Source organism: Streptomyces sp. NPDC038707, assembly GCF_040636485.1.
Classification (GTDB): Bacteria; Actinomycetota; Actinomycetes; order Streptomycetales; family Streptomycetaceae; genus Streptomyces.
Window position 1 is genome coordinate 55,769 of record NZ_JBEZUP010000013.1, and the last position, 57,671, is coordinate 113,439.

46 protein-coding genes and 1 tRNA gene (1 of these 47 cut by a window edge) are annotated in these 57,671 nt (G+C 72.9%); 33 read left to right on the forward strand and 14 right to left on the reverse strand.

Translation table 11 applies throughout. The features are described 5' to 3' along the window. On the reverse strand, positions 1 to 56 hold the beginning of the coding sequence (locus tag AB0E62_RS19430) for a DEAD/DEAH box helicase (RefSeq protein ID WP_362194756.1). 2,764 nt of this gene lie to the left of the window's left edge; only the first 56 of its 2,820 coding nucleotides appear in the window; the start codon lies at positions 54 to 56; its stop codon lies off the left edge, out of view. 535 nt (positions 57 to 591) lie between these two features. Here AB0E62_RS19430 and AB0E62_RS19435 point away from each other — a divergent pair. Next, positions 592 to 1,338, forward strand: coding sequence for a ferritin-like fold-containing protein (locus AB0E62_RS19435; RefSeq protein ID WP_362194759.1), 747 nt, complete (start codon positions 592 to 594; stop codon positions 1,336 to 1,338). Positions 1,339 to 1,410: 72 nt separating this feature from the next. Here the strand turns inward: AB0E62_RS19435 and AB0E62_RS19440 are convergent, their stop codons facing one another. The 4 genes from AB0E62_RS19440 to AB0E62_RS19455 all read right to left on the reverse strand — a co-directional run bounded on the left by AB0E62_RS19440 (position 1,411) and on the right by AB0E62_RS19455 (position 3,311). After that, on the reverse strand, positions 1,411 to 1,680 hold the full coding sequence (locus AB0E62_RS19440) for a hypothetical protein (RefSeq protein WP_362194762.1): 270 nt from the start codon (positions 1,678 to 1,680) through the stop codon (positions 1,411 to 1,413). Between the two features lie 236 nt (positions 1,681 to 1,916). Beyond that, on the reverse strand, positions 1,917 to 2,144 hold the full coding sequence (locus AB0E62_RS19445) for a DUF3107 domain-containing protein (protein WP_030649699.1): 228 nt from the start codon (positions 2,142 to 2,144) through the stop codon (positions 1,917 to 1,919). Positions 2,145 to 2,279: 135 nt separating this feature from the next. Continuing rightward, positions 2,280 to 2,921 (reverse strand): TetR/AcrR family transcriptional regulator, encoded by a 642-nt coding sequence (locus AB0E62_RS19450; RefSeq protein ID WP_030787897.1) that lies wholly within the window; start codon positions 2,919 to 2,921, stop codon positions 2,280 to 2,282. A 156-nt stretch (positions 2,922 to 3,077) separates the two neighbouring features. Beyond that, positions 3,078 to 3,311 carry a hypothetical protein gene (locus AB0E62_RS19455; RefSeq protein ID WP_362194766.1) on the reverse strand — a complete coding sequence of 78 codons (234 nt, stop codon included), beginning with the start codon at positions 3,309 to 3,311 and terminating at the stop codon, positions 3,078 to 3,080. A 197-nt stretch (positions 3,312 to 3,508) separates the two neighbouring features. On the opposite strand from AB0E62_RS19455, the gene AB0E62_RS19460 reads away from it, so the two are divergent. The 12 genes from AB0E62_RS19460 to AB0E62_RS19515 all read left to right on the forward strand — a co-directional run bounded on the left by AB0E62_RS19460 (position 3,509) and on the right by AB0E62_RS19515 (position 18,329). Continuing rightward, entirely contained in the window at positions 3,509 to 4,495 is a 987-nt protein-coding gene (locus AB0E62_RS19460) for an alpha/beta hydrolase (RefSeq protein WP_362194769.1), read from the forward strand. An 8-nt stretch (positions 4,496 to 4,503) separates the two neighbouring features. Beyond that, the gene (locus tag AB0E62_RS19465; protein ID WP_362194772.1) at positions 4,504 to 5,892 is read left to right on the forward strand and encodes a DUF3152 domain-containing protein; all 1,389 of its coding nucleotides are present in this window, start codon (positions 4,504 to 4,506) and stop codon (positions 5,890 to 5,892) included. Positions 5,893 to 5,949: 57 nt separating this feature from the next. Continuing rightward, positions 5,950 to 6,045, forward strand: coding sequence for an Ms4533A family Cys-rich leader peptide (locus AB0E62_RS19470; protein ID WP_362194775.1), 96 nt, complete (start codon positions 5,950 to 5,952; stop codon positions 6,043 to 6,045). 208 nt (positions 6,046 to 6,253) lie between these two features. Further along, positions 6,254 to 7,972, forward strand: a complete 1,719-nt coding sequence (locus tag AB0E62_RS19475) for an ABC transporter substrate-binding protein (protein ID WP_362194778.1) — start codon at positions 6,254 to 6,256, stop codon at positions 7,970 to 7,972. A 4-nt stretch (positions 7,973 to 7,976) separates the two neighbouring features. Beyond that, positions 7,977 to 9,014, forward strand: coding sequence for an ABC transporter permease (locus tag AB0E62_RS19480; protein ID WP_362194781.1), 1,038 nt, complete (start codon positions 7,977 to 7,979; stop codon positions 9,012 to 9,014). After that, entirely contained in the window at positions 9,011 to 10,009 is a 999-nt protein-coding gene (locus AB0E62_RS19485) for an ABC transporter permease (RefSeq protein WP_362194784.1), read from the forward strand. Before AB0E62_RS19480 ends, AB0E62_RS19485 begins: the two co-directional genes overlap by 4 nt. Further along, the gene (locus AB0E62_RS19490; RefSeq protein WP_362194787.1) at positions 10,006 to 11,598 is read left to right on the forward strand and encodes an ABC transporter ATP-binding protein; all 1,593 of its coding nucleotides are present in this window, start codon (positions 10,006 to 10,008) and stop codon (positions 11,596 to 11,598) included. Before AB0E62_RS19485 ends, AB0E62_RS19490 begins: the two co-directional genes overlap by 4 nt. A 201-nt stretch (positions 11,599 to 11,799) precedes the next feature. Further along, the gene (locus AB0E62_RS19495) at positions 11,800 to 13,461 is read left to right on the forward strand and encodes a glycosyltransferase (RefSeq protein ID WP_362194790.1); all 1,662 of its coding nucleotides are present in this window, start codon (positions 11,800 to 11,802) and stop codon (positions 13,459 to 13,461) included. Positions 13,462 to 13,625: 164 nt separating this feature from the next. Then, entirely contained in the window at positions 13,626 to 15,062 is a 1,437-nt protein-coding gene (locus tag AB0E62_RS19500; protein ID WP_362195158.1) for a hypothetical protein, read from the forward strand. A gap of 188 nt (positions 15,063 to 15,250) precedes the next feature. Then, positions 15,251 to 16,210 (forward strand): NAD-dependent epimerase/dehydratase family protein, encoded by a 960-nt coding sequence (locus AB0E62_RS19505; protein ID WP_362194793.1) that lies wholly within the window; start codon positions 15,251 to 15,253, stop codon positions 16,208 to 16,210. A 159-nt stretch (positions 16,211 to 16,369) separates the two neighbouring features. Then, a complete protein-coding gene (gene moeZ, locus AB0E62_RS19510; protein ID WP_362194796.1) occupies positions 16,370 to 17,548 on the forward strand; it encodes an adenylyltransferase/sulfurtransferase MoeZ in 1,179 nt (392 codons plus the stop codon). A 130-nt stretch (positions 17,549 to 17,678) separates the two neighbouring features. Then, positions 17,679 to 18,329: a hypothetical protein gene (locus AB0E62_RS19515; RefSeq protein ID WP_362194799.1), complete on the forward strand. Its 651-nt coding sequence runs from the start codon at positions 17,679 to 17,681 to the stop codon at positions 18,327 to 18,329. Positions 18,330 to 18,375: 46 nt separating this feature from the next. On the opposite strand, the gene AB0E62_RS19520 is transcribed toward AB0E62_RS19515, so the two are convergent. The 3 genes from AB0E62_RS19520 to AB0E62_RS19530 all read right to left on the reverse strand — a co-directional run bounded on the left by AB0E62_RS19520 (position 18,376) and on the right by AB0E62_RS19530 (position 24,573). Next, a complete protein-coding gene (locus tag AB0E62_RS19520; RefSeq protein WP_362194802.1) occupies positions 18,376 to 19,935 on the reverse strand; it encodes an alpha/beta hydrolase in 1,560 nt (519 codons plus the stop codon). A 133-nt stretch (positions 19,936 to 20,068) separates the two neighbouring features. After that, a complete protein-coding gene (locus AB0E62_RS19525; protein ID WP_362194805.1) occupies positions 20,069 to 21,613 on the reverse strand; it encodes an alpha/beta hydrolase in 1,545 nt (514 codons plus the stop codon). 71 nt (positions 21,614 to 21,684) lie between these two features. Further along, entirely contained in the window at positions 21,685 to 24,573 is a 2,889-nt protein-coding gene (locus AB0E62_RS19530; RefSeq protein ID WP_362194808.1) for a lysylphosphatidylglycerol synthase domain-containing protein, read from the reverse strand. Between the two features lie 186 nt (positions 24,574 to 24,759). On the opposite strand from AB0E62_RS19530, the gene AB0E62_RS19535 reads away from it, so the two are divergent. The 5 genes from AB0E62_RS19535 to nudC all read left to right on the forward strand — a co-directional run bounded on the left by AB0E62_RS19535 (position 24,760) and on the right by nudC (position 35,185). Next, positions 24,760 to 25,149 carry an MGMT family protein gene (locus AB0E62_RS19535; RefSeq protein WP_362194811.1) on the forward strand — a complete coding sequence of 130 codons (390 nt, stop codon included), beginning with the start codon at positions 24,760 to 24,762 and terminating at the stop codon, positions 25,147 to 25,149. A gap of 257 nt (positions 25,150 to 25,406) precedes the next feature. After that, a complete protein-coding gene (locus AB0E62_RS19540) occupies positions 25,407 to 28,838 on the forward strand; it encodes an ATP-dependent DNA helicase (protein WP_362194814.1) in 3,432 nt (1,143 codons plus the stop codon). Positions 28,839 to 28,950: 112 nt separating this feature from the next. Beyond that, positions 28,951 to 32,631 (forward strand): UvrD-helicase domain-containing protein, encoded by a 3,681-nt coding sequence (locus AB0E62_RS19545; protein ID WP_362194817.1) that lies wholly within the window; start codon positions 28,951 to 28,953, stop codon positions 32,629 to 32,631. 53 nt (positions 32,632 to 32,684) lie between these two features. Further along, a complete protein-coding gene (locus AB0E62_RS19550; protein WP_362194820.1) occupies positions 32,685 to 34,088 on the forward strand; it encodes a dipeptidase in 1,404 nt (467 codons plus the stop codon). A gap of 152 nt (positions 34,089 to 34,240) precedes the next feature. Next, entirely contained in the window at positions 34,241 to 35,185 is a 945-nt protein-coding gene (gene nudC / locus AB0E62_RS19555) for an NAD(+) diphosphatase (RefSeq protein ID WP_362194823.1), read from the forward strand. A gap of 61 nt (positions 35,186 to 35,246) precedes the next feature. On the opposite strand, the gene AB0E62_RS19560 is transcribed toward nudC, so the two are convergent. Next, entirely contained in the window at positions 35,247 to 35,489 is a 243-nt protein-coding gene (locus AB0E62_RS19560) for a mycoredoxin (protein WP_362194826.1), read from the reverse strand. A 252-nt stretch (positions 35,490 to 35,741) separates the two neighbouring features. Between AB0E62_RS19560 and AB0E62_RS19565 the strand changes: the two genes are divergently transcribed. The 4 genes from AB0E62_RS19565 to AB0E62_RS19580 all read left to right on the forward strand — a co-directional run bounded on the left by AB0E62_RS19565 (position 35,742) and on the right by AB0E62_RS19580 (position 39,284). Next, on the forward strand, positions 35,742 to 37,937 hold the full coding sequence (locus AB0E62_RS19565; protein ID WP_362194829.1) for an ATP-dependent DNA helicase UvrD2: 2,196 nt from the start codon (positions 35,742 to 35,744) through the stop codon (positions 37,935 to 37,937). Positions 37,938 to 38,101: 164 nt separating this feature from the next. After that, entirely contained in the window at positions 38,102 to 38,422 is a 321-nt protein-coding gene (locus AB0E62_RS19570) for a hypothetical protein (RefSeq protein WP_362194832.1), read from the forward strand. A 173-nt stretch (positions 38,423 to 38,595) separates the two neighbouring features. Beyond that, positions 38,596 to 38,964: a WhiB family transcriptional regulator gene (locus AB0E62_RS19575; RefSeq protein ID WP_362194835.1), complete on the forward strand. Its 369-nt coding sequence runs from the start codon at positions 38,596 to 38,598 to the stop codon at positions 38,962 to 38,964. Then, positions 38,961 to 39,284 (forward strand): hypothetical protein, encoded by a 324-nt coding sequence (locus AB0E62_RS19580; protein ID WP_362194838.1) that lies wholly within the window; start codon positions 38,961 to 38,963, stop codon positions 39,282 to 39,284. The genes AB0E62_RS19575 and AB0E62_RS19580 overlap by 4 nt, the downstream gene beginning before the upstream one ends. A 139-nt stretch (positions 39,285 to 39,423) precedes the next feature. Here the strand turns inward: AB0E62_RS19580 and AB0E62_RS19585 are convergent, their stop codons facing one another. Together AB0E62_RS19585 and AB0E62_RS19590 are read right to left on the reverse strand one after the other, a co-directional pair. Further along, positions 39,424 to 40,818, reverse strand: coding sequence for an AarF/ABC1/UbiB kinase family protein (locus tag AB0E62_RS19585; RefSeq protein ID WP_362194841.1), 1,395 nt, complete (start codon positions 40,816 to 40,818; stop codon positions 39,424 to 39,426). Beyond that, the gene (locus AB0E62_RS19590; protein WP_362194844.1) at positions 40,811 to 42,025 is read right to left on the reverse strand and encodes a TOMM precursor leader peptide-binding protein; all 1,215 of its coding nucleotides are present in this window, start codon (positions 42,023 to 42,025) and stop codon (positions 40,811 to 40,813) included. The genes AB0E62_RS19585 and AB0E62_RS19590 overlap by 8 nt, the downstream gene beginning before the upstream one ends. A 276-nt stretch (positions 42,026 to 42,301) precedes the next feature. On the opposite strand from AB0E62_RS19590, the gene AB0E62_RS19595 reads away from it, so the two are divergent. The 4 genes from AB0E62_RS19595 (at position 42,302) to AB0E62_RS19610 (ending at position 46,222) form a co-directional block, all read left to right on the forward strand. Next, positions 42,302 to 42,907, forward strand: coding sequence for a M48 family metallopeptidase (locus AB0E62_RS19595; RefSeq protein WP_362194847.1), 606 nt, complete (start codon positions 42,302 to 42,304; stop codon positions 42,905 to 42,907). Between the two features lie 152 nt (positions 42,908 to 43,059). After that, the gene (locus AB0E62_RS19600) at positions 43,060 to 44,757 is read left to right on the forward strand and encodes a TerD family protein (RefSeq protein ID WP_362194850.1); all 1,698 of its coding nucleotides are present in this window, start codon (positions 43,060 to 43,062) and stop codon (positions 44,755 to 44,757) included. 11 nt (positions 44,758 to 44,768) lie between these two features. Continuing rightward, on the forward strand, positions 44,769 to 45,449 hold the full coding sequence (locus tag AB0E62_RS19605; RefSeq protein ID WP_362194853.1) for an AIM24 family protein: 681 nt from the start codon (positions 44,769 to 44,771) through the stop codon (positions 45,447 to 45,449). A 17-nt stretch (positions 45,450 to 45,466) separates the two neighbouring features. Further along, positions 45,467 to 46,222, forward strand: coding sequence for an AIM24 family protein (locus AB0E62_RS19610; protein WP_362194856.1), 756 nt, complete (start codon positions 45,467 to 45,469; stop codon positions 46,220 to 46,222). Positions 46,223 to 46,281: 59 nt separating this feature from the next. Here the strand turns inward: AB0E62_RS19610 and AB0E62_RS19615 are convergent, their stop codons facing one another. Both AB0E62_RS19615 and AB0E62_RS19620 read right to left on the reverse strand, forming a co-directional pair. Then, positions 46,282 to 46,803, reverse strand: a complete 522-nt coding sequence (locus AB0E62_RS19615; RefSeq protein ID WP_362194859.1) for an NUDIX hydrolase — start codon at positions 46,801 to 46,803, stop codon at positions 46,282 to 46,284. Further along, a complete protein-coding gene (locus tag AB0E62_RS19620) occupies positions 46,800 to 48,242 on the reverse strand; it encodes a zinc-dependent metalloprotease (protein ID WP_362194862.1) in 1,443 nt (480 codons plus the stop codon). Before AB0E62_RS19620 ends, AB0E62_RS19615 begins: the two co-directional genes overlap by 4 nt. A gap of 190 nt (positions 48,243 to 48,432) precedes the next feature. On the opposite strand from AB0E62_RS19620, the gene AB0E62_RS19625 reads away from it, so the two are divergent. From AB0E62_RS19625 to AB0E62_RS19640, 4 genes are all read left to right on the forward strand, one after another. Then, the gene (locus AB0E62_RS19625; RefSeq protein ID WP_362194865.1) at positions 48,433 to 49,545 is read left to right on the forward strand and encodes an SDR family oxidoreductase; all 1,113 of its coding nucleotides are present in this window, start codon (positions 48,433 to 48,435) and stop codon (positions 49,543 to 49,545) included. A gap of 273 nt (positions 49,546 to 49,818) precedes the next feature. Next, entirely contained in the window at positions 49,819 to 50,280 is a 462-nt protein-coding gene (locus tag AB0E62_RS19630) for a molybdenum cofactor biosynthesis protein MoaE (protein WP_362194868.1), read from the forward strand. Between the two features lie 176 nt (positions 50,281 to 50,456). Then, positions 50,457 to 50,630 carry a hypothetical protein gene (locus AB0E62_RS19635; RefSeq protein ID WP_189999411.1) on the forward strand — a complete coding sequence of 58 codons (174 nt, stop codon included), beginning with the start codon at positions 50,457 to 50,459 and terminating at the stop codon, positions 50,628 to 50,630. A 50-nt stretch (positions 50,631 to 50,680) separates the two neighbouring features. After that, positions 50,681 to 51,778 carry a PDZ domain-containing protein gene (locus AB0E62_RS19640; protein WP_362194871.1) on the forward strand — a complete coding sequence of 366 codons (1,098 nt, stop codon included), beginning with the start codon at positions 50,681 to 50,683 and terminating at the stop codon, positions 51,776 to 51,778. 73 nt (positions 51,779 to 51,851) lie between these two features. On the opposite strand, the gene AB0E62_RS19645 is transcribed toward AB0E62_RS19640, so the two are convergent. Then, entirely contained in the window at positions 51,852 to 52,394 is a 543-nt protein-coding gene (locus AB0E62_RS19645; RefSeq protein WP_362194874.1) for a PPA1309 family protein, read from the reverse strand. Between the two features lie 164 nt (positions 52,395 to 52,558). Between AB0E62_RS19645 and AB0E62_RS19650 the strand changes: the two genes are divergently transcribed. From AB0E62_RS19650 to AB0E62_RS19660, 3 genes are all read left to right on the forward strand, one after another. Then, the gene (locus AB0E62_RS19650) at positions 52,559 to 55,492 is read left to right on the forward strand and encodes a UPF0182 family protein (RefSeq protein ID WP_362195161.1); all 2,934 of its coding nucleotides are present in this window, start codon (positions 52,559 to 52,561) and stop codon (positions 55,490 to 55,492) included. A gap of 41 nt (positions 55,493 to 55,533) precedes the next feature. Next, positions 55,534 to 55,607: transfer RNA gene (locus AB0E62_RS19655), tRNA-Met, on the forward strand. A 211-nt stretch (positions 55,608 to 55,818) separates the two neighbouring features. Further along, positions 55,819 to 57,645, forward strand: a complete 1,827-nt coding sequence (locus AB0E62_RS19660; protein WP_362194877.1) for a tetratricopeptide repeat protein — start codon at positions 55,819 to 55,821, stop codon at positions 57,643 to 57,645. Positions 57,646 to 57,671: the final 26 nt, after the last annotated feature.

Genomic DNA, 57,671 nt, shown 5'->3' on the forward strand with positions numbered 1-57,671 from the left:
CCGGTCTTGGCCTGCCCGATGACGTCCGTGCCCGACAGGGCTACGGGGAGCGTCATCTCCTGGATGGGGAAGGGGGTGATGATGCCGACGGCTTCCAGGGCTTCGGCGGTCTCGGGAAGGATCCCGAGGTCTCGGAACGTCGTAGTCAGGGTGCTGCCTCTTCTGTGTGTGCGGTGCGAGGCGAGCGCGGGGGGTCATGTCTGACCGTGCCGGGGACGTCGGCTGCCGTACGGACGAACCACTCGGGCAAGCCGTAAGACACGGGACCTCTGCCGACGCTCTAGCGCTCGTACCGCTGAGGGTCTCTCCCGTTGTCGTACGGTCTGAGCCGCACGGTCGTGGAGAGCTGTCGGGTCGGAGCCGATCGGGCCACCGACCGGGCATCCTCATGCGTGCGGCCTGTCGGGACACGTCGAACACCGTCGACGCACTCAGCAGGCGCATTACCACCATACCCCGGATTGGCGCACATGCGATGGCCGATTCGGTCACGTAGTGGTCGTCACAGTGATCGGCCGGGGTTCCGGGATGATCGTCCGGGGGATCGGCCAAGGGCTTGAGCGAGCCGCCGAGCGGGCTATTGTGCGCCTCATGACTAGCTCTGACAAGCCTGAGAACGCGTCCGCCGAATCCCCCGGCCCCACCGGTGTCGCCGCCCAGGACTGGGCGCAGGCGTCCGCCGACCCGCAGTACCGCGCCGCCGTCGTGGACCTGCTCGGCGCGCTCGCCTACGGAGAGCTGGCGGCGTTCGAGCGGCTCGCGGAGGACGCCAAGCTGGCGCCGACCCTCGCGGACAAGGCGGAGCTGGCGAAGATGGCCTCGGCGGAGTTCCACCACTTCGAGCGGCTGCGGGACCGGCTGACCGGGATCGGCGAGGAGCCGACGGCCGCCATGGACCCGTTCGTGGCCGCGCTCGACGGCTTCCACCGGCAGACCGCGCCGTCGGACTGGCTGGAGGGCCTGGTCAAGGCGTACGTCGGTGACTCGATCGCCAGCGACTTCTACCGGGAGGTGGCGGCGCGCCTCGACTCCGACACGCGTGAGCTGGTGCTCGCCGTGCTGGACGACACCGGGCACGCCGGGTTCGCGGTGGAGAAGGTACGGGCCGCCATCGACGCCGACCCGCGCGTGGGCGGCCGGCTGGCGCTCTGGGCGCGGCGGCTGATGGGCGAGGCGCTGTCCCAGTCGCAGCGGGTGGTGGCCGAGCGGGACGCGCTGTCCACGATGCTCGTGGGGGGCGTGGCCGACGGCTTCGACCTAGCCGAGGTCGGCAGGATGTTCTCGCGGATCACCGAGGCGCACACGAAGCGGATGGCCGCGCTGGGCCTCGCGGCCTGAGTGCCGCACGGTCCCGGGCTTCCCGCCCGGACCGAACCCGGGCGCCGGTGCCGTCCCGGTCCCTGCTCCGGTTCACGCCGGCGCCGATCGCCTGCGCAGGCGGCCCGCCGGGCGCAGCAGCAGGGACAGCGACGCCACCGAGATGACCGCGGCGCCCAGCAGGCTGAGCGGCACGGTGCCGGGACCCAGGGCGGTACGGGTGACGAAGTCGCCGAAGAGGGCTGCGGCCACGCCCGTCGAGTACACCAGCGGGCGGGCCGGCAGCCGATGGGCGAGCCGGTGCGCCGCCGCCCAGGCGAGAATCAGACCGAGCACGGCGGAGCCGAGTGCTTCGAAGATCATGTCGGGGTCCCTCCCACGGCCTGTCCGGCTCGACGGTCGTAGCCCGTCTTACCCGTGACCTGCGAATTGCAATCCTTGGCTGTGGAGAAGTTGTGCTCCGTACGTGTGTGCGGAGCACCCTCGCACGGGTGGGCGCGAGCACCCGCACACGGTGCCCCGGACCGTACGCGAGGGCCCGGCGGCACATGACCGCCGGGCCCTCGTGACGACTCCGCTGCGACGCGCGGGGTTTCCGCTCAGAGCGCGCCGAAACCCACCTTGCGCACGGTCGGCTCGCCGATCTCCACGTACGCCAGCCGGTCCGTCGGCACCAGGACCTTGCGGCCCTTCTCGTCCTGGAGGCTGAGCAGCCCCGTCTTGCCGGCCAGCGCCTCGGCCACCACGCGCTCGACCTCCTCGACGCTCTGACCGCTCTCCAGAACGATCTCGCGGGGCGCGTGCTGCACGCCGATCTTGACCTCCACGGCTATGTCCCTCCGACGGTCAGTGATGTGCGCGATCAACCGCGCCGTACTCCGCACACATTAGTCCGGTGAGGGGACGTACACGCCCCGCGCCGGAACGCCAGGAGCGAACACCGTGCGGGAACAAACGGTCCCTCAGTGGTGCTCGGTGCCGTGCAGCGGGAAGCCGGCGATGCCCCGCCAGGCCAGCGAGGCCAGCAGCTGCACCGCCTGGTCGCGCGGGACGCTGCGGTCGCTGTGCAGCCAGGAGCGGGCGACCACCTGGGCGAGTCCGCCGAGGCCGGAGGCGAGCAGCATCGACTCCGCGCGCGACAGGCCGGTGTCCTCGGCGATGACGTCGCAGATCGCCTCGGCACACTCGTTGGTGACCTTGTCCACGCGCTCGCGCACCGCGGGCTCGTTGGTCAGGTCGGACTCGAAGACCAGCCGGAAGGCGCCGCCGTCGTCCTCCACGTAGGCGAAGTAGGCATCCATCGTCGCCCGGACGCGCTGCTTGTTGTCGGTGGTCGACGCCAGCGCGCCGCGCACGGCCTGGATCAGCGACTCGCAGTGCTGGTCCAGCAGCGCGAGGTAGAGGTCGAGCTTGCCGGGGAAGTGCTGGTAGAGCACCGGCTTGCTCACCCCGGCCCGCTCGGCGATGTCGTCCATCGCCGCCGCGTGGTAGCCCTGGGCGACGAAAACCTCCTGAGCGGCGCCCAGCAACTGGTTCCGCCGGGCTCGGCGGGGCAGACGGGTGCCCCGCGGGCGTGCCGCCTCAGTCTGCTCGATGGCTGTCACGCCGCCTCCCAAAGTCGTCCACATGCGGTCTCGGCCGCGCGGCCATCGTACTTTTCGGTAACAGTGGTGTGCGCGGTGCGAGCGCAGAATTTCACGTACCGGACGACGGCGAAAGCCGTGCGGCGTCCCGGGGCGGTCGGCCGGGGTCCCGCGAGGTCAGCGGTAGTCGTCCTCGTCGAGCGCGACGACGCGCGCCTGTTCCATGAGATCGGCCTCGTTCCCGCGGTCCGGGTCCACGCCCGTCAGGGGGTCGTCGCGGTCCGGTGCGATGTCCGCCTGCTGCTCGGCGGCGTCCACCTCGGGCGCCTCGACATCGAACTCCGCCACCGTTCCGGCCTCCAGCTCGTCGAGGTCCTCGATCACGTCGGGGTCTGTGGGGTCATAGGCCATGGTGGGCTCCCTTCCTACGAACGTCCCTGGAAACAGCAGGGGCCACACGCGGGTGCCCTCTGTACGAGCCTAGGCAACTGCTGATCCGAACGCCATGCCATCAGGCCCGTCCGTTGCCCGGTTCTCCGTCCGGATACGGTTCACTCTGTGATGGCGAACACATGAATCCGGACGTGATCACCTCGTAACATTGCCGCATGTCTTCGACCGAGTCGCCGTCCGTGCCGGCCGCCAGTGTGCTTCCCCGAGTGGCGCCCGTCCGGGTCGGTGAGGGCGAGCGACTGCGGTCCGTGGGCCTGCCCGGTGTCACGCTGACGATCCGTTCCCGGCCACCCGCGCGCGAGGACCTGCCGCCCGCGCTGTACGTCCACGGACTCGGCGGCTCCTCGCAGAACTGGTCGTCGCTGATGGCCGAGCTGGCCGACGTCGTGGACGGCGAGGCGGTCGACCTGCCCGGCTTCGGCGACTCCCCGCCCCCGGACGACGGCGATTACTCCGTCACCGGGCACGCGCGCGCGGTCATCCGGTATCTCGACGCGGCCGGCCGCGGCCCGGTCCACCTCTTCGGCAACTCGCTCGGCGGCGCGGTCGCCACCCGCGTGGCCGCCGTGCGCCCCGACCTCGTCCGGACGCTCACGCTCGTCTCGCCCGCCCTGCCGGAACTGCGCGTCCAGCGCACCGCGGTGCCGACCGGGCTGCTCGGGGTGCCCGGGATCGCCGCCCTGTTCACCCGGCTCACCAAGGAGTGGACCGCCGAGCAGCGGGTGCGCGGGGTGATGGGGCTGTGCTACGGCGACCCCGGCCGGGTGACGCCGGAGGCGTTCCGGCAGGCCGTGGAGGAGCTGGAGCGGCGGCTGCGGCTGCCGTACTTCTGGGACGCGATGGCCCGTTCGGCGCGCGGCATCGTCAACGCCTACACGCTCGGCGGGCAGCACGGGCTGTGGCGCCAGGCCGAACGGGTGCTGGCCCCCACCCTGCTGGTCTACGGCGGCCGGGACCAGCTCGTCGGCTTCCGCATGGCCCGCAAGGCCGCCGGCGCCTTCCGCCGCTCCCGGCTGGTGACCCTGCCGGACGCCGGGCACGTGGCGATGATGGAGTACCCCGACGTGGTCGCCGGCGCGTTCCGCGAGCTGCTCGCGCAGCCGGCGGACGCCGACGGTGCCCTCCCGGACGCGAGGAGCTGAGGGCCAGGGTGGGACGCCACAGCCGCCGCGGACCGGCCCCCAGGACCGAGTCGACGGACATAACTCCGGAACGCGAACGCGCCGGCAGACACGGCAGCCGTGCCGACGGCCGGCAGCGCCCCCTTCCCGGGCCGCCGGCCGGCGACGCGCCCGGCTCCGGGGCCACGGGACTGCCCGACGGCACTCCCGCGGCGGGTACGCCCCGGGCGCGTACCGGCCACCCCGCGCACGGCACGGCCGGCGACCCCGGCGGTACCGGTGACTCCGGTGCCGCTTCCGCGCGGGGCGGGCATCCCGAGCAGCGGGAGGCCGGAGGCGGCTGGGGCGAGCTGGGCGGGCCGGCGGCGGCAGGCGGGCCCGGCGTGGTGCTGCCGCGGCAGCGGCAGGCGGGGTCGGCCGCAGCGCGGCGCGGCTCCGGACGCGGCCCTCGTCAGGAGTACCTGGAAGCCTTCGACGGCGCCGGTGAGGCCGACGGTCCGCGTGGCGCCGGGCGCGGGGACACCGGCGGACCCGGTACCGGTACCGGTTCTGGTGCCGCGCTCCCCGGGGCCGGAGGGCCGGCCGAGCCGCAGCGGGCATCCCGTACCGGCGCACCCGTACAGCGGGGCGGGAAGGGACGGACCTTCACCGGTATCGCGGCGGCTGCCGTCACCACCGTGCTCGCGGTGATGGTCGCCGGCCAGGTGACCAAGGCGCGGGACGACGGCGACGTTCGGTCGCGGTCCGCCACCGGCCCCGCCCACGACACCCACGTCTCCGGTGACTCGGCGCCCTCCGCCGTGCCGAGCGCGGCGGCCCTGACGTACGACCAGAAGATGAACCGTACGTATCCGCTCGCCGCCACGCTGAGCGGGCCGGGGAAGTTCGACGTCGTGCCCGGGTTCGCCAAGGCGCCCGGCACCGGGCGGAAATACCGCTACCGCGTCGATGTCGAGCAGGGACTCGGACTGGACGGCGCGCTGTTCGCCGAGGCCGTGCAGAAGACGCTCAACGACCGGCGCAGCTGGGCCCACGGCGGTGCCCGCACCTTCGAGCGCGTCTCCTCCGGCACGCCCGACTTCGTGATCACGCTGGCCAGCCCCGGCACCACCGCCAAGTGGTGCGCCAAGTCGGGGCTGGACACGACCGAGGACAACGTTTCCTGCGACTCGGCCGCGACCGAACGCGTCATGATCAACGCGTACCGGTGGGCTCGGGGAAGCACGACCTACGGCGACCGGATCCATGCGTACCGGCAGATGCTGATCAACCACGAGGTCGGCCACCGGCTCGGCCACGGCCACGTCACCTGCGAGAAGGACGGCGAACTGGCGCCCGTGATGCAGCAGCAGACCAAGTTCCTGGACCACGACGGAATCCACTGCCGGGCCAACCCCTGGCCGTACCCGGGGAGTTGACAAGCGCCGCTCATGTCACATTGACATGAGCCCATATGGTCATCCATATTTCTGCGCATGTGGTCCCGTCACGCCGCCCCTGGGAGCGCCGCCATCGAGCTGGCGCTCATCGGCGTGACCGCGCTCTGCGTGGCCGACATCGACTGTCGCTGACACCGCCTCCCCGGGCGTTCGCGTCGCGACTGTTCCACCCTTCTCCTCCGTGACCGTGTCACGGATTTTCCGACGACCCGACGCCGGGGCCGACGTCTGTCCGCAGTCGTCTCATTCCTCGTCCGCACGTCTCACGTGCCGAGATGTCTGATCCATCCACGATCAACCGTCTCGTCCCGACTCGTCATCCCGAGAGGTCGTCATTCCGATGCGTCAACCGTCCGTCAGAGCGCGCCGCGTGGCAGCGGTATCCGTCAGCCTGGTCATGGCAGCGGGCGTCGCCGCCTGCGGCCCCGAGGACAGCGATGACAAGGGCTCCGGTGGTGACTCCGCGCCCCACAAGGGCGGCACGCTCACGATCCTGAACTCCCAGCCGCAGAGCGACTTCGATCCCGCGCGGCTGTACACCTCCGGCGGCGGAAACGTCCCTTCGCTGGTCTTCCGCACCCTCACCACGCGCAACCGCGAGAACGGCGAGGCCGGCGCGAAGGTCGTCCCGGACCTCGCCACCGACACCGGGCGCCCCGACAAGAACGCGACCGTGTGGACGTACACCCTGAAGAAGGGCCTCAAGTACGAGGACGGCACGCCGATCACGTCGGCCGACATCAAGTACGGCATCGAGCGCTCCTTCGCCCCCGAACTCTCCGGCGGCGCCCCCTATCTGCGGGACTGGCTGGTCGGCGCCGCCGGCTACCAGGGGCCGTACAAGGACAAGAAGGGCCTCGCCGCGATCGAGACGCCCGACGAGCGGACGATCGTCTTCCATCTGAACAAGCCGGAGGGCGAGTTCCCGTACCTCGCCACGCAGACGCAGTTCACCCCGGTGCCGAGGAGCAAGGACACCGGCACCAAGTACGAGTCGCATCCGGTCTCCTCCGGCCCCTACAAGGTGGTCAGGAACGAGAACGACGGCGAGCACCTCGTCCTGGAGCGCAACCCGCACTGGTCGGCGGCCACCGACGCCGAGCGCAAGGCGTACCCCGACACCGTCGACGTGCGCTCCGGGCTCGACTCCTCGGTCATCAACCAGCGGCTGTCCGCGTCCCAGGGCGCGGACGCCGCCGCCGTCACCACGGACACCAACCTCGGCCCCGCCGAACTCGCCAAGGTCAGCGGCGACAGGAAACTGGCCGCCCGCGTGGGCACCGGTCACTTCGGCTACACGAACTACCTCGCGTTCAACCCGAAGGTGAAGCCGTTCGACGACCCCAGGGTGCGCCAGGCGATCGCCTACGCCATCGACCGGTCCTCGGTGGTCAACGCGGCCGGCGGCAGCGCCCTCGCCGAGCCCGCCACCACGTTCCTGCCGAACCAGAAGTCCTTCGGCTACACGCCGTACGACCCCTTCCCGGCGGGCGCCTCCGGTGATCCGGCGAAGGCCAGGGAACTGCTGGCGCGGGCCGGGCACAAGAACGGGCTGAGCATCACGCTGACCCACTCCAACAGCAAGGACTTCGAGACCAGCCCGGAGATCGCCACCGCCGTCCAGGACGCGCTCAAGAAGGCGGGCATCACGGTCAGGCTCCAGGGCCTGGAGGACAACGACTACAACGACAAGACCCACAGCGTGAAGAGCGAGCCGGGCCTCTTCCTCGCCCACTGGGGCGCGGACTGGCCGTCCGGCGGCCCCTTCCTCGCCCCCATCTTCGACGGCCGGCAGATCGTCGAGGACGGAGCGAACTTCAACACGGGCCTGCTCGACGACAAGTCGGTCAATGACGAGATCGACGCGATCAACAAGCTGACCGACCTCGACGCCGCCGCCCGGCGCTGGGGCGCGCTGGACAAGAAGATCGGCGAGAAGGCCCTCGTCGTGCCGCTGTTCCACCCGGTCTACAAGCGCCTGTACGGCTCGGACGTCAAGAACATCGTCATCAGCGACTGGACCGGTGTCCTGGACGTCTCCCAGGTCGCGGTGAAGTAGCGCCGTGAGCGAGGCACTTGCCGCCGTCGGGACCGCCGGGACGGGCACCACCGTCCCGGCGGTCCCGGGGGCCCGTCAGTTCTGGCGGCGGCTGCGGGCGCGGCGCGCCGCCCTCGTCGCCGCCGTCGTGGTCGCCCTGCTCGTCCTGGCCGCGCTCGCCGCGCCGCTGCTCACCGCCCTGGAGGGCCAGGACCCGACCACCTACCACCCTGCCCTGGTCGACTCCGCCCGCGGCGGCGTCCCCCTAGGCTCCTTCGGCGGCGCGAGCGCCGACCACTGGCTGGGCGTCGAACCGCAGACCGGCCGCGACATGTTCGCCCGCCTGGTCTACGGCGCGCGGGTCTCCCTGGGCGTCTCCCTGGGCGCCACCCTGGCCCAGGTCCTCATCGGCGTCGCCATGGGCCTGGCCGCAGGGCTCGGCAACCGGTGGATCGACCTGGTCCTGAGCCGGATCACCGACATCTTCCTCTCGATGCCGCTGATGATCATGGCGCTGGCCCTGCTGGCCGTCGTACCCGGCGGCTTCCCGCGGCCGGTCCTGGTCGCGCTCATCCTCACCCTGGTCGCCGGATGGTCCACGATCGCGAAGATGGTGCGCGCGCAGACCCTCGCCCTGAAGAACCTCGACTACGTCTCCGCGTCCCGGCTCAGCGGCTGGAGCGCCCGGCGGACCGCCGTGCGCGAACTCCTCCCGGGCCTCGCCGCGCCGGTCATCACCTACGCCGCGCTGCTGGTCCCGGCGAACATCAGCGCCGAGGCGGCCCTGTCCTTCCTCGGCGTCGGCGTGCAGCCGCCCACCCCCTCCTGGGGCCAGATGCTCACCTCCGCCGACGTCTGGTACGAGGCGGCCCCGCAGTACCTGTTGCTGCCCGCCCTCGCCCTGTTCGTGACCGTGTTCGCGATGACCGTCCTCGGCGACGGCGTCCGCGTCGCCCTCGACCCGCGCGCCGCCTCCCGGCTGCGCGTCGGCACCGGCCGCACACGGGAGACACCCGCCGGGGCGGCCGTACCGGCCACCGCGCCGCGGAAGGAGGAGGCGTGAACGGCTTCACCGGTTTCGTCCTGCGCCGGCTCGCCGGCGCCGTGGTCACCCTGTTCGTGCTCTCGGTGATCATCTACGTCGTCTTCTACGTCACCCCGGGCGACGTCGCCCAGATCACCTGCGGCCCGCGCTGCTCCCCGGCCCAGGTCCACCAGGTGGCCCAGCGGCTCCACCTCGACGACCCGTTGTACGTGCGCTACTGGCACTTCCTCCAGGGCGTCTTCGCGGGCCAGGACTACTCCACGGGCACCTCCACGGAACACTGCGCGGCGCCCTGCCTGGGCCAGTCGTACCGGACCGGCCGGCAGGTCACCGACATCATCGCGGCCAAGCTGCCGGTGAGCTTCTCGCTGGTGACCGGCGCGATGGTGATCTGGCTGGTGCTCGGCGTCGGCACCGGCGTGCTCTCCGCCTGGCGGCGCGGCCGGCTCTCCGAGCGCGTGCTGACCGCGATCACCCTCGCGGGCGTCGCCACCCCCGTCTTCGTCATCGGCCTGGTCCTGATGATCGTCGTCTGCGGCGAACTCGGGCTGCTGCCCTTCCCGCAGTACGTGAACTTCACCGACGACCCCGAACAGTGGGCGTGGAACCTGCTGCTGCCCTGGCTGTCCCTCGCCCTCATCGAGGCGGCCGGCTTCGCCCGGGTGACCCGGGCCTCGATGCTGGAGACGCTGGCCGAGGACCACATCCGCACCTTCCGCGCCTACGGCGTCGGCGAACGCGCGGTGATCGTCCGGCACGCGCTGCGCGGCGCGACGGCCTCCGTCATCGCCCTCAACGCGGTCACCGTCGGCTCGGCCGTCGGCGGCGCCGTCCTCACCGAGACCCTGTTCGGCCTGCCCGGCATCGGCCAGGAACTGGTGCACGCCGTCAAGGTCGTCGACCTGCCGGTGGTCGTCGGCATGGTCCTGGTGACCGGCTTCTTCGTGGTCCTCGCCAACGCCGTCGCGGACGTCCTGTACGCGGTGGCCGACCGACGGGTGGTGCTGGCATGAGCCTGGTGGACGTGACCGGCCTGACCGTCGAGTTCGGCGCCCAGCGCGCCGTCGACGGACTCTCCTTCAGCCTGGCGAAGGGCGCCGCCCTCGCCCTGGTCGGCGAGTCCGGCTCCGGCAAGTCCACGGTCGCGGGCGCCCTGCTGGGCCTGCACCGGGGCACCGGCGCCCGGGTCGGCGGCTCGGTCCGGGTGGCCGGCACCGACGTCCGGGCGGCCTCCGACGAGGAACTGCGCCGGCTGCGCGGCGCCAAGGCGGCCATGGTCTTCCAGGACCCGCTGTCCTCGCTCGACCCGTACTACGCGATCGGCGACCAGATCGCCGAGGTCTACCGCGTCCACGCCCGAGTGTCGCGCCGCGCCGCACGCGCGCGTGCCGTCGACGTGCTCGACCGGGTCGGCATCCCGGACGCGGCACGGCGGGCCCGGTCCCGGCCGCACGAGTTCAGCGGGGGCATGCGCCAGCGCGCCCTCATCGCCATGGCCCTGGCCTGCGAGCCAGAGCTGCTGATCGCCGACGAGCCGACCACCGCCCTCGACGTCACCGTCCAGGCGCAGATCCTCGATCTGCTGCACGCCCTGCGCACGGAGACCGGCATGGGCCTGCTGCTGGTCACCCACGACGTGGGCGTGGCCGCCGAGAGTGTGGACGACATCCTCGTCATGCGGCACGGCAGGGCCGTCGAGCGCGGCCCGGTCGGCGCCGTCCTCGCCGCGGCCGCCGAGCCGTACACCCGCGAACTGCTCGACGCCGTCCCGCGCGTGGACGCCCGCCGCACCGGTTCCCCGGCCACCGGCGAGGTCGTGCTGGAGGCCACCGGGCTGCGGCGCGAGTTCGGGCGCGGCAGGCGGGCGTTCGCGGCCGTGGACGACGTCTCGGTGAGCGTCCGGCGCGGGGAGACCCTCGGGGTGGTCGGGGAGAGCGGCAGCGGCAAGACCACGCTCGGCCGCATGCTGGTCGGGCTGCTGGCGCCGACCGCCGGCGAGATCCGTTACGAGGGGCGCCCGCACACCGGGGTGAACCCGGCCGTCCAGATGGTCTTCCAGGACCCCGTCTCCTCCCTCAACCCCCGCCGCGGCATCGGCGAGTCCATCGCCGACCCGCTGCGCGCCCGGGGCGAACGCGACGAGCGGCGCATCCGGCAGCGCGTGTCGGACCTGCTGGAACGCGTGGGACTCGACCGGGCGCACTACGACCGCTACCCGCACGAGTTCAGCGGCGGCCAGCGCCAGCGCGTCGGCATCGCGCGGGCCCTCGCCGCCGAGCCGCGCGTCCTGGTGTGCGACGAGCCGGTCTCCGCGCTCGACGTCACCACCCAGGCCCAGGTGGTCGCCCTGCTGGGCGAACTCCAGCGGGAACTCGGCCTGGCGCTGGTCTTCATCGCGCACGACCTCGCCGTCGTCCGCCAGGTCAGCGACCGGGTCGCGGTGATGCGACGCGGCCGGCTCGTCGAGCACGGGCCCGCCGACGAGGTGTACGACAGCCCGCGCGAGCCGTACACCCGGCAGCTCCTGGCCGCCGTACCCGCGCTCGACCCGGACCTGGCGGCCCGGCGGCGCGCCGCCCGGCGGGAACCGGCGACGGCGTGACGTGTCGCGGTCGCACGGTCACCCTGTGACGCATTAGCGCGACCGAACGCGACCCGCACGCGAAAGTTACGAGCGTTCACCCCTTTTGGTGGTGCGACGGACAACCGTCCGTCGCGCCACCGCCTCGTCCCCTTACGTTCATCCCGCTGCGAGCCGCCGGCCCGACGGCGGCTCCCCAGACGGGAGACCGGGGGTGTACACGTGCGCCTAGGGCTGCTTACCGAGGGTGGCTACCCGTATGTGGGCGGTGACGCCGGGCTCTGGTGCGAACGGCTGGTGCGCGGGCTCGAGCAGCACGAGTTCGACGTCTACGCGCTCGGCCCCGGCCCGCGCGGACGGACCGGGGACCGCCGCCCGCTGCCGGCACAGGTCCGCCGGGTGCGTACGGCACCGCCGTGGCCGGCGGAGGGCGCCCGGTACGGCCGGCCCGCCCGCCGGCGCTTCGCCGAGTGCTACGCGGAACTGGTCGGGGCGGTGTGCACGGGCACCGGAGCCGCCCGGCGCGTGCCCGGCGGGGAGGTGCCGGAGGCGTCCGGGGACCTGGCGGACCGTTTCGGCAGCGCGTTGTACGGTCTCGCCGAACTCGCCCGTGAGCAGGGCGGACTGACCGGAGCCCTGCGCTCGGAGACCGCCGTGCGCGCCCTGGAGCGAGCGTGCCGCGCCCCCCGCGCGCTGTGCACGGCGCACGAGGCGCGGGTGCCCGACCTGCTCACCATCGCCGCGCACCTCGAACGCGCCCTGCGCCCCCTCTCGCTCGACTGGTACGACGACGACGCCCTCGGCGCGGCCGACCTCTGCCACGCCACCACGGGCGGCGCGCCCGCCCTCTGCGGACTGCTCGCCCGGCACTTCTGCGGCGTGCCGCTGCTCGTCACCGAGTACACCGTGCACCTGCGCACCCACTACCTGACGTCCGGCCCCGGCACCGCCGCCCCCGCCGTACGGGCCGTGCTCGCCGCCTTCCACGGCCGGCTCGCGGCCGAGGTCCACCGCGCGGCCGAACTCCTCACCGCGGGCGACACGCAGGCGCGCCGCTGGCAGGAACGGTGCGGCGCCGACCGGGCCCGGATCCGGACGGTGTACCCCGGCACGGCCGTCGAACGGTTCGCGGAGCCGGGCGAGCCGGAACTCCCCTCCGACCCGGACACACTGGTCTGGGCCGGACCGGTCGACCCGGCCAAGGACCTGGTGACCCTGCTGCACGCCTTCGCCGAGGTCCGCCGGGAGGAACCCAAGGCGCGCCTGCGCGTCGTGGGCACGCCGTCCGGCACCGAGGGCGCCGCCCACCTCGGCCACTGCCGGGCGCTGGCCGCGCGGCTGTTCCCCGGCGGGACCGAGGGCGATCAGCCCGTCTCCTTCGAGGAGACGGGGGAGCCGGACGCGTACGCCGCCGCCACGGTCGTGGTCCTCTCCAGCCGCGCGGAGGGCTTCCCGGCCGGTCTCGTCGAGGCCATGCTCAGCGGCCGGGCCACCGTGTCGACGGACGTGGGCGCGGTCGTGGAGGTCATCGGCGGCACGGGACTGGTCGTGCCACCCGGCGATCCCACGGCGCTCGCGGAGGCGTGCGTGGCGTTGCTGCGCGACCCCGGGCGCCGTGCGCGTCTCGGTGCCGCCGCGCGCGCCCGGGCGCTCGAACTGTTCACCGTGGAGCGGAACATCGCGGCTTTCCACGGCCTCTATCTGGAGATCGTCTCCCACTACCCGGTCCGCCGGGCCGCTCCGCACGAGCCACGGCCCTTCGCGGCTCCCGCCGAGACGTTGGTCCCCGGCCACCGGGCCGGTCCCGCGGACCGTGCCCTGCTCCGCGGTGCCCCCGCCTGGGCGACGGACACCACCCAGCCGTCGGTGGAGGAAACACGATGAGAGACCCGGAGGGCCGGGTGCCCGGCAGCGCGACGGACTGGGGCCCGACCGCGGAGGACCAAGAGGCACGGGGCGAGCCGGACGCGCCGTCCGCCGGGACGGCGGACGGCCCGGGCGCCGGCGCGCCGGCCCGGAGAGACCCGGTCGGCCCGGACCGCCCGGGGATGCCGAGCGGTGCCGATCCGTGGGACGCGCGGTCGGGGGAGTGGGTACCGGAGGGGCAGTCGGTGCCGGAGGGGCAACCGGTGCCGACGGGGCGCTGGCCGGGGGGCGGCCGGGCGTCGCGGCCCGGGCCTTCGGAGTGGTCGCCGGTGGCCTGGGAGCGGTCGTCGGGGGAGCGGCTGTCCACCGGTCCGCAGGGCTTCGAGCACGGCTTCGACACGTCGGCCGGTCCGGCCGGGTGCGGTCCTGGGAGCGGTCCCTCACCGGTGTCCGGTCTCGGCGGGCGGCCACCGGGCCGGGGCGCTGTGCAGGGGACCGGAGACCCGGTGAAAGTCCTGCTGCACCGGCACCGTGAGCTGTGCGAGGGGGCCGTCGACCCGTTGGAGATCGCCGTGGGGCTGGAGGCACACGGCATCACCGACCGGACCGCGGCCCACTACCGCCACCGCGACGTCTTCTCGCTCGCCGAGGAACTGCACGCGCGCGTGCCCCGCGACACCGAGCGGCCCGCCCCGGAGCCCCAGTTCCCGCCGGTGCCCCGCGTCCGCGCCGGCTGGGTCCTGCTCACCCTCCTGCCCGGAGCGCTCGGCGCGGCCACGGTGACCGGACTGCGCCTCACCCACGGGTACCCGCGCCTGCTGGTGGCCTGCGGCGGTCTCCTCGCCATCGCCGCGGCCACCCGCGCGGCCCTGCGCCACGGCCCGCTCGCCGGCCCGCCCGGCACGCGAGTGAGCCGTGCCGCGCCCGCCGGCGCCCGCGCGGGGCGCGCGACCCTCGGCGCGCACGCCTGGACGCTCTGGCTCCTCGGGTACGCCCTCGTCGGTGACGGCCTCCTGCACGCCGTCCTGACGGGCGGTCCCGACGCCCCGCCCACCGGAGCTCCGGACGGCCCCTGGCCCACGGCCACCGCGCCCGTCCTGGCCCTCCTGGCGGCCTGCGCCCCCGCGGCCTGGTGCGCCCATGTCCTCGCCGCGGGCGCCCGCCGCAGGCTCGCCGGCAGCCGCAGCCTGAGGGTGTTCACGGCCGCGATGAGGCCCCTGCTGCTCGGCGCGCTCGCCCTGTTCCTGGGCTCCCTCGCCGCACTGCTCACGCTGTGCGGCACCACCCTGCACCAGCGCGCGGCCCACCCGCAGGCACTCACCCTAGGCGCCCTGCTGCTGCCCGCACGCCTGCTCACCGCGCACCGCCACCGGCACGCCGCCGCCCGGGCGCTGGGCGCCGCCGTGGCGGTGGAGGCGCTGGCCCTGACGCTCCCGGTGGCTGCCCGGCTGCCCGGCTGCGCCTTCCTGGCGGCCCCGGTCCACGCCCTCGTGGACGCCTGGGGCGAGGCCGCCGTACCGGCCCTCGCCTGCGGCACCGCGGCCCTGGCCCTGCTGTGGCACGCGGGCCGCACCCTCGCCCGGGCCTCGGCCCACGCTCCCGCGGGAGCGCCCGAGTGAACCTCCCGCCCGCCGGCCCGACCCACCGGCCACGGGTATCCGCATCATCCCTCTGAAGGAGAACACCAGATGACCACCTCCCGACCCGGAGCGCCCGGATCCACCGGAGCCGCCGGAGCGTCCGGAGCAGCCGTACAAGCCGTCGACACGGCCGGTACCACCGGCGCGCACACCCCGGGAGCCGCCCGATGAGGGTCCTGCTGATCGGAGCCAACGGTTTCATCGGCCGCTTCGTCGCCGACCGCCTGCTCGCCGACCCGGCCGTCCAGCTCACCGCGCTCGGCCGCGGCGACGACGCCGACGTCCGCTTCGACCTCGCGACCGGCAGCCCGGGCGCGCTCACCCGCTTCCTGGACGCGGTCCACCCCGGGGTCGTCATCAACTGCGCCGGCGCCACCCGCGGCGGTGCCCGCGAACTCACCCGGCACAACACCGTCGCCGTGGCCACCGTCTGCGAGGCGCTGCGCCGCAGCGGCTGCGGCGCCCGCCTGGTGCAGATCGGCTGCGGTTCGGAGTACGGCCCCAGCCAGCCCGGCTCCTCCACGCCCGAGGACGCCGTACCGCGCCCCGGCGGCCCGTACGGCGTCAGCAAGCTGGCCGCGACCGAACTGGTCCTCGGCTCCGGCCTGGACGCGGTCGTCCTGCGGGTCTTCTCGCCGGCCGGGCCCGGCACCCCGGCCGGCTCCCCGCTCGGCCGGCTCGCCGAGGCCATGCGCCGCGCCATGCAGTCCGGGGACGGCGAGCTCAAGCTCGGCGGCCTCGGCGTCCAGCGCGACTTCGTCGACGTGCGCGATGTCGCCCGGGCCGTGCACGCCGCCTCGTTGTCCGCCGCGCAAGGCGTGATCAACATCGGCTCCGGCCGCGCCGTCCGCCTCAGGGACGCCGCGGCCGTGCTCGCGCGCGTGGCCGGCTACGGCGGCGCCCTGCACGAACTCGACGCCCCGCCCGGGCCGCTGCGCACCGCCCTCGGACACCCCCGCACCGACCCGGACCACACGCCTCCGGTGGCCTACCCCTACCCGGACGGCTGCGGCAGTTGGCAGCAGGCCGACGTACGCACCGCCCGCGACCGCCTCGGCTGGCGGCCCCGCATCAACCTCGAGGAGTCCCTGGCCGACATCTGGATGGAGGCGGCATGCCGCATCTGACGACCGCCGGCGCCCGTGCGCGCCGGCCGCCGGGGGCGGATGCCCGGGTGCTGGGACGCTTTCGTCTCGCGCATCGGAACGGGTGTCTCGGAATGAAGAAGGGCGTGGCAGTGTTACCAGGAGAACAACTGTAGTGATTGACCGACCAACGGAGTCCCCGTGTCGTTGCCACCCCTGGTCGAGCCGGCTTCCGAGCTCACCGTAGACGAGGTTCGCAGGTACTCCCGCCACCTGATCATCCCCGACGTGGGCATGGACGGGCAGAAGCGGCTGAAGAACGCCAAGGTGCTCTGTGTGGGCGCCGGCGGCCTGGGCTCGCCGGCGCTGATGTACCTGGCCGCCGCGGGCGTGGGCACCCTCGGCATCGTGGAGTTCGACGAGGTCGACGAGTCGAACCTGCAGCGCCAGATCATCCACAGCCAGTCCGACATCGGCCGCTCCAAGGCCGAGTCGGCCCGCGACACCGTCAAGGGCATCAACCCGTACGTGAACGTGGTCCTTCACGAGGAGCGGCTCGAAGCCGACAACGTGATGGACATCTTCAGCCAGTACGACCTGATCATCGACGGCACCGACAACTTCGCGACCCGCTACCTGGTCAACGACGCGTGTGTGCTGCTGAACAAGCCGTACGTGTGGGGCTCGATTTACCGCTTCGACGGCCAGGCGTCCGTCTTCTGGTCCGAGCACGGCCCCTGCTACCGCTGCCTGTACCCGGAGCCGCCGCCCCCCGGCATGGTCCCCTCCTGCGCCGAGGGCGGCGTGCTGGGCGTGCTCTGCGCGTCCGTCGGCTCCATCCAGGTCAACGAGGCGATCAAGCTCCTCGCCGGCATCGGTGAGCCGCTGGTCGGCCGTCTGATGATCTACGACGCCCTGGAGATGCAGTACCGCCAGGTCAAGGTCCGCAAGGACCCGAACTGCGCGGTCTGCGGCGAGAACCCGACCGTCACCGAGCTGATCGACTACGAGGCCTTCTGCGGCGTCGTCTCCGAAGAGGCCCAGGCGGCGGCGATCGACTCCACGATCACTCCCAAGCAGCTCAAGGAGTGGATCGACGACGGCGAGAACATCCAGATCATCGACGTCCGTGAGCCGAACGAGTTCGAGATCGTCTCCATCCCGGGTGCCACGCTGATCCCCAAGAACGAGTTCCTCATGGGCACCGCCCTGGAGAGCCTCCCGCAGGACAAGAAGATCGTCCTGAACTGCAAGACGGGCGTCCGCAGTGCGGAAGTCCTCGCCGTCCTCAAGTCCGCCGGCTTCGCCGACGCGGTCCACGTCGGCGGCGGAGTCATCGGCTGGGTCAACCAGATCGAGCCCCACAAGCCGGTCTACTGATCACCGGTTCCACAACCCAGCGGGTCTGAAGAAGCCCACGGCATCCGACTTGGTCGGATGCCGTGGGCTTCTGTCGTCGGCGTCCTCGGCCAGAGGGCGCCCCAACGAACTCCCCGGCTACACTCCCGCGGTGTGCATGAAGACTCGCCGAGCGGTCTGGGTTCTCGCGGCAGCGCTGATGGTGGGAACGCTCAGCAGCTGCACCCTCCTGAGGCAAGCCCCTGACAAGGAGCATCAAGACGTCGGTGTGTTGCAGCACGTGTCTTCCCGGCAAGCAGCCGAGGCCCGCACGGAGAGTCAGGTGCGAGGGCTTCTGAAGGAGGAGTTCAAGGAGTTCACGGGGCCCAGGTTCCCTGTCTCCGTCAAGGAGGGAGCTGTCACCATCTACGAGCCGGATGAGAACCGGTTCGGTGACACGAGTGAGTCGGACACGCACAACTGCACAGGGGAGGTGTATCTCGACATCGCGGTTCGCTCCACTCGCATACTTCTCGCGAGCCGTTACTGGCGGGACCACGACCACTTCGGGCTCACCATCGCCAAGGAGCCATGGCCCGCGGACTGCACTTTGGATCAGACGCGCAGTGAGGCGGCCGTGATTTCACGTCACCTGGATGAGCTGGTGAATCACCTGCGGGAGGGCTGGCGTGAGCACAACGGCCGGCTGGGCGATTATTACGTTGACCAGGAAGGCGCTGTCATAACGGACAGCACGGGGGTACCGCAGCGATTCGGAGGCCGGGGGGCCACGTTTCGTCCGTCGCCATTGATGCGCGAGTGAGACGGGCCCGGCCCGGCGCCGGCGGTCCGCGGTGGGAGTCGGTTCGTCAGGAGCAGACCTTGCCGTCCTCCGGCACCGTTCCCTTCAGGAGGTAGGCGTCGACCGTCGCGTCGACGCAGTCGCTGCCGCTGCCGTACGCTCCGTGGCCCTCGCCCTTCCAGGTGAGAGCGATGCCCACTCCGCGGCCCAGTTCGTCGGCCATCCTGCGGGTGCCCTCGTAGGGGGTGGCGGGGTCGCCGGTGTTGCCGACCAGGAGGATCGGGGCCGCGCCCGGTGCGCTGACCTCCGGGGTGTCGTACTGGCCCGGTACCGGCCAGTCGTGGCACCAACCCGCCGTGTCCCAGCCCAGGTAGTCCCCGAACACGGGCGAGATCCGCTCGAACCGGGCCAGCCGTCGCTTGGTCTCGGCGAGCGTCGGCCGCTGCTTGTCGTCCAGGCACGAGATGACCCGCTGGGAGTGGGTCATGGTGCCGTAACGTCCGGAGGCGTTCCGCTGGTTGTACTCGTCGGCGAGCGCCAGCAGTTCCGAACCGTCGCCCTGCCGCGCCGACTTGAGCGCGCTGGTCAGTCTGGGCCAGCTCGGCTCGCTGTAGAGCGGGAGGATGATCCCGGTGGTCGCGAGGGTCTGCGTGAGTTTCCGCCCGGACGAGGTCGGCAGCGGCGCGGCGTCGAGCCGGCTCAGCAGGCCGGCTATCTCCCGGGAGCCCTGAGCGGGGTCCTGGCCGGTGGATTCGAGGTAGTCGTCCAGGGCCCGCTGGAAGCCGCGGGCCTGGTTCTCGGCGTGCCCCACCATGTCCGCGGTCGGGTCGACCACCGCGTCCAGCACCAGCCGGCCCACCCGCCCGGGGAACAGGTGGGCGTAGACGCCGCCGAGTTCGGTGCCGTAGGACATGCCGAAGTAGTGCAGTCTGCCGTCGCCGAGGACCTGGCGCATCAGGTCCATGTCGCGGGCCGTGTCGGTCGTGGACACATGGGCCAGCAGCGGGCCGGCGGCCTTCCGGCAGCCCTTGCCGAAGTCGGTGGCGTCCCGGAAGTACGCCTGTTCCTCGGCGGGGGTGTCCGGCGTGGCGTCCACGGACTCGGCGGCGTCTGTCTCCCGGTCGCCGCGGCAGCGCACGCCCGCGCTCTCGCCCACCCCGCGCGGGTCCCAGCTCACCAGGTCGTAGCGCTGGTGGAGTCCGGAGACGGCGGAGGCGAAGTACGGCATCGTCGATACGCCAGAACCGCCGGGGCCGCCGAAGTTGAACAGGAGCGCGCCGATGCGGTCACCGCCGGTCGCCCGCGAGCGGATGAGAGAGACCCCGATCGTCTTGCCGTCCGGATGGGACCAGTCCAGCGGCACCTTGAGCGTCGCGCACCGCCAGGCGCCGCCCGGTGCGGGGGAGTCCCCGACGGCCCCGCACCGCTGCCAGTCGAGCCGCTGGGAGGTGAGCGAGGCGGGCAGGGCCGTGTCGGACGGCGCGGCCGGGGAACCAGGCGCCGACGGGGGAGCGGAGCCGGCCGCCTTGCCCTCGTCACCCTCTCCGTCCCCGCCGGACGAGCCACCGCAGCCGGCCAGCAGCAGCCCTGCCGCCACTGCGGCCGTCCACCGCAGAAATCGCATCATGCGTACCCCCCGTGACAGGCCCGCCGCGTCGTACCGCGCCGGGCGTTTCAGGCCATGGTAGGCATCTTCCGCTCGCCCCGTGACAGCCTGTGGATAACCCTCTGACCTGCGTTTTCGTGCCGCCTCTGGGTTGTCAGGAACAGACCAGGCCGGGTTTCGGCACCTTGCCGTCCAGCAGGTAGCCGTTCACCGCGCGCTGCACACAGGCGTTCTTGCTGTCGTAGGCCCCGTGTCCCTGGCCCTTGTACGTCAGCTCGACGCCGACGCCCTTGCCGAGCGCGTCCACCATCTTCTTCGCGCCCTCGTACGGGGTGGCCGGATCGCCGGTGTTGCCGATGACCAGGATGGGCGCCGACCCCCGCGCGCTCACGTCGGGATGGTCGGCGGCGCCGGGCACCGCCCAGTCCGTACAGCTGACCATGCCCCAGGCCAGGTAGTCCCCGAACAGGGGAGAGGCGGCGCGGAACCGGGGAAGCCGGCGCTGCACGTAGTCCGCGGTGTACCGCGCCTTGTCGTCGGAGCAGTTGATGGCGGCGTTGGCCGCGGTCAGATTGCTGTACTCCCCGTTCTCGCCGCGCCCGTTCATCGAGTCGGACAGCAGCATGAGGATCCTGCCGTCGCCGTCGTAGGCCTCCTCCAGCCCTTCGGTCAGGTACTCCCAGAAGTCCTTGGAGTACAGCGACTGCGCGATGCCGTTGGTGGCGGCGGTCTGGGTCAGCTCGCGCGGGGAGATGCCCGGGATCGGCTTCTTGTCGAGGTCGGCGAGGAGTTTCGCGATGCGCTCCTTCACTTCCCGCGGGGTGCTGCCGATCGGGCAGTCCTCGGCCTTGGAGGTGCAGTCCTTCGCGAAGTTGTCCAGCGCGAGCTGGAAGCCCTTCGCCTGGCCCAGCGCGCTCTGCTCGGCGTTCTGCGTGGGGTCCACGACGGCGTCGAGGACGGCCCGGCCGACGTTCCGGGGGAACAGGTGGGCGTAGACGCCGCCGAGTTCGGTGCCGTAGGAGATGCCGAAGTAGTGCAGTTTCCGGTCGCCGAGCACCTGGCGCATCAGATCCATGTCGCGGGCCGCGTCCGTGGTGCGCACATGCGGCAGGAGCTTCTGGGAGTTCTTCTCGCAGGCCGCGTTGAACTGCCGGGTGCGCCGCAGCAGCCCCGCGCGTTCGGCGCCGTCGTCCGGGGTCGCGTCCTGCTGGAAGAACTCGTCCAGCCGGGCGTCGCTCTCGCACCTCACCGGCGCGCTGCGGCCGACCCCGCGCGGATCGAAGCTGACCAGGTCGTAGCGGGTGCCCAGGGCGGCGTAGTCCGGGCCGAACGCGGGCAGCGTGGTGACGCCGCTGCCGCCCGGGCCGCCGAAGTTGAACACCAGCGAGCCGATCCGGCGGTTCGCGGGGCCGTCGGACCGGGCCCGGATCAGGGCGATGCCGATCGTGTCGCCCTTGGGCTCGGCCCAGTCCAGCGGGGCCTTCATGGTGGCGCACTGCCACTCGGTGCCGTTCGGCAGCGGCGAGGGGGCGCTGCCGCCGCCCTCCGCCTCCGACGGGGCCGGGCAGTCCTCCCAGTCCAGCGTCTGGTGCGTGAGATCCCCGTCCTCGGAGTGGCCGCCGCAGCCGGCCGGCGCGGCGAAGAGCAGCACAGCGGAGGTGGTCAGCGCGGCGGCGCGCAGCCGGGAGGGGTTCGCCATGCTCCCCATCGTGAGCGCGCGCGGGCCGGCTCGCGCGGGGCGCGGGCCGTCCGGGCTACATCACCGGGCGCTCAGAGGGCTCCCTTGCGGGTGAGGTGGTTGAAGGCCAGCCAGCCCGGCAGGACCGGCAGCCACAGGGTCAGCAGCCGGAACAGCAGGACGGCCGGCGCGGCGACCTCCTTGGGCAGGCCCACGGCGATCAGGCCGACGGTGAGGGTCGCCTCGACCGCGCCCACGCCGCCGGGGGTGGGCGCAGCGGAACCGAGCGCGTTGCCCGCGAGGAAGACGACGGCGACGCTGGCGATGCTCAGCGACACCGAACCGTCCCCGAAGGCGCGGATGGAGGCGTCCAGGCACATCACGAAGCAGGCGGTGAGCAGCAGCATGCCGCCGATGCCGGTGACGAGCTTCTGGGGCCGCTGGAGCACGTCGAGCATGCGCGGGACGACACCGGCGAACAGCGACCTCACGCGCGTGACGACGAATTTCCGCAGGAACGGCACCGAGGTGACCACGAGGACCAGGACGGCCACGGTCAGCAGGCCCGCGATGACCGTGCGGGACGGCGACAGCGACGGCGTCTTCTCGGTGCCGGTCAGATAGCCGAAGGACAGCAGCATCAGGATGTGGCAGCCGAGCCCGAACAGCTGCGAGGCGCCGACGCTCGCCACCGCGAGCCCCGGACGTACGCCGGCGCGCTGGAGGAAGCGCGTGTTGAGGGCCACCCCGCCGACGGCGGCCGGTGCCACGATCTTCACGAACGACCCGGCGACCTGCGCCGCCACCGTCCGCGGGAACGGGACCCGCTCCGGTACGAATCCCAGCAGCGCCATCGCCGCGGCGACGTAGCTGAGCGCCGAGAACAGCACCGCGGCGGCCACCCAGCCCCACTGGGCCTGCGCGAACAGCGTGGCGAACTGGATGTGGGTCAGCTGCGTCAGCAGGTAGTACGCGCCGATCGCGCCGGCGATGAAGCTGATCAGTGTGCGCGGCCGGACGCGCTCCAGGCGGGCCGGTTCCACGGGCGCCTGGGGTCTGATGCGCAGCACCTGGTGCCGGATCTGGGTGAGCAGGTCCTCCTCGCGGGCCTCCTCGATGGCCTCGTCGATGGCCCTTTTCTCCGCCCGCTGCTCGGCGCGTACGGCCTTCTTGTCGGGTTTCCCGGCAGCCGGCCCGGCCGTTTCGGACGCCTCTTCCAGACGGCCCGGTTTGGCTTGCCGCGAGGCTTCGAGCACCGCTTCGCGCTCGCGCTGGGCCCGCTCGCGGGCCAGCCTGCGCAACGTCGCGCGCGTGGAGCGCGTCAGGGCGATCGGCTGGAGCATCGGCAGGCAGTCGGCGACCGCGTCCGGCCCGAGCACGCCGACCGCCGAGGCCACGGCCCGTTCGGCGCCGACCCGCAGGCCGAGCGTGGTGACCAGCTGGGCGACGTCCATCCGCAGCAGCAGTTCCCCGGCCGCGATCTCGCCGCCGCGCAGTTCGGTGAGGATCACCTTGCCGGAACGATCCACCAGGATCGCGTCTCCGGCCAGCCTGCGGTGCGCGATGCGCCGGGACTGCAGCGCCCGCACCTGGTGCCAGGTGTTGCGCAGCAGCTCGTCGGTGATCTCCTCGTCGCCCAGGGAGTCCAGGGTGCGGCCCCCGGTGTGCTCGTAGACGAGCATCACGGCGTCGGGACCGAGTTCCGAGGTGGCGATCAGCTTCGGCGCGTTGGCGCCCGCCGCGATCGCCGCGTACGCCAGCAGCGCCTCCTGCTCCAGCGCCTGGCGCAGCGACTGGAGGCTGGAACGGGTGGCGAAGCCGCGCAGGGTCAGATTGCGCCACGCGCGGTAGAAGAAGCCCTGTGCCTGCTGTTCCCGGTCGACGACCGTGACGTCCAGCGGCGGGCCGTCCTCCAGGGTGACGAAATAGCGCCGGCCCCGGTCGCCGCTCTCGGAGTCCGAGGCGTCCTCCCGGGAGGCGCTGACGGGGTGGAAGCCGACGTGCCTGAGGCCCGCCATCAGCGTCTGGCCGGTGGGGCGGACGTTGGGAGAACCGACCGCGTAGAGGGTGCCGTAGGCCACGGACCAGCCGATCAGCACCGTCAGGATGATCGAGAAGGGGGTCGTGTAGCCGGTGACCAGCATCGAGAACGCGTCGAGCAGCAGGACGATCCACAGCACCGCGCGCCATCTGGGTCTGCGCGACATGCCGACGGCCGACATGTAGGCGATCACGGGGGCCAGATAGCCGTGCACCGGGTCGGTCAGGGCGTGGATGTCGCCCGGCGAGGGCTGGGTGAGCGCCTCCTGGATCGAGTCCGGGGCGGCCCGGGCGACCCACAGGTCGGTGGCGAGCGTCACCCCGTGGGCCAGGACGGCGGCCAGGACGCCGTCGGCGATGCGCAGCCCGTCCCGTTTGATCAGCCGCTCGATGGCGAAGGCGACCGGCACCAGCAGGATCGCGATGCTGGAGGCCAGCCCCGCGATCTTGATCAGCAGGTCCGGGGCCTGGCCGGTGCCCTTGTTGATGTCCTGTTCGAGGCCCGAGGTGGTGCCGTGCGCGAACGCGGCGATCGCGAGGAGCACCACGATGGCCAGGATGCCCGCCAGGAGCCGCATGAGGTCGGAGGGGCGGTGCACGCGCGCGGGGAGCAGCGGTTCGTCGACGGCCACCCGCTCGGCGTGCGGGTCGTCGTCGTACGGCAGGGCGCCCGGGGGCGTGTGCCCGGCGCCCGGCGTCCGCCCGGGAGCCGCGCCGCCGCCACGCGCGCGCGTGAGAGAGCTGAGGGAGCTCTCACCGGCGGTGTCCTCGGCGGTGTCCTCCGGGGGGTTCTCGTCCTCACGTACGGCGTCGTTCTCGCGCGGACCGGTGCCCTCCCGCCGCGCGCCGGCGCCAGGCTCGCCCGTGCGGGCGGTGTCCGGGTGCACGGAGGCGTCAGGGGTGCCCGCCGCTTCATCGGGGTGCGCGCCCTGCTCGTCCATGTTCTCTTCTTGGTCTCGTATCACCAGTCACCGCCCGCACGATGGTGGCATGCCCCACCGACACACCGGGGCATCAGGGTGCGGATGCGCGGGCGCACAGTCTGCCGGAAGCGCCGCCCGGCGGTGCGAGCGCCGGTCGTGCCGCCCCCCGCCGGGATGCCGGCGCGGTGCGGCAGGATGGGATGGATGAGCGAGCAGAGCCCTCCCGAAGACGCCCACGACGGGTACCCGGCGGACGCGCTGCCCGATTACGCCGAGCGGGTCCTGGAGGTCGCCGAGCGGATCCCGCCCGGCCGGGTCATGACCTACGGCGACGTGGCCGAGTGGCTGGAGGAGGGTGGCCCGCGCCAGGTCGGCCGCGTGATGGCCCTCTACGGGGGCGCCGTTGCGTGGTGGCGGGTCGTACGCGCCGACGGCGTGCTGCTGCCCGGACACGAGCTGCGCGCGCTGGCCCGCTACCGCGCGGAGGGCACCCCGCTGAAGCAGGCGGGCAGGACCACGCAGGGCCATCTCCCGCGGCTCGACATGCGACGGGCCCGCTGGGACGGCGGCGCGGACGCGGAGGGTCACATCTGACAGCTTCCGCCATCGGCGGCCGCCAGGGCAGACCCGTGGTCCGTCCGGGTGACATCGGGGACGTCCGTGGCATGCCGTACGTTCGTGAGGGGTGGGACACGCGTGGCCCCGGCGCCCCGCGGGATGAACCGGAAGCCCTGCTTCCGACCGGAGCGGCGGCGTACCGTCGGCGGCACGTGTCCCCCTCACCCCGCGGTCACCGCCTCGCGCGCCTGACCGCCCACCCGCCAGCACAACCACCAGGACCGGCCGATCACGTGAGCTCCTCTTCGTCCACCAGGCGCCTGTCGCACCCCTCGGTGCGACAGGGGAGACGTGGCGCCTACCGACTGGTCCGTACCCCGCCGCCCGTCGCGGATCCCCCTCGTCTGGACGCGGCGCAGCGCGCCGTGGTTGACCACCGCGGCGGGCCGCTGCTCGTCCTCGCCGGTCCCGGCACCGGCAAGACCACCACCCTCGTGGAGTCCGTGGCCGCCCGGATCGCCCGGGGCGGCGATCCCGCGCGGATCCTGGTGCTGACGTTCAGCCGCAAGGCCGCCGTCGACCTGCGCGACCGTATGGCCCTGCGCATGGGCGCCGCCCGCGCGCCCAGGGCGACCACGTTCCACTCGTACTGCTACGCCCTGGTCCGCGCCCACCAGGACAGCGACCGGTTCACCACGCCGCTGCGGCTGCTGTCCGGCCCCGAGCAGGACGTCGCCGTCCGCGAGCTGCTCGCCGGCCAGCCGGAACTGGAGCGGCTCGGCCTCACCCATGTGCGCTGGCCGGACGAACTGCGCGCCTGCCTGACCACGCGCGGCTTCGCCGACGAGGTCCGCGCCGTCCTCGCCCGCACCCGCGAGCTGGGCCTGGGCCCGGAGGCCCTGGACGCCTTCGCGGACCGCCTCGGCCGCCCCGACTGGCGGGCCGCCGCCGCGTTCCTCGCCGAGTACCTGGACACCCTCGACCTCCAGGGCGTGATCGACTACGCGGAACTGGTCCACCGCGCGGTCCTGCTCGCCCGGCACCCGGAGACCGCCGCCCGGCTCGCGGCCCAGTACGACGCCGTGTACGTCGACGAGTACCAGGACACCGACCCCGCGCAGGTCCGGCTCCTGCACGCCCTGGCCGGACAGGGGCGCACCCTGGTGGCGTTCGGCGACCCCGACCAGTCGATCTACGCCTTCAGGGGCGCCGACGTGAACGGCATCCTCGACTTCCCGGCCGCCTTCCCGCGCGCCGACGGCCGCCCCGCCCCCGTCGAGGTGCTGCGCACCGCCCGCCGCTCGGGCGCCGCCCTGCTGGCCGCGACCCGTCTGATCACCCGGCGGATGCCGCTGACCCGGCTGCCCGCCGACAAGGTCCGCGCCCACCGCGATCCGGCCCCCGTACGGGAGGGCGGCCGGGTCGAGGTCCACACCTGTCCGACGGCCGGCGCCGAACTGGACAACATCGCCGACATCCTGCGCCGTGCGCACCTGGAGGACGGCGTCCCCTGGAGCGGCATGGCCGTCCTGGTACGCGCCGGCTCCCGCACCCTGCCGAACCTCCGCCGCGCCCTCACCGCGGCCGGTGTCCCCGTGGACATCGACGGCGACGACCTGCCGCTGCGGCACGAGCCGGCGGTGGCACCGCTGCTCACGGCCCTGCGCGCGGTCGCCACGGCGGCGGCGCGACAGCGGGCGGCGGAGCCGGCCGATGGCACGGAGGAGGGCGGTGGCACGGAAGAGGGCGGTCGGAGCGCCCGCGCCGAGGAGGCCGGCCCGTCCGCCGGGGCAGCCGTCACGGACACCGGCGGCCGGACCACCGGCGCCGTCGAACCGGCGGCGGACACCCTCTGGCTGGACACCGAGACCGCCCTCACCCTGCTCGCCTCCCCGCTCGGCGGCATGGACGCGGCCGATCTGCGCCGCCTCGGGCGGGCCCTGCGCGAGGAGGAGCGCGCCGCCGGGAACCCGCTGCCGCCCCCCTCCGACGAGCTGCTCACGCGGGCGCTCGCCGAGCCCGAGCGCCTGGCCGTGCACGACCCGGCGTACGCGCGCGGCGCGCAGCGACTCGGGGCGCTGCTGCGCAAGGCCCGCGAGCGCCTCGCGGGCGGCGGCACCGCCGAGGAGGCGCTCTGGGACCTGTGGGACGGCACACCGTGGCCCGCGCGCCTGGAGCGGGCCGCCCGGCGCGGCGGCGCGGCCGGCCGCAACGCCGACCGCGACCTGGACGCCGTCTGCGCGCTGTTCGCCACCGCCGCGCGCGCGGAGGAGCGCACCGGCGGCCGGGGCGCCCTGAACTTCCTGGCCGAGATCGAGGCCGAGGACATCGCCGCCGACACGCTCACGCGCCGCGCGGTCCGCCCCGACGCCGTCCGCGTGATGACCGCGCACCGCTCCAAGGGCCTGGAGTGGCGGCTGGTCGTCGTCGCCGGCGTCCAAGAGGGCCTGTGGCCGGACCTGCGGCGCCGCGGCTCGCTGCTGGAGGCCGACCGCATCGGCCGCGACGGCCTCGCCGAGCCGCTGCCCCCGGGCGCGCTGCTCGCAGAGGAACGACGGCTGTTCTACGTCGCCGCCACGCGCGCGCGTGACCGCCTCGTCGTCACCGCCGTGAAGGCTCCGGCCGACGACGGCGACCAGCCGTCCCGGTTCCTGAACGAGCTGGGCGTCGAGCCCAGGGACGTCACCGGGCGCCCCCGCCGTCCGCTGTCCGTCGCCGCGCTCGTCGCCGAGCTGCGCGCCACCACGGTCGACCCGCGCGCGTCGGCCGTACTGCGCGAGGCCGCCGCCCGCCGGCTGGCCCGGCTCGCCGCGCTCGCCGACGAGGACGGCCGTCCGCTGGTGCCGTCCGCGCACCCCTACCGCTGGTGGGGCATGTACGAGCCGACCGAGAGCAAGGTGCCGCTGCGCCACCGGGACCAGCCCGTGGTGCTCTCCGGCAGCGCCCTCGACCAGCTCGCCAACACCTGCGCGCTCCAGTGGTTCCTCGGTCGCGAGGTGAAGGCCGACGCCCCCGCCACCACCGCGCAGGGCTTCGGCAACGTCGTGCACGTCCTCGCCGACGAGGTCGCCTCCGGCCGTACCCCCGCCGACCTCGACGTCCTCATGGAACGCCTGGACTCGGTGTGGAACGCGCTCGCCTTCGACGCCCCCTGGAAGTCGCGGCAGGAGAAGGACAACGCGCGCGTGGCGCTCGAGCGCTTCCTGAACTGGCATGTGCTGGACCGGGCCGGCCGCACGCCGGTGGCCAGCGAGCAGGACTTCGACGTGACCCTCGAAGCGGGCGACTACCAGGTCCGCATCCGCGGCCAGATGGACCGCGTGGAGAAGGACGCCGCGGGCCGGGCCTACGTCGTCGACTTCAAGACCGGCAAGCAGGCGCCCACCACGCGTGAGGTGGAGCGCCATCCCCAGCTCGCCGTCTACCAGCTCGCCCTCCGGGAAGGCGCCGTCGACACCGCCTTCGACGGCATCCGTCCCGAGCCGGGCGGCGCCGAACTGGTCCACCTCCGCCAGGGCGCCGCCAAGCGCGACGGGGGCGACGGCCTGCCGAAGGTCCAGAGCCAGGAACCGACGGCACAGGAGTGGGTCGGCGAGCTGCTGGCCACCGCCGCCGGCAAGGTCCTGGACGAGCGGTTCACGCCCAGCGCCGGGCAGCACTGCACGCACTGCGCCTTCCGCGCCTCGTGCAGCGCGCGGCCGGAGGGCCGGCATGTCGTGGAGTGAGCGCCCGCGGCAGGCGTGACCTACCCCACCAACCGTGCTGACCTGCGCTTCTTCCATTCCGCAGGTCTGGTCCGCGCCCGATTGTCAGTGCCCCCGGCTAGCCTCTTTCGACATGTCCGCCCGTATCACCGATCCCGAGCAGCTCAAGGAGCTCCTCGGCATCCCGTTCACCCCGGAGCAGACGGCCTGCATCACCGCGCCGCCCGCCCCGCAGGTGATCGTGGCCGGCGCCGGGTCGGGCAAGACCACCGTGATGGCGGCCCGTGTGGTCTGGCTGGTCGGCACCGGACAGGTCGCCCCCGAACAGGTCCTCGGCCTGACCTTCACCAACAAGGCCGCTGGCGAGCTCGCCGAACGCGTCCGCAAGGCGCTGGTCAAGGCCGGCATCACCGACCCGGAGGCCCTTCCGCCACCCGGCCGCCACTCCTCGACGACAGCGCCGGGCGCCGACACCCCCTGGCCGGACCCCGGCAACCCGCCGGGCGAGCCCGTCATCTCGACGTACCACGCCTTCGCCGGCCGCCTGCTCACCGACCACGGCCTGCGCATCGGCCTGGAACCCAGCTCCCGGCTGCTGGCCGACGCCACCCGCTACCAGCTCGCCGCGCGCGTGCTGCGCGAGGCCCCGGGTCCGTACCCGGCGCTGACCCGCTCCTTCGCCGACCTGGTCAGCGACCTGCTGGCGCTCGACTCCGAACTCGCCGAACACCTCGTCGACCCCGCGGAACTGCGCACCTGGGACGCCGGCCTGCTGCGCACCCTGGAGGGTGCCAAGCTCACCAACGCCGATCTGCGCAAGGTCCCGGAGGCGGCCGCGGCCCGCCGGGAACTCGCCGACCTCGTCCAGCGCTACCGAGCGGAGAAGCGAAGGCGGGACCTGCTCGACTTCGGCGACCAGATCGCCCTGTCGGCCCGCCTCGCCGGCATCCCCGAGGTGGGCCGCCTGCTGCGCGAGGAGTTCCGCGTCGTCCTCCTGGACGAGTACCAGGACACCTCCGTGGCCCAGCGCGTCCTCCTGGCCGGCCTGTTCGGCGGCGGCACCGGCCACCCGGTGACCGCCGTCGGCGACCCCTGCCAGGCCATCTACGGCTGGCGCGGCGCCTCCGTCGCCAACCTGGACGACTTCCCCGAGCACTTCCCGGGCGCCGACGGCCGTCCCGCCGCCCGGCAGGCGCTCAGCGAGAACCGCCGCAGCGGTGGGCGCCTGCTCCACCTCGCCAACGGCCTCGCCGCCCCCCTGCGCGCCCTGCACGCCGGCGTGGAGGCCCTCCGCCCGGCCCCCGGCGCCGAGTACGACGGCACGGTCCGCTGCGCCCTGCTGCCCACCCACGCCGAGGAGATCGACTGGATCGCCGACTCCCTCGCCCACCTCGTGCGCACCGGCACGCCACCCGGCGAGATCGCTGTCCTGTGCCGGACCGCCACCGACTTCGCCGAGATCCAGGGCGCCCTGGTCGCCCGGGACATCCCCGTCGAGGTGGTCGGCCTGTCCGGGCTGCTGCATCTGCCCGAGATCGCCGACCTCGTCGCCGTCTGCGAAGTCCTCCAGGACCCCGGGGCCAACGCCGCCCTGGTCCGCCTGCTGACCGGACCGCGCTGGCGCATCGGCCCCCGCGACCTCGCCCTGCTGGGCCGCCGGGCCCGCCTGCTGGTCGCCCACGCGCGCGTGGACGCCGGCGACGACCCGGAGCGCCGGCTCGCGGCGGCCGTCGAGGGCGTCGACCCGGCCGAGGTGATATCGCTCGCCGACGCCCTGGACACCTTCCTGGAGACGCCGGTCGAGGGCGACGGTGACGACGACGGGCTGCCGTTCTCGCCGGACGCGCGCGTGCGCTTCGCCCGCCTCGCCGCCGAACTGCGCGACCTGCGCCGTTCGCTGTCCGACCCGCTGATGGACGTCCTGCACCGCGTCCTCGCCGTCACCGGCCTCGAAGTGGAGCTGTCGGCGTCCCCGCACGCGCTGGCCGCGCGCCGCCGCGAGACCCTGTCCAACTTCCTGGACGTCGCCGCCTCCTTCGCCGCGAGCGACGGCGAGGCGACCCTGCTGGCCTTCCTCGGCTTCCTGCGCACCGCCGCCCAGTACGAGAAGGGGCTCGACAACGCCCTGCCCGGCGGCGAGAACACCGTCAAGGTGCTCACGGCCCACAAGTCCAAGGGCCTGGAGTGGGACGTCGTGGCCGTCCCCGGGCTCGTCACCGGCACCTTCCCCAGCGCCCAGGGCCGCGAGAAGTGGACCGCCCAGGCCAAGGTGGTGCCGCACGCCCTGCGCGGCGACAGCGACACCCTGCCCGATGTCGACAGCTGGGACGCGCGCGGCATGAAGGCCTTCCACGAGGCCATGAAGGAGCACCAGCACACCGAGGAACTGCGCCTCGGCTACGTCACCTTCACGCGCCCCCGCTCGCTCCTGCTCGGCTCCGGCCACTGGTGGGGGCCCAGCCAGAAGAAGAGGCGCGGCCCCTCCGGCTTCCTCCAGGCCCTGTACGACCACTGCGCCGCCGGGTACGGCGAGATCGAGGCGTGGGCGGAGGAGCCCGCCGAGGACGCGGAGAACCCGGCCCTGCACACGGTGGACGCGGACCAGGTCTGGCCGCTCCCGCTGGACGCCGGCGCGCTGGCCCGCCGCCGTGCCGCCGCCGAGACCGTCCTCGCCCACCTGGACGCCCTCGCCGGCCGCCCCGAGGGCCCCGGCCCGGCCCTGCACGACCCCGCCGGCGACGAACACCCCGACTGGCCCGCACCCCCGGACGACGAGCCGTACGACGACCTGTACGGCGATCCGTACGACGAGGAGCCCTACGAAGGCCCCTATGACGAGGAGCCTTACGAAGGCCCCTACGACGACCCGCACGGCGCCGATCCGTACGCGGACGTCCGCCGCGACGAGGAGGACCTGCCACCTCACGGCCAGGAGCCCGGCGAGGCGCCCCACGACGAGCGGCACGACGGCGGGACGGGCGAGGCGCCCCCGGCCGCCACCCTCTCCCGGGCCGTGGCCAGTGAGCCCGCCCCCGAGGGCCCCGTAGGCCTGGTCCCCCACCAGGCGTCCGCCCCGCCGGACGGACCCCGGCCCGTCACCGGTCCGACCCCCGAGGAGGCCCGCACCATCGCCTCCTGGGACCGTGACCTCGACGCGCTCACCGGGGAACTGCTGCGCGCGCGGCAGGCCGTCACCGACGTCCCCCTGCCCGCCACGCTCACCGCGTCCCAGCTCCTGCTGCTGGCGGAGGACCCCGACGCGCTCGCCCAGGAACTGGCGCGCCCCATGCCGCGCCCCCCGCAGCCGGCCGCGCGCCGGGGCACGCGGTTCCACGCCTGGGTGGAGACCCGCTTCGAGGAACTGACCCTGCCCTTTCTGGAACCGGACGAGCTGCCCGGCGGCGACGCCGAGATCGCCGACGAACACGACCTCGAAGCCCTGAAGGAAGCCTTCGAACGCACCGAGTACGCCCGGCGCACGCCGTACCGGGTGGAGGCGCCCTTCCAGATCACCCTCGCCGGCCGGGTGGTCCGGGGCCGCATCGACGCCGTCTACAGAAACGGGGACGGCGACGAGGCGACGTACGAGATTGTCGACTGGAAGACCGGCCGCACCCGCACCGCCGACCCGCTCCAGCTCGCCGTGTACCGCCTCGGCTGGGCCGAGCAGCAGGGCGTCCCGCCCGAGTCGGTCACGGCCGCCTTCCTGTATGTGCGCACCGGCGAGGTCGTACGCCCCGAGGGCCTGCCCGACCGGGCCGCGCTGGAGCGGCTGCTCACGGGTGAGACGCAGAGCACACGGGAGGCGAGCTGAGTGTGACGAACCGCCCGCCCAGGTTGTCGGTGCGGGCCGATAGGCTCGGATGCATGAGCCAGACCCCGGACAGCGCCGTCCGCGCGTACATCGAGCAGCACCGCGCCACGTTCCTCGACGACCTCGCCGCGTGGCTGCGCATCCCCTCCGTGTCGGCCCAGCCCGACCACGCGCCCGACGTACGGCGCAGCGCCGACTGGCTCGCCGCCCAGCTCGAAGACACCGGCTTCCCCACCACCGAGGTCTGGCAGACCCCCGGCGCCCCCGCCGTCTTCGCCGAGTGGCCCTCGGGCGACCCGGAGGCACCCACGGTCCTGGTCTACGGCCATCACGATGTCCAGCCCGCCGCCCGTGAGGACGGCTGGGACAGCGACCCCTTCGAGCCGGTCGTGCGCGGCAACCGCCTGTACGCGCGCGGGGCCGCCGACGACAAGGGCCAGGTGTTCTTCCACACACTCGGCGTCCGCGCCCACCTGGCCGCCACCGGCCGGACCGCGCCGGCCGTCAACCTCAAGCTGCTGATCGAGGGCGAGGAGGAGTCCGGCTCCCCGCACTTCCGGGCGCTGGTCGAGGAGCGGGCCGGCCGGCTCGCCGCGGATGCCGTGATCGTCTCCGACACCGGCATGTGGGCCGAGGACACCCCGACCGTGTGCACCGGCATGCGCGGCCTGGCCGAGTGCGAGATCCGGCTGTACGGCCCGGACCAGGACATCCACTCCGGCTCCTTCGGCGGTGCCGTGCCCAACCCGGCCACCGCCGCCGCCCGCCTGGTCGCCGCCCTGCACGACGAGCACGGACGCGTCGCGGTACCGGGGTTCTACGACGGCGTCGTGGAGCTGACCGACCGCGAGCGCGAGCTGTTCGCCGAGCTGCCCTTCGACGAGGAGCGCTGGCTGCGCACGGCCAAGTCGCGGGCCACCCACGGCGAGGCCGGATACACCACCCTCGAGCGCGTCTGGGCCCGTCCCACCGCCGAGGTCAACGGCATCGGCGGCGGCTACCAGGGCCCCGGCAGCAAGACGATCATCCCCTCCACGGCCATGGTCAAGCTGTCGTTCCGGCTGGTCGCCGGCCAGGACCGCGACCACATAGAGAAGGCGGTCCGCGCCTGGGCCGCCGAGCAGGTACCCGCCGGGATCCGGTGCGAGACCGACTTCGGCTCGGCCACGCGCCCGTGCCTGACCCCGCTCGACCACCCGGCGCTGCGGTCCGTGGTCCGCGCCATGGGCCGCGCCTTCGAGAAGCCGGTCCGCTTCACCCGCGAGGGCGGCTCCGGGCCCGCCGCCGACCTCCAGGAAGTGCTCGGCGCGCCGGTGCTCTTCCTGGGCATCTCCGTCCCGTCCGACGGCTGGCACGCGCCCAACGAGAAGGTCGAGCTGGACCTCCTCCTCAAGGGCGTCGAGACGAGTGCCTACCTGTGGGACGACCTGGCCCGGAACTGGCGCACCGCACCCTGACCGGCCGGCGCCGTACGGAAGGGCACCGCGCGCGGGGCACACTGGAAGGACCGCCCCGCCCGCCCCGCCCGCGCCCGACCCGGTGCCCTCCCGCCCACGTCCCGCCGAACCGCCCGCCGAAAACCGTTGTACTGGGGGAGTTGGAAGCACACGTGACCACCTGGACCGACCACACAGCCGACCGACCCATCTCGCTGACCGCCCCGAGCGGCATCGACCGCGCCGCCCACCACCGGCTGGACGAGGCCTGGCTCGCGGCTGCGTGGAGCCACCCCACGACCCGCTGTTTCGTGGTCTCCGGCGGCCAGGTGCTCATCGACGAGACGCCGGACGGCCGGACCGAACTCGTCATGACGCCGTCCTTCGAGGCGCCGCTCACCGAGGCGCACCGCTACTTCCTCGGCATCGACGAGGAGGGCGTCAGCTACTTCGCGCTGCAGAAGGACTCGCTGCCCGGCCGGATCGACCAGTCCGCGCGCCCGGCCGGACTGCGCGAGGCCGGGCTGCTGCTGTCTGCGCGCGACGCCGGCCTCATGGTGCACGCCGTGGGTCTGGAGAACTGGCAGCGCACCCACCGCTTCTGCTCCCGCTGCGGTGAGCGCACGGTCATCGCGGCGGCCGGCCACATCCGCCGCTGCCAGGCCTGCGGCGCCGAGCACTACCCGCGTACCGACCCGGCCGTGATCATGGCGGTGACGGACGAGGAGGACCGCATCCTGCTCGGCCGGCAGGTCCACTGGCCCGAGGGCCGCTTCTCCACGCTCGCCGGGTTCGTGGAGCCCGGCGAGTCCATCGAGCAGGCGGTGCGCCGCGAGGTGTCCGAGGAGGTCGGCGTCACCGTCGGCCCGGTCGAGTACGTCGCCAGCCAGCCCTGGCCCTTCCCGTCCAGCCTGATGCTCGGCTTCATGGCGCGCGCCACGTCCACCGAGATCGACGTCGACGGCGACGAGATCCACGAGGCGCGCTGGTTCTCCCGCGAGGAACTGCACGAGGCCTTCGAGTCCGGCGAGGTGCTGCCGCCCTACGGCATCTCCATCGCGGCCCGGCTGATCGAGATGTGGTACGGCAAGCCGCTGCCGACCCGCAGCTTCGTGTGACACGAGAAGGGCGGCCCCGGAAACAACCGGGACCGCCCTTCTCGTCGCGCACCGCGGAGGGTCACACGGAGAGCTTCTGCTTCACCTGGGCCAGCGACGGGTTCGTCAGCGTGGTGCCGTCCGGGAAGAGCACGGTCGGGACCGTCTGGTTGCCGCCGTTCGCCTTCTCCACGAAAGCGGCGGACTCGGGGTCCTGCTCGATGTTGATCTCGCTGTACGCGATGCCCTCCCGGTCCAGCTGACTCTTCAGCCGCCGGCAGTAGCCACACCACGTCGTGCTGTACATCGTCACAGTGCCCTGCATGTCTCTCGCTCTCCTCGCACGGCTCGGGAAATCTCGTCCTGCAGGAGAACACGAGGGACAAGGCGCTCATTCCCGGGCGGGGTATACCCGGGCTGCTTCAGCACGCCGCCCGCGGCGTGTCCGATGCCTGAGCGTGTCCCGTGTGATGCCTGCCGCATCAGTACGACGATCAGCCTGTAATCAGTACGACCGCGAGTCCCCGCCTGTGGACAACGTGCACAGCCGTCGCGGGCGACCTGGCAGCATGGCGGTGTGACAGCAGCAACGCATTCCACCCTCTTCCCGCGGGTGCCGGAGTCGGCCGACGCGGTGCTCGAAGGGCTCGACCCGGAGCAGCGCGAGGTGGCCACCGCCCTGCACGGTCCGGTGTGCGTGCTGGCCGGAGCGGGCACGGGCAAGACCCGGGCGATCACCCACCGCATCGCCTACGGGGTGCGCGCCGGCATCCTGCAGCCGTCCAGCGTGCTCGCCGTCACCTTCACCAACCGGGCCGCCGGAGAGATGCGCGGCCGGCTGCGCCAGCTCGGCGCCCAGGGCGTCCAGGCGCGTACGTTCCACTCCGCCGCGCTGCGCCAGCTCCAGTACTTCTGGCCGAAAGCGATCGGTGGCTCCATGCCCCGGCTGGTGGACCGCAAGATCCAGCTGGTGGCCGACGCCGCCGCGTCCCTGGGCACCCGCCTCGACCGGAACGAGCTGCGGGACGTGACCGCCGAGATCGAATGGTCCAAGGTCACCCAGACCGTCCCCGCCGACTATCCGTACGCGGCCGCGAAGGCCGGCCGTGAGACCCCCCGCGACCCGGCCGAGATCGCCCACCTCTACGCCGCCTACGAGGATCTGAAGCGCGACCGCACGGTGATCGACTTCGAGGACGTCCTGCTGCTGACCGTCGCCGTCCTCCAGGACCGGCACGACATCGCCGAACAGGTCCGCGCGCAGTACCAGCACTTCGTCGTGGACGAGTACCAGGACGTCAGCCCCCTCCAGCAGCGGCTGCTGGACCTGTGGCTCGGCGACCGGGACAACCTGTGCGTCGTCGGCGACGCCAGTCAGACGATCTATTCGTTCACGGGAGCAACCCCGGACCATCTGCTCGACTTCCGCGTCCGGCACCCCGGCGCCACGGTCGTGAAGCTGGTCCGTGACTACCGCTCGACCCCCCAAGTGGTGCGCCTCGCCAATGGCCTGCTCGCCCAGGCCCGGGGCCGCGCCGCCGAACACCGGCTGGAACTCGTCTCCCAGCGCCCCCCGGGACCCGATCCCGTCTACACCGAATACACCGACGAGCCCGCCGAGGCCGAGGGCGCCGCGCGGCGCATCCGCGAGCTGATCGACGCGGGCGTCCCCGCCGCCGGGATCGCCGTGCTGTTCCGCACGAACTCCCAGTCCGAGACCTACGAGCAGGCGCTCGCCGACGCCGGTGTCCCCTATCAGCTGCGCGGGGCCGAGCGCTTCTTCGACCGGCCCGAGATCCGCAAGGCCGGCGTCGCCCTGCGCGGCGCGGCCCGCTTCGGCGGCAACGACTCCCTGCTGGACGACGTCGTGGACCTGCCCTCCCAGGTGCGGGCGGTGCTGTCCGGCGAGGGCTGGACCAGCGAGCCGCCGGCCGGCTCCGGGGCCGTCCGGGAGCGCTGGGAGTCCCTGGCCGCCCTGGTCGGCCTCGCCCACGACCTCGCCGCCGCCCGCCCCACGGCCACCCTCGCCGACTTCGTGGCCGAACTGGACGAGCGGGCGAACGCCCAGCACGCCCCGACCGTCCAGGGCGTCACCCTCGCCTCACTGCACGCCGCCAAGGGCCTGGAGTGGGACGTCGTCTTCCTGGTCGGCGTCGCCGAGGGCATGCTGCCCATCACCTACGCCCGCACCGACGAGCAGATCGAGGAGGAGCGCCGGCTGCTCTACGTCGGCGTCACCCGCGCCCGGGAGCGCCTCCATGTCTCCTGGGCCCTGTCCCGCTCGCCCGGCGGACGCCCCAACCGCAGACCGAGCCGCTTCCTGGACGGGCTGCGCCCCGGCACCACCCCCACCGTCGGACACACCGGCGGCGGCACGGGCGGCGGAGTCGAGCGCGGATTCACCACGGGTCCCCTCGCCGTCCCGCGGCGCACCCAGCGCACCCCCGCCCGCTGCCGGGTGTGCGGACGCACGCTCACCGACGCGGGCGAGATGAAGCTGATGCGCTGCGAGGACTGCCCCTCGGACATGGACGAAGGACTCTACGAGCGGCTGCGCGAGTGGCGGGCGGTCCAGGCCGAGCGGAGCGGCCAGCCGGACTTCTGCGTCTTCACGGACCGGACACTCATGGCCATCGCGGAAACGTGCCCGGAGACCTCCGCCGAACTCGCCCGCATCCCCGGTGTCCTCAGCCGCAAGCTGCGCAGCTACGGCGCCGACGTTCTGGCCATCTGTGCAGGTCAGGAGCCTGGTGAGGCCGGAGGGGACGACTGATGGGAACTCGTCGAAAAAATAGTTTGCGCATGCCCCGGCAATCCCCATAGGTTCTAGGCACGGAAGCAGCGGCCTTCTCGAAGGCCCCGGTTCCGTGTTGTACTTGCACATCCGAGCGGACTGGTTCACCCCGGTCCCCAAGACGCCGAGAGGAGGCGAGTCCAGTGATCAGCATCAACTTCAGCACCATCAGCACGGCCAAACTGACCGATCGCTCGACCGTCTCCACGTGCATGCTCGGCGCCCCGGACCAGGGCACCGGTCTGTCCGGCATCCGTGCCGTGCGTCCGGCGTCCTCCCCTGCCCTCGCGGTTCTTCCTGTCCGCGAGCGCAATGAGCGACCGACCAAGGCACTGGAAGCGGTAGCGGCACAGGCGCACGCCTATGCCTTTGCGGCGGCCGGTGCCGGATTCATGAAGCAGACGACGCAGCACCACCTGATGTGGGCCTTCCGTGGGCCAGAACCCTGGAGTGATCCAGCCTGATCATCGATCAGGCCGGCGCCTTCAGGGCCGCGGAACCCCATCCGGGATCCGCGGCCCTTCTGTTTGTCCCGAACGGGACGGCGGAGCGAAGGGGCCTCGGGACAAGAAAAGAACCCGGTACCAAGCCGACACCCGGTCAACCGGCCGGACCAACAGACGAGGAAGAACCCATCGTGCAACTCGAAGCGCACGCCCCGTCCGTACCGCCTTCGCAAACGATCCCCCCGCCCGGCCTCACGGAGGACTCCGCCTTGACCCCCCTCACCGCGCTCACCGCGCTCGACGACGCCATCGAGAACCTCGGCGTAGCCGTGCCCTGCCGCTCCTACGACCCGGAGGTCTTCTTCGCCGAGTCGCCCGCGGACGTGGAGTACGCCAAGTCCCTGTGCCGCACCTGCCCGCTGATGGAGGCATGCCTCGCCGGTGCCAAGGAGCGGCGCGAGCCCTGGGGTGTCTGGGGTGGCGAGCTGTTCGTCCAGGGGGTCGTCGTCGCCCGGAAGCGGCCGCGTGGCCGCCCGCGGAAGAACCCGGTCACAGCATGAACACCGCAGGAACGATCGATCGCCCCCTCACGCACGACCCCAAGAAGCAGGCCCCGATGAAGCCGTCCGCCAGCGAGCCCGCCGGCTCCGCGACCCCAGACTCCACCATCACCGGCGCCACCGAAGCGCGCCAGAACAGGAACCGTGAGATGCAACTCATGCAAGAAGCCCTGGCTCGTGCGCATATGCACGACCGGCTTCATGACGCCGTACGGGAACGCCGGGCCATGCGCCTGGCGGTCGCCCAGCGGATGCAGCGCCGGGCCGAGCGTGCCTCGCTGCGCGCGCGCCGCGCGCTCGCCATGGCCGTCATGCAGTAGTCGGCACACCTGAGCAGCGGTGGCCTCCCGGACCCGGGAGGCGAAGCTTCCCCGCGGGGGCCGGTCCGGCCGAACGGACCGGCCCCCGCGGCACGTCGCGCCCCCGGCGAGAAGTTCTCCCGGACTTCGGAGCGCGGGCTCACGCCCCCGCCGCGGACTCCTCCTCGTCCCCATCGGTGTCGTCAGGGTCGGCCCCGGCCGCGCCGGACGCGAAGCCCGGCAGCCATTCCTCCAGCTCGTCCCGCAACCGGACCGTGGCACCCAGCTGGCACAGGACCCCGATGGTGCTGAGCGTCACCCGGTGTATCAGCAGATAGGCCGGAGGCAGGTTGAGCCGCTTGCCGAGCTGGTAGGCGGGGGAGCGCGGGTCGGCGATCCGGGCGGCCTGGCCGCGCATCCAGGAACGGGTGAAGGTGAACGAGTCCACCCGGGCCGGCTCGATGATCGGCAGCAGATAGTCCAGGACCGCTTCCGGGTCCAGCTCGATGGTCTCCTTGACGAACCCTTCCGCGCAGAGCAGTTCGTAGACCGTCTCCGCCTGCCCGTCCAGGGTCATCCGCAGGGAGACGCCGATCGGGGCCGGCAGGCCGCCGGGGAGCCGGTCGACCGTGCCGAAGTCCAGGACGCCGAGGCGCCAGTCGTCCTCCCCGCCCGGCCCGCCGGGCAGCAGCCGGAAGTTGCCCGGATGCGGATCGGCGTGCAGCAGGCCGGTACGCGCCGGGCCGGAGAACAGGAAGCGGGCCAGGAGCTGACCGGCCCGGTCGCGCTGCTCCTCGGTGCCGTCCGCGATGATCTCCGACAGCGGGACGCCGTCGATCCACTCGGTCACCAGGACCTGCTCGCACTGGTGCACCACCGCCGGGACCACCACGTCGGGGTCGTCCGCGAACTCCTCGGCGTGCGCGGCCTGGGCCTCGGCCTCCAGGCCGTAGTCCAGCTCCTCGGAGACCCGGTCCCGCAACTCCGCGATCAGCGGCTTGATGTCCATGCCCGGGATGAGCGGACCCAACAGGCGGGCGAACCGGCTCAGTTGGCCGAGATCGGAGAGGAGCGCCTCACCGGCGCCCGGGTACTGCACCTTGACCGCGACCTCGCGGCCGTCGTGCCACACCGCCCGGTGCACCTGGCCGATCGAGGCCGCGGCGGCCGGCTTGTCCTCGAACTCCTCGAACAGCTCCCGCCAGTGAGCGCCCAGCCGCTCCTCGAGCACCGAGTGCACCGTGCGGGTCGGCATGGGCGGAGCCGCCTCCTGGAGCTTGGTCAGGGCCGCCCGGTAGGGGCCGGCGACCTCCTCCGGCAGCGCCGACTCGAAGACGGACAGGGCCTGCCCGAACTTCATCGCGCCGCCTTTCAGCTCGCCGAGCACCTTGAAAAGCTGCTCCGCCGTGCGCTGTTGCAGCTCGCGGCCGACCAGCTCCGCGGACTCGCCCACGATCCGCTTGCCCAGCCCCCAGGTCGCCCGCCCGGCGAAGCCGAGCGGGAGCGCGGCGAGCTTGGCGGTACGGGTGACCGCCTTCCGGGGAAGATCAGACATGCGCCCTCCAGGTCCCAGTCGGCCGTGCCGCGCCTGCTTCGCTTCGTCGCTCCGTCGACGGCCGTTGCACCGCCATTGTCTCGCGCTGCTCCCCGTCGGTTGAGGAGCGCTCCCGTTTCCTTCTCGTCGCCGCCCCGCAGCCGCACTCCGGATGCGGCCGGACCGGGCGGGCGTGCCAGTCGAGGCCGGGCAGGCGGACCTCCCAGCGGGTGCCCGCGCCGGCCGGTGACCGCCCGTCGAGGAAGGCCAGGGCGTGCGCCGCCGCGAGGCCGGCCACCGTCGTGGCCAGGGCCAGATCGCAGGCCGCGACCCGGCGGACCCGGCCGGAGCGCCACTGGGTGACCAGGCGGGGCCAGGCCGGGTCCCGGTCCCGGCGGTCCCGGTCCAGGCAGCCGGCACAGCCCGACTCGCCGGGCAGGACCAGCGGCCCGACGACGCCCGTGCCCTCCACCACACCGGCGTACAGATGGGGCGTGCCGGAGGCCAGGAGCGGTTCGGCGGCGTAAGGGTCCGGGGCGTGCACGGCGATGTCCTCCCGGGGCGCGAGGATCACCAGGGAGAAGCCCGGATCTCCGGCGCCCGACCCCGGGCGATGGGCATGGCGCGGCGGGCGGCCGGGTGCGGCGCGGCGGACGGCGGCCCGCGCCGCCGCGTCCCGGCGGTCACCGAGCGACTCGGCGGTGAGCCCGCCGGGTGCCAGGTCCCACGGCTCGACGCGGCCCCCGTCGTGCACGTCGACCTCGCCGACGCCGGCGCCCGCCAGCACCGACGCCAGCAGGGCGCCGACCCGGCCCGCGCCCCGCACCCGCACCCTCAGCGCGCGCCGGGCGGCGAGCCGGGCCGGTGCGGCGCCCGGCTCGGGGGTGACGAGGGACAGCGAGGCCAGGTCGGGGCGCAGCCGGTCGAGGACGTCCGTCGTCTCCCGCAGCGCGGCCGCGGCCGGGCCGCCGCCGCGGGCGTCGTCGACGAGGCCGGCCCGGGCCAGTCGGGTCACCAGGGTGTCGACCCGGGCGGCCGGCACGCCCGCACGGCGGCCCTCCTCGCGCAGCGAGGCCAGCCCGCGAGTGCCGTCGAGCAGCTTCAGCAAGCCCTCGGTCGCCGGGTCCACCGGGCCCAGCGTCACCGCGTGGGCCGGGGTCATCCCGAACTGCACAGTGCCGCGGTCGCGCCAGCCGCGCCGCAGTGCGGGCTTCACCATCGGATGCATGCCAGACCCCCGTACCCATCGAAAAGTCCCAGAGCGGAACGAGCGGGAAAGAAACGACTGCCAGCATGCCCGGACCGGCCGCCGGGTGCCGAAAGTTATCCACAGGCGGACGGGTTCATCGTACAAATCGAAGAGTGCGTCAATCCATCGAAATATATGAATATGGGCAGAACGGAACGGCGGATCGGTCGTACGAATCAAACACATGGTGGGGGATCGGCGGTGAACGCTTCCGGCGCCGGGACTTTGCCCGTGCCCACCGGGTAACGTCGGGGCGTGCCCGCCGACCCTCTGCACCGCGCCGGTGAACCACCGCGCAGTACGACGAGCCAGCCGCCCGGCGGCCCGGGCGCGAGCGCGATCGAGGTCCGCAGGAGCACCCGGCGCCGTCGCACGGTCTCCGCGTACCGCGAGGGCGATCGCACCGTCGTGCTGATCCCCGCCCGTATGTCCAAGGCGGAGGAGCAGCGCTGGGTGACCGTCATGCTCGACAAACTCGCCGCCCAGGAGAGCAGGAAGAGGCTGGGCGACACCGAGCTGGCCGAGCGTGCCGAACGGCTGTCGGCCCAGTACTTCGACGGCCGGGCCCGGCCCGTGTCCGTGCGCTGGGTCACCAACCAGAACACCCGCTGGGGTTCGTGCACCCCCGCCGAGGGCAGCATCCGGCTCTCGCACCGCCTCCAGGGGATGCCGGATTACGTCGTGGACTACGTGCTCTGTCACGAACTGGCGCATCTGCTGGTCCCCGGGCACGGTCCCGACTTCTGGCGGCTGCTGGACGCCTATCCGCGCACCGAGCGGGCCCGCGGATACCTCGAAGGGGTGGTCGCCGCCGCACGGCTGCCGCACGTGCCGGGCGCGCGCGGCGAGCGGGACGACTGACACCCCGCCCGCCCGGGCGCCTGTCGTGTCCGCGACCGGGCGCGATTGTGTACCGGCTCTGTACCGACCAGGACCCTTCGGCCTCGCTGTCGGTCCTTGCCGTTAGCCTGACGCGACGCACTCGCATTCGGGATGGGGGACGGTCGTAACGCATGGCCAGGGAATTCCAACGCGGCCACAAGGCCAGGATCAGCGACCTCACGCTGGGCACGGATCTGTACGTAGGCGTGCGGATCTCGGGTCCCGGGCTGACCTTCGACATCAGCTGCTTCGGGCTGGACGCCGACGAACGGCTCTCGGACGACCGGTACTTCGTCTTCTTCAACCAGCCGAAGTCGCCCGAGGAGTCCATCCAGCTGCTGGGCGCGCAGGCGGGCGACACCGAGTCGTTCCGGGTCACGCTCGACCGGGTCCCCTCCGGGATCCGCAAGCTGTCCTTCACGGCGACCATCGACGGCGCCGGCCAGATGTCGCAGATCGGCCCCGGGTACCTGCGCATCGTGGCGGGCGGCGAAGAGGTCGCGCGGTACTCCTTCGACGGCTCGGAGTTCTCCACCGAGCGGGCCGTGATGCTCGGTGACTTCTACTTCAAGGACGGATGGCGGTTCGCCGCGGTCGGGCAGGGCTTCGACGGCGGCCTGGAGGCGCTGCTGAGGAACTTCGGCGGCGAGGTGCTGGAGGAGGAGGCCCCCGCCCCCGCCGCCCCGCAGCAGCCGCAGCCCGGCGGGATCCCCGGCTTCGCCCCGCCCGCCCAGGCCGCTGCCCCCTCGGCCCCGGCCGCGCCGCCGCCCGCGTTCGCCGCCCCGCCCGGTCCGGAAGCCGCACCGGCCCCCGCACCCGCGTCTGCCCCGCAGGGTTTCGCCCCGCCGCCCGGGCACACCCCGCCCCCGGCGCCCGCGCCGCACGTGCACGCGGCCCCCACGGTCGTCGCCCCCCTGGCCCCGCCCGGCGGCACCGTCCCACCGCCGGCCGCACCCGCCACCCCCGCTCCCGCGGCCCCCACGCCCTACGGCCGCCCGCCCCAGCAGCCTTCGTACGGCGGCCTGCCGAGCGCGCCGATGCCCCCGGGATACGGTCAGCCCGCCCCCTACGGCGCCGATCAGCCCGCCCCGCCCATGCCCCCGGGCTACGGGCAGGCACCCGGCCGGCCCGCCGGCTACGAAGTGCCGCAGGGCGCGCCGCAGGGCGGTGCCGGGGTGACGGCCGCGCTCCAGATGTTCAAGGAGACGCCGACCGGCCGGCGCTGGACCCAGCAGAACAAGGCGCTCGTCCGCGTGGACCTCGGCATCGGCGGCCGGCCGGTGCTGGCCCGGCAGGGCAGCATGGTGCTCTACCAGGGCAAGGTCGACTTCGGCTACAAGGGCGCCGGTTTCATGGGCCGCGTCGTGGGCAACGCCACCGGCCAGGAGATGCAGCTCATGCGCTGTTCCGGCCAGGGCCAGGTCTTCCTCGCCGAGAACTCCGCCCATCTGCACCCCGTCGAGCTCCAGGGCGACGCGATCTGCGTCTCCGCGGAGAACGTCCTCGCCTTCGACGAGAGCCTGAGCTACGAGGTCCGCCGCATCGAGGGCCACGGCATCCCCGGCGGCGCGCTGTTCACCATGCAGTTCCAGGGCACCGGCACGATCGTCGTCAAGACGCACGGCACCCCGGTGGTGCTGCCGGTCACCCCGACCACCTTCGCCGACTGCAACGCCGTCGTCGCCTGGTCGGCCGGCTCCCAGGTGATCGTCTCCAGCCAGGTCCGCATGCGCCGCAACGCCTACCCGGGCGACACCGGCGAGAGCGTCAACCTCCAGTTCCGGGGCGCCCCCGGCAACTTCATCGTCGTCCAGCCGTACGAGGTCTGAGGGAGCCCGTCATGAACCAGCCGCTCGCGGGCTTCACCCCCGCACCCGTCACCGCCCGCATGGAGAACCACGGCAGCCACATGCTGAAGGTCGCCCTCCAGACCGGGAACGACCTCCTCGCGCGCGTGGGCTCGATGGTCGCCTACGAGGGCTTCATCCAGTACGAGCCCAACCCGCCCGCCGTCCGCCAGATCGCCCGCGACTGGGCCACCGGCGAGGGCGCGCCGCTGATGAAGTGCTCCGGCGACGGCCTGCTCTACCTCGCCGACTACGGCGCCGACGTCGTCGTGATCAACCTCGACGGCGACGGCATCTCCGTCAACGCCACCAACCTCCTCGCCTTCGACGCCCACCTCAGCTGGGGCGTGGAGCGGGTGAAGGGGCTCGCGAAGTTCGCCGGCCAGGGCCTGTGGAACACGAGGATCTCCGGTCAGGGCTGGGTCGCGCTGACCTCCCGGGGCACGCCGATCGTCGTGGACTGCGGGGGCGGCGAGGACGAGACGTACGTCGACCCGGACGCGCTCGTCGCCTGGTCGCCCAACCTGAAGGTGAAGGGCAAGCGCAGTTTCAAGGCCCAGTCGCTGATCGGCCGGGGCAGCGGCGAGGCCTACCAGATGGCCTTCTCCGGACAGGGCATCGTCGTCGTCCAGCCCAGCGAGGACAGCACCGACCGCCTCCGGATCCGGGGCTGAGGGGGAGCCAGAACACCATGCAGAGCCCGCTTTTCGCGCACAACGACCTCCAGACCCAGGAACGCTGGAGCCTGCAGAACGCGCAGCTGCTCCGGATCACCCTGGACGGCCACGACGACCTCCTCGCCCGCAAGGGCACCATGGTCGCCTACCAGGGCTTGGTCGAGTTCGACGCCGAGTACCAGGGCAACCGGCAGGCACGCGCGCGTGCGCACACCGGCGAGGGCCTGGACCTGATGCGCTGCCACGGCCAGGGCACGGTCTACCTCGCCAACCTCGCCCAGCACGTGCACATCATGGACGTCGGACAGGACGGGCTGACCGTCGACAGCTCCTACGTCCTCGCCATGGACTCCTCGCTGCACCACGAGGTCATCGCCGTGGACAGCCTGTACGGCATCTCCGGCTCCGGGAAGTACCAGCTGAACATCACCGGGCGCGGCAAGGTCGCCCTGACGACCTCGGGCGCCCCCCTGCTGATGCAGGTCACACCCGACAAGTACGTCAACTGCGACGCCGACGCGATCGTGGCCTGGTCCACCGGGCTGCGCGTGCAGATGCAGGCCCAGACGCACTCCTCCGGCGTGTGGCGCCGGCGCGGCACCACCGGTGAGGGCTGGGAGCTGAGCTTCATGGGCTCCGGGTTCGCGCTCGTCCAGCCCAGCGAGCTGCTGCCGCCGCAGAACGCCGTGATCGGGCAGGGCCTCGCCGCCCAGTTCGGCATGGGCCAGCAGGGGGCGCGCGGCCAGAACCAGGGCAACGTCTGGAGCTGAGCCGGACCAGGTAAGGGGCGCCCGCCCGAGCGGACGCCCCCTACCTCGCCGGTCACACGTCAGAGCCTGGCGCGCGTGGCCTCGAGCAGGCGCAGGACCGACTCGTCGGCCACCCCGGCCACCTCGTCATAGGCGAACCAGCGCAGGTCGAGGGACTCCTCGCTGATCTCCTGCACCGCGCCCGGCGGCGCCAGGACCGCGTACTGCACGTCGTAGTGCCAGTTGCAGGGCGCCGGGATCGGATGCCGGTCCAGCCGCACCGGGCCGCCGGGCAGCAGGGTCAGGCCGCCGATCCCGGACTCCTCCGTGGCCTCCCGCAGGGCCGCCGCCGCCAGCGTGGGGTCGCCCGGCTCGCAGTGGCCGCCCATCTGGAGCCACATCCGCAGCTTCCGGTGCAGCGTGAGCAGCACCCGGCCGTGCCCGGGATCGATCACCAGGGCACTGGCCGTGACATGGCCGGCGTCACAGGCCTTCCACATGCCGTCCGGGCGGGCCGCCAGGTGATCCAGGTACGACCGGCGCAGGTCCTCCTGGCCCTCGTACCCCTTCAGGACCAGGACCGCGTCGTCGTACAGGCTCACTCGGCGCCGTCGCCCTCGGTCTCGTCGTCGTCCTTCTTGCGCAGGTCCGGCTTGCCGTGGCCGCCCGCCGCCTCGCCGAGCATCTTGTCCAGCTCGGAGAAGTCCAGCTGCTCGCGGTGCACGAAACCGTCCGGGTCGTCCAGGTCGGTCGCGGTCGGCAGCATGTCCGGGTGGGCCCACAGGCCGTCCCGGCCGTCGACCCCGCGCGCGTCCGTGAGCGAGGCCCACAGCCGGGAGGCGTCGCGCAGCCGGCGCGGACGCAGTTCCAGGCCGATCAGCGTGGCGAACGTCTGCTCCGCCGGGCCGCCGGTCGCGCGCCGGCGGCGCAGCGTCTCCCGCAGCGCGTCGGCGGACCCCAGGCGCGGCTTCGCGGCGGCGTGCACCACCGCGTCCACCCAGCCCTCCACGAGCGCCAGAGCCGTCTCCAGACGGGCCAGGGCCGCCTTCTGCTCGGGCGTGTCCTCCGGCTGGAACATGCCCTGCTGGAGCGCGTCCTGCAGCTGCTCCGGGTTCTGCGGATCGAACTGGCCGACCACGTCCTCCAGCTTGGCCGTGTCGACCTTGATGCCGCGCGCGTAGCCGTCGACCGCGCCGAACAGGTGCGAGCGCAGCCACGGCACATGGGCGAACAGACGCTGGTGGGCGGCCTCGCGCAGGGCGAGATACAGGCGCACCTCCTCCTGGGGCACGCCCAGGTCCTTGCCGAACGCCTCCACGTTGGCCGGGAGCAGGGCGGCCTTGCGGGCCGGGCCCAGCGGCAGGCCGATGTCGGTGGAGCCGACGACCTCGCCCGCGAGCACGCCCACGGCCTGCCCGATCTGCGTGCCGAACATGGCGCCGCCCATCGAGCGCATCATGCCGATCAGCGGGCCCGCCATGGCCTGCATCTCCTCCGGCAGGACATCGCCCATCGCCACGCCGACCCGCTCGGCGACCGGGTCGACCAGCTCCTGCCAGGCGGGCAGCGTCGCCTCGACCCACTCCGCCCGCGACCAGGCCACCGCCGAGGCGGAGCCCGACGGCAGGGACGTCGCGTCGTCCAGCCACAGGTCGGCCAGGCGGACGGCCTCCTCCACGGCCCGGCGCTCGGCCGCGCCGACGCTGGCGTCCTTGGTGCCGTTCGGCGCGCCCTGGGCGACCGTCTGGCGGGCGATCTGCTTGGCCATGTCCCAGTTCACCGGCCCGCCCTCGTACGAGAGCATCTGACCGAGCTGCTGGAAGGCCGCGCCCAGGTCGCTGGGGTTCAGGGAGCCGAACATGGCTGCGAGCGGGTTGTCGGCGCCGGGGCCGCCGAAGCCGCCGGCTCCGGGCAGGCCGCCGAAACCGAACGGATTGGCCGGTCCCTGCCCACCACCGCTCTGCTGGTCCTTCTTCTTGCCCTCGTCGCCGTCCTCCGGCTCCTCCGGCGGAAGGCCGAAACCGAATGGGGTGTCACTCACGGGAATCCTCGGCTGGTAAGGCCACCGGTTCTCCCGGCGGCGCGGCTGCCCGACAACACCACCCAGCGTAGACACCCGGACCCGATGGGGCCTCGGTGCTTCGCCTGCGGAAGGCCTGCGGCAGGATGGATGCACCTGGTACGTACGCGTCACTCGCGCGCGTACTGAAGACAACCGCTGGAGACGCCCGGTGAGTTCCCCAGATCCGCAGGTTCGCGCAGCGCGAAACCGTTCAACCTCCTCCGCCGTGCGCGGGCCCGTCGTCGCGGTGACCGGCGCGGCCGGCGGGGTCGGCGCCCTGCTCACCGAGCGGCTCGCCGCCTCCGGGGAGATCAAGGAGGTCGTCGCCATCGACGAGCGGCGCGGCGAGTGCGCCGAGGCCCGGTGGCACATCCTCGACGTGCGCGACCCGGCGATCGCGGACAAGCTGCGCGGCGCCGACGTGGTCGTCCACCTCGCCCTCGACCTCGACCTGGAGACCGACCCGGCGGCGCGCACGGCCTACAACGTCCGGGGGACCCAGACCGTGCTGACGGCCGCCGCGGCGGCCGGCGTGCACCGGGTGGTGCTGTGCACCTCGGCGATGGTCTACGGCGCGCTGCCCGACAACGAGCTGCCCCTGTCGGAGGACGCCGAGCTGCGCGCCACCGCCGAGGCGACCGGGGTCGGGGACCTGCTGGAGATCGAGCGGCTGGCGCGGCGCGCCCCGCGCGCGCATCCGGGGCTGAACGTCACCGTGGTCCGGCCGGCCGTCCTGGTCGGCGGCACCGACACCGCGCTGACCAGGTACTTCGAGTCGCCGCGGCTGCTGGTCGTGGCCGGATCACGGCCCGCCTGGCAGTTCTGCCACGTCGAGGACCTGTGCAGCGCGCTGGAGTACGCCGTACTGGAGAAGGCCGACGGGGAACTGGCCGTCGGCTGCGACGGGTGGCTGGAGCAGGAGGAGGTCGAGGAGCTGAGCGGGATCCGGCGCATGGAGCTGCCGTCGGCGGTCGCCCTCGGCGCGGCGGCCCGGCTGCACCGGATCGGCCTCACCCCGTCGCCGGCGGGGGACCTGGCGTACACGATGTACCCCTGGGTGGTCAGCGGCAGCCGGTTGCACGACGCCGGATGGCGGCCGAAGTGGACCAACGAGGAGGTGCTCGCGGAGCTGCTGGAGGAGGTGTCCGGGCGGCGCACGGTCGCCGGACGGCGGCTGGGCCGCAAGGACGCGACGGCGGCCGGGGCGGCGGGAGCGACCGTCGCCCTGCTGGGCGCGGCGGCCGTCGTACGCCGGGCCCGGAAGGCACGACGGCGCGTCTGAACCGGGCCGGAGGGCCTGGCGGCGCCTCCGGGACGGGTACGGAGGGCACCCGGAGGGCCTGGCGGCTCCTGCGAGACGGGTACGGAGGGCACCCGGAAGGCCGGCGGCACCCGCGAGACAGACAAGGCAGACGCCCAGAGAGCCGGCGGCGCGCTCGGACGCCGCCCACCGGCGCCGGCACGCGGCCCCTGTAGGAGCCTCCAAACCGCCCCCGCGCGCGTGCTGCTGAACGTCGTATTCCCCGATGCCGGACCCGTGGGGCACGATGGGCGCATGGCACTCACGAACGACCACCCGGGTGAGCGGGCCGCCGAGGACCCCGTCAAGCTGATCGCCGTCCGCGAGACACCGCTCTCCGTGGACGAGGTCTTCCGCGCCGTCGGGGACGCCGCGGCCGGGGGCATCGCGCTGTTCGTGGGCACCGTGCGCAACCACGACGGCGGGGCCGACGTGGACGCGCTGGGCTACTCCTGCCACCCCAGCGCCGAGGCCGAGATGCGGCGGATCGCCGAGAAGGTCGCGGCCGACCACCCCGTGCGGGCGCTCGCCGCCGTCCACCGGGTGGGCGATCTGCGGATCGGGGACCTCGCCGTGGTCGTCGCCGTGGCCTGCCCGCACCGCGCGGAGGCCTTCGACGCCTGCCGCAAGCTGATCGACGACCTCAAGCACGAGGTGCCCATCTGGAAGCACCAGAAGTTCTCGGACGGCACCGAGGAGTGGGTGGGAGCCTGCTGATCCCCCGGGCGTACCGCCGTGCGGGGGCGCCTGCCGGCCCCGGGCGCATCACCCCGCGCGTCCCCCGCACCACCCCCTCCGGTTGCGTAACCGGCACCCTGGCGTGAGCGTTGTCCCTGCGGATGGTTAATCTGCTGATCAGTCAGTTGCGGACGCTCATGGCGTAGGAGGTCGGCATGGGGGTGCTTGTCTGGCTGCTGATCCCGCTGGTGGCCGCGGTCGGCGGCGGCCTGTGGGGCAGTTGGGCCAACCGGACCCGCAAGGTGCGCGGCGACGGCCCCGAGCTGGACGGATACGCCCGTTTCCGCGAGGCCATGGAGAAGTCCCGGCCGGGTGCGCGCGGCGCGTGACGGGGGTGCCCTGACGGCGCTCTGACAGTGGCGTCCCGTACTGTCGTGGCATGCCACGCCGCACCGTGACGATGCTCGCCTCCACCCTGATGCTGATCGCGCTCCTGTGCGCGGGAGTGCTCATCCCCGTGCCGTACGCGGAGATGTCCCCCGGCCCGACCGTGAACACGCTCGGGAAGCACGACGGCGAGCCGGTGCTGCAGATCTCCGGCCACAAGACGTACCCGGCCGACGGCCACCTGAACATGACCACCGTCCGGGTCACCGGCGCCGACTACCGGATGAACCTCGTCGAGGCCGTCTACGGCTGGCTGGCCCACGACAGCAAGATCGTCCCGCACGACACGCTCTACCCGGACGGCAAGACGGAGGAGCAGTCCAGCCAGGAGAACGCCGAGGAGTTCAGCCAGTCCCAGGAGAGCGCCAAGGTCGCCGCCCTGAAGGAACTGCACCTGCCGGTGAAGTCCTGGGTGATCGTCTCCACGGTCGTCAAGGGCTCCCCGGCCGAGGGCCGGCTGCACGCCGGCGACGTGATCAAGGCCGTCGACGGCACGGCGGTCAAGCAGCCGGCCGACGTCGCCAAGCTGGTGACCAGGCACAAGCCCGGTCAGAACGTCGTCTTCACGGTCGTCCCCGCCAAGGACCAGGCCGCCGCCGAGAAGGCCCACAAGGAGGCCACCGGCACCCGGAAGGTCACGATCACGACCCGCGCCGCCGACGACGGCGGCGCCAGACGGGCCGTCGTCGGCATCTCCGCCGGCACCGACCACACCTATCCGTTCACCATCGACATCAAGCTCGCCGACGTCGGCGGACCCAGCGCCGGCCTGATGTTCGCGCTCGGCATCTACGACAAGCTCACCCCGGGCAGCCTCACCGGCGGCACCTTCGTCGCCGGCACCGGCACCATCGACGACAACGGCGCGGTCGGCCCGATCGGTGGCATCGAGATGAAGACCGTCGGCGCGCGCGACAAGGGCGCCCGGTACTTCCTCACCCCCGCCGACAACTGCGCGGCGGCGGCCAAGGACACCCCGGACGGGCTCACCCTGGTCAAGGTGAAGACCATGGGCGACGCGCTCGACGCGCTCGAGGACATCCGAGGCGGTAACCTCGCCGCCCTGCCGAAGTGCACCGCCAAGGGCTGAGCGGGCCCCTGACACGGCTGGGGCGCCCCCCGTGGGCGAGGAGCGCCCCCAGCGCCGTACCGCGGCGGACGGTTCAGTCCGCGAACGTCGCCGCCAGCGCGTCCGCCAGGCCCGGCACCAGGTCGGGGCCGGTCAGGACCTCCGTCGGGGAGTCCTTCTCGCGCAGCCGCAGCGCCGACTCGCGGCTGCCGTCCCGCAGCACGGCCACCGTCATCCGGACCTCCTGCCGCTCGGGGTGCCGGGCGACCCACTCGGCCAGCCGGGCCTCGTCCAGGTCGGAGGGCACCTGGGTCTCGGCGGACGGCGGCAGCATCAGCCGCTCCACGGTGAGCGCGCAGCCGGCGACCGCGTCGGGCCAGGCGATGGTGGCGAGGAACTCGTCGAGCGGCTTGCCGGACGGGACCTCGTCCTGCTCGATCGGGGTGAGACCGGCGGTCTCGGACTCGTCCCCGAGGCCCAGCTGGGCCGCGAGCGACGGTTCCTGAGCCCGCAGCCGTGCGGTGTCTACGAGGGCGAAAAGGCGAGCGGGCCGGTCCCAGCCGAGGCCGGAGACGTACTCGTCGATCTCGAGTACGGCCCGGGTGAGCGGGCTCGCTGCCATGGGAGTGTTGGACATGGTCACAATCCTGCCTCGTTCCCGGCCGGAATCGGGAACCGAGTAAACGGTGAGTAAGTTGCATAGGTGTGGGCCCGCGGTCACGGGGGGCCACGGTGGGCCCGCGAACCCGAGGGCCTGACGGAACGACAGCGAACTTCGAGGGGCGCACCTTGGCTTTCCAGATGCCGGACCGCGGCGGAGGCCCGACGGGGCCACGGATCAGGGCGGGCCGACCCTCCCGGAAGGTCCGGGCCCTGCTCGTGACACTGGGGGTCCTCGCCGCCCTCGGCATGGTGTTCACCATGTTCGCGGGCTTCTGGACGGACTGGCTCTGGTACCGGTCGGTGCACTACTCGTCCGTGTTCACCACCACCCTGTCCACGAAGATCGGGCTGTTCTTCGTCTTCGGCCTGCTGATGGCCGCGGTGGTCGGCCTCAACATCTGGCTCGCGCACCGGCTGCGGCCCCCGCTCAGCGCCATGTCCATGGAGCAGCAGAGCCTGGACCGCTACCGCTTGGGCATCGCGCCGTACAAGAAGTGGCTGCTGCTCGCCGTCACCTGCCTGGTCGGGCTGATCGCGGGCGCCTCGGCGGCGGGCCAGTGGCGGACCTGGCTGATGTGGGTGAACGGCGTGCCCTTCCACCAGAAGGACCCGCAGTTCCACCTCGACATCGCCTTCTACGCCTTCGACCTGCCCTGGTACCGGTTCCTGCTCGGCTTCGGCTTCGCCGCCACCGTCCTGTGCCTGATCGCCGCCGCGTTCACGCACTACCTGTACGGCGGGCTGCGCGTGACCAGCCCGGGCGCGCGGGCCACCGCCGCCGCGACCGGCCACCTGTCGGTGCTGCTCGGCATCTTCGTCGCCCTGAAGGCGGTCGCCTACTGGCTCGACCGGTACGGCCTGGCCGTCAAGTCCAGCGACTTCCGGTCGACCGACAACTGGACGGGCCTGCGCTACGTCGACGCCAACGCCTATCTGCCGGCCAAGACCATCCTGTTCTGCATCGCCGTCATCTGCGCGCTGCTGTTCTTCGCCACGCTGTGGCGGCGCACCTGGCAGCTGCCCGTCATCGGCTTCGGCCTGATGGTGCTCTCGGCGATCCTCATCGGCGGCCTGTACCCCGCCATCGTGCAGAAATTCCAGGTCCAGCCGAACGAGCAGGCCAAGGAGGCGCCGTACGTCCAGAAGAACCTGGAGGCCACCCGCAAGGCGTACGGCATCGACGACACCAAGGTCACCCGGTACGAAGGCGAGTCCACGACCAAGAACAAGAGCAAGCTGCGCGGTGACGTGAACGACGCGGCGAGCATCCGGATCATGGACCCGAACATCGTCTCGCCGACGTTCCAGCAGCGTCAGCAGATGAAGAACTACTACGGCTTCCCGACCAACCTGGACGTCGACCGGTACCGCGGCAAGGACGGCAAGGAACAGGACACGGTCATCGGGCTGCGCGAGCTGGACCTGACCGGCATCCCGAAGAACAACTGGATCAACGACCACTTCCGCTACACGCACGGCTTCGGCGTGGTCGCCGCCAAGGGCACCGAGGCGCAGGACGGCGAGCCGGTCTTCACCGAGTACGACCTGCCGTCCAGGGGCGACCTCGGCACCTACGAGCAGCGGGTCTACTACGGCGAGAAGACCACCACCTACTCGATCGTCGGCGGTCCCCAGGAGGAGATCGACTACTCCGACAACGACGGTGAGAAGCCGACGAAGTACCGGGGCGGCAGCGGCGTCAACCTCGACAACCCGGTGAACCGGGCCGCCTACGCGCTGACCTTCAACGAGCCGCAGATCCTGTACTCGGGCGCGATCGGCAAGGGCTCGCGGATCCTGTACAACCGCACGCCCAAGGAGCGCGTGGAGGCGGTCGCCCCGTGGCTGACCATCGACGGCGACGCGTACCCGGCGGTCGTGGGCGGCCGCATCCAGTGGATCGTCGACGCCTACACCACCACCAACGCCTACCCGTACTCCTCCCGTACGACCCTCGGCGACACGACGGCCGACTCGCTGACCGCGACCAACAACTCCCGCGCCGTGGTGGCGCAGCAGAACCAGGTCAACTACATCCGCAACTCGGTGAAGGCGACGGTCGACGCCTACACGGGCGAGGTCAAGCTCTACCAGTGGGACACCCAGGACCCGGTCCTGAAGACCTGGATGAAGGCGTTCCCCGGCACGGTGCAGCCCAAGAGCGCGATCTCCGACGACCTGATGGACCACCTGCGCTACCCGCAGGACCTGTTCAAGGTGCAGCGCGAACTGCTCACCCGCTACCACGTGACGGACGCCGAGACGTTCCTGACCGGCAGCGAGGTGTGGCAGGTGCCCAACGACCCGACCAACAAGTCGGGCAACGCGGTGCCGCCGTACTACCTGAGCATGAAGATGCCGGACCAGAAGCAGCAGGCGTTCTCGCTGTCGACGACGTTCACGCCGAACGGGCGGGACAACCTGGCCGCGTTCATGACCGTCGACGCGGAGGCCGGCAGCAAGGACTACGGCAGCATCAGAATCCTGAAACTGCCGACCAGGACGACGGTCGACGGCCCCAAGCAGGTGCAGAGCAAGTTCAACTCGGAGGAGAAGATCGCCGCCGCGATCAAGCTCCTGCGGGGCGGTGACTCCGACATCGAGTACGGCAACCTGCTGACCGTGCCGCTGGACGGCGGACTGCTCTATGTCGAGCCCGTCTACGTCCGCGGCGGCGGACTCAAGATGCCGCTGCTGCGCAAGGTCCTGGTGACCTACGACGGCCGGACCGCGTTCGAGAACAGCCTCGACGAGGCGCTGGACAAGGTCTTCGGCACGAAGAGTGCGGCCACCAAGCCGCCGGGGACCGGCACCGGCAACCCGCCAGGCAGCGCCGACCCGACGGTCAGGCAGGCGCTCCAGGACGCCCAGAAGGCCTTCGACGCCGGACAGCAGGCGCTCAAGGACGGCCCGGACTGGGGCGCGTACGCCAAGGCGCAGGACCAGCTCCAGAAGGCGCTGGAGCGGGCCGAGGAGGCCCAGAAGAAGGCCGAGGAGAAGGCCGGCGGGAAGAACGCCGGGAAGACGGGCGAGAAGGCCGGGGAGAAGAACGGCGGGAAGAACACGAGCTGATCGGGCCGGCCCCGCGCCGTGGTACGGTTGACACGCAACGGCGCGGGGTGGAGCAGCTCGGTAGCTCGCTGGGCTCATAACCCAGAGGTCGCAGGTTCAAATCCTGTCCCCGCTACTGCAATCGAAGGCCCGGATCCGGAAAAGGGATCCGGGCCTTCGTGGTGTGCGAACTCATGTGCCGGGGGGAGGGACGGCCGCGCCGTCGTGGGGAGTTGAGGACGTTTGTGTTTGACTTGTCACTCTGTGGGCATGTCGACAAAACGCCGAAGTGACCTTACGGGCTGCTGCGGTATACCGGGTGTACCCAGGTTGCAGGTGGTGCGACGATGGACGTTATGGGGGAGAAGGCAACTCTGTTCGAGTCAGGGCGATTTGCGCAGTCTTCCGGTACGGAGTCGGCCCGCGACGAGTTGGTGGACATGGGGGAGGCCGCCGAGGAGACCCGCCTGGCGCTCGCCGCGCAGAGCGGTGACGCCGAGGCGGCCAGTGTCCTGGGGGCGATGCTGCTGCGCCGCGGCGATCTGGACGCGGCCGAACCCCATCTGCGCGCCGCCACCGCGGCCGGTGACCGGGCCGCCGCCAACAACCTGGGCGTCCTGCTGCACCAGCGCGGCTACCCCGAGGAGGCGGCCGGCTGGTGGCGGATCGCCGCCGTGGCCGGGTCCGCCGCCGCGGCACACGCCCTCGGCCGCTACCACCGCGAGCGCGGGGACGAGCCGGCCGCCGAGTACTGGCTGCGCCAGTCCGCCGAGCAGGGCCACGTCCTCGGTGCCTACGCCCTCGCCGACCTGCTGGAGCACCGCGGCGACGCCGGCGCCGAACACTGGATGCGCTCCGCCGCCGAGCGCGGGCACCGCGAGGCCGCCTACCGGCTGGCCCGGGCGCTCGACCGCGCCGCCGGACCCGGGGAGGAGTGGCCCGGGGAGGAGAACGGCCCGGACAGCGGCGCCCCGGAGGCCGAGCAGTGGTACCGGCAGGCCGCCGCGCGCGGGCACCGGAAGGCCGCGCTCCAGCTGGGGGCGATCCTCGAGCGGCGCGGCGAGCTGAAGGAGGCGGGGCGCTGGTACCTGACCTCCGCCAAGGACGGCGAACCCCGGGCCGCCTGCGCCCTCGGCTTCCTGCTGCGCGACGCCGGCGACACCGAGAGCGCGGCCGTGTGGTGGCTGCGCGCCGCCCAGGAGGGCGACGGCAACGCGGCCAACGCGCTGGGCGCCCTGCACGCCGAGCGCGGCGAGACCCAGACCGCCGAGCGCTGGTACCGGGCCGCACTGGACGCCGGTGACGACAACGGCGCCTACAACCTCGGGCTGCTCTGCGCCGAGCAGGGCCGCACCGCGCAGGCCGAGCAATGGTACCGGCGGGCCGCCTACGCCGGGCACCGGGAGGCCGCCAACGCCCTGGCCATCCTGCTGCTCCAGGGCGGCGACACGACCGGGGCCGAGCCGTGGTTCTCCAAGGCCGCCGAGGCCGGCAGCGTGGACGCCGCGTTCAACCTCGGCATCCTGTACGCCGGACGCGGCGAGGAGCGGATGGCGCTGCGCTGGTACGAGCGGGCCGCCGCGGCCGGGCACGCCGAGGCCGCGCTCCAGGTCGGGATCGCCCGGCTGCGCGAGGGCGACGAGCAGGAGGCCGAGCGCCATCTGCGCTGCGCCGCGGGGGGCGGCAGCGCGGAGGGCGCATACCGGCTGGCCACCCTGCTCGACGCGCGCCGGCCGCCGGAGCCCGCGCACGAGCTGGGGGAGATCGTGCACGCGAAGACCGAGTGCGAGGAGTGGTACGAGCGGGCGGCTTCCCAGGGGCACCGGCGGGCGCAGGTCCGGGTCGGGATGCTGGCCGCCGCCCGGGGTGACGTGGTGGAGGCGGCGCGGTGGTACCGCACGGCGGCCGAGGCCGGTTCGCGCAACGGCGCCTTCAACCTCGGGCTGCTGCTCGCCCGTGAGGGCAGCGAGCCGGAGGCGGCGGTGTGGTGGGCCCGGGCCGCCGACGCCGGGCACGGGCGGGCCGCCCTGCGGCTGGCCCTGGTCTACGCGCGTCGTGGCGAGCTGGCGGAGGGGCAGCGCTGGGCCGACCGCGCGGTGGAGCTGGGTCCGGCGGAGGTGGCCAGGCGGGCGGGCCGGCTGCGGGACGCGCTGCGCGAGGAGCTGTCGGCGTGACCCCGGCCACGTGCCGGCCAAGGGAT

Excerpts from the sequence above, each read along its gene's own strand:
- AB0E62_RS19435 (WP_362194759.1), top strand. The coding sequence starts at position 592 with ATGACTAGCTCTGACAAGCCTGAGAACGCGTCCGCCGAATCCCCCGGC.
- AB0E62_RS19440 (WP_362194762.1), bottom strand. The coding sequence starts at position 1,680 with ATGATCTTCGAAGCACTCGGCTCCGCCGTGCTCGGTCTGATTCTCGCC.
- AB0E62_RS19455 (WP_362194766.1), bottom strand. The coding sequence starts at position 3,311 with ATGGCCTATGACCCCACAGACCCCGACGTGATCGAGGACCTCGACGAG.
- AB0E62_RS19460 (WP_362194769.1), top strand. The coding sequence starts at position 3,509 with ATGTCTTCGACCGAGTCGCCGTCCGTGCCGGCCGCCAGTGTGCTTCCC.
- AB0E62_RS19470 (WP_362194775.1), top strand. The coding sequence starts at position 5,950 with ATGTGGTCCCGTCACGCCGCCCCTGGGAGCGCCGCCATCGAGCTGGCG.
- AB0E62_RS19475 (WP_362194778.1), top strand. The coding sequence starts at position 6,254 with ATGCGTCAACCGTCCGTCAGAGCGCGCCGCGTGGCAGCGGTATCCGTC.
- AB0E62_RS19490 (WP_362194787.1), top strand. The coding sequence starts at position 10,006 with ATGAGCCTGGTGGACGTGACCGGCCTGACCGTCGAGTTCGGCGCCCAG.
- AB0E62_RS19500 (WP_362195158.1), top strand. The coding sequence starts at position 13,626 with ATGCCGAGCGGTGCCGATCCGTGGGACGCGCGGTCGGGGGAGTGGGTA.
- AB0E62_RS19505 (WP_362194793.1), top strand. The coding sequence starts at position 15,251 with ATGAGGGTCCTGCTGATCGGAGCCAACGGTTTCATCGGCCGCTTCGTC.
- AB0E62_RS19520 (WP_362194802.1), bottom strand. The coding sequence starts at position 19,935 with ATGATGCGATTTCTGCGGTGGACGGCCGCAGTGGCGGCAGGGCTGCTG.
- AB0E62_RS19525 (WP_362194805.1), bottom strand. The coding sequence starts at position 21,613 with ATGGCGAACCCCTCCCGGCTGCGCGCCGCCGCGCTGACCACCTCCGCT.
- AB0E62_RS19530 (WP_362194808.1), bottom strand. The coding sequence starts at position 24,573 with ATGGACGAGCAGGGCGCGCACCCCGATGAAGCGGCGGGCACCCCTGAC.
- AB0E62_RS19535 (WP_362194811.1), top strand. The coding sequence starts at position 24,760 with ATGAGCGAGCAGAGCCCTCCCGAAGACGCCCACGACGGGTACCCGGCG.
- AB0E62_RS19545 (WP_362194817.1), top strand. The coding sequence starts at position 28,951 with ATGTCCGCCCGTATCACCGATCCCGAGCAGCTCAAGGAGCTCCTCGGC.
- AB0E62_RS19550 (WP_362194820.1), top strand. The coding sequence starts at position 32,685 with ATGAGCCAGACCCCGGACAGCGCCGTCCGCGCGTACATCGAGCAGCAC.
- AB0E62_RS19560 (WP_362194826.1), bottom strand. The coding sequence starts at position 35,489 with ATGCAGGGCACTGTGACGATGTACAGCACGACGTGGTGTGGCTACTGC.
- AB0E62_RS19580 (WP_362194838.1), top strand. The coding sequence starts at position 38,961 with ATGAACACCGCAGGAACGATCGATCGCCCCCTCACGCACGACCCCAAG.
- AB0E62_RS19585 (WP_362194841.1), bottom strand. The coding sequence starts at position 40,818 with ATGTCTGATCTTCCCCGGAAGGCGGTCACCCGTACCGCCAAGCTCGCC.
- AB0E62_RS19590 (WP_362194844.1), bottom strand. The coding sequence starts at position 42,025 with ATGCATCCGATGGTGAAGCCCGCACTGCGGCGCGGCTGGCGCGACCGC.
- AB0E62_RS19600 (WP_362194850.1), top strand. The coding sequence starts at position 43,060 with ATGGCCAGGGAATTCCAACGCGGCCACAAGGCCAGGATCAGCGACCTC.
- AB0E62_RS19605 (WP_362194853.1), top strand. The coding sequence starts at position 44,769 with ATGAACCAGCCGCTCGCGGGCTTCACCCCCGCACCCGTCACCGCCCGC.
- AB0E62_RS19610 (WP_362194856.1), top strand. The coding sequence starts at position 45,467 with ATGCAGAGCCCGCTTTTCGCGCACAACGACCTCCAGACCCAGGAACGC.
- AB0E62_RS19630 (WP_362194868.1), top strand. The coding sequence starts at position 49,819 with ATGGCACTCACGAACGACCACCCGGGTGAGCGGGCCGCCGAGGACCCC.
- AB0E62_RS19635 (WP_189999411.1), top strand. The coding sequence starts at position 50,457 with ATGGGGGTGCTTGTCTGGCTGCTGATCCCGCTGGTGGCCGCGGTCGGC.
- AB0E62_RS19640 (WP_362194871.1), top strand. The coding sequence starts at position 50,681 with ATGCCACGCCGCACCGTGACGATGCTCGCCTCCACCCTGATGCTGATC.
- AB0E62_RS19645 (WP_362194874.1), bottom strand. The coding sequence starts at position 52,394 with ATGTCCAACACTCCCATGGCAGCGAGCCCGCTCACCCGGGCCGTACTC.
- AB0E62_RS19650 (WP_362195161.1), top strand. The coding sequence starts at position 52,559 with ATGCCGGACCGCGGCGGAGGCCCGACGGGGCCACGGATCAGGGCGGGC.
- AB0E62_RS19660 (WP_362194877.1), top strand. The coding sequence starts at position 55,819 with ATGGACGTTATGGGGGAGAAGGCAACTCTGTTCGAGTCAGGGCGATTT.